Genomic DNA, 55,830 nt, shown 5'->3' with positions numbered 1-55,830 from the left:
GCGGCTATGTGGCGCTGCTGCAGCGGCTGCGGGCGGCGATGCCGCAGGACGAACCGGTGTGGGCGCCGATGTTCGAACGGGATCTCGAGCAGCCGCTGGCTGGCGCGATCGAGGTGCCCGCGCAGGTGCCGCTGGTGATCACCGAGGGGAATTACCGGCTCTTCCCGGTTCGTGGTGATGGGGAGCGTCGCGTCGTAGGCGCAGAACGGCTCGTGGTCCTGCTGTGATGGGTGTTGTCAAGACATCCACATTCCAGAGGACCACGAGCCTGTGCACGAGAGTACTGGTTCGCAGCGTGATGCTGCGAGCACGATCTTCAACTTGCCCAATTACCGCGTCATCGATGCCGTCGACCTGCCCGACGGGGGCCGGCGGGTGGTGATCGCCTCGACCGTCCCGCCGGGCTGTCCGTCCTGCGGGGTGCTGGCGACGAAGGTCCATTCCCGCCGGTCACAGCAGGTCCGGGACGTTCCCGTCGCTGGCGCGGCGGTGGTGGTGTGGGCCAAGCGGCGCTGGTTCTGTCTGGAGCCGGCTTGTGCCCGGGGCACGTTCGCCGAGGCCACCGAGCAGATCCCTCGTTACGCACGCTCGACGACCCGACTGCGGGAAGAGGTCGTCTCTGCCGTGATCACCTCGGGCCGTGCAGCCTCCGAGGTGGCCCGGGCCCACGGCGTCTCGTGGTGGCTGGTCCAGTCCGCCCTCAGCGCCGCCGCTGTGGTCCTGCCTGACGTCGACGACGTGCGGGTCAGGCGTCTGGGGGTCGATGAGCACCGCTACCGGTCAGTGCGCTGGTTCCGCACCGACGAGGGCGCTTGGAGACGGTTCGAGCCGTGGATGACGACGCTGGTCGACCTGGCCACCGGGCAGGTCCTCGGCATCGTCGACGGCCGGGACTCCAGGGCCGTCGGGGACTGGCTGGCCCAGCGTTCCGAGCTGTGGCGGGAGCGGATCGAGATCGTCGCGATCGATCCGTCGGCCGCGTTCCGCAAGGCGCTGCGGACCTACCTGCCTCGGGCCGCGGTCTCGGTCGACAAGTTCCACCTGGTCAAGCTCGGGAACGACATGGTCACCACCGTCAGGCAGCGCCTGGCCCGCACCCATCGCGGTCGTCGGGGTCGCAAGGACGACCCGGCCTGGGCCCACCGGATGCTGCTGCTGCGCGGCGGCGACACCCTGACCCCGAGGGCGTGGGAGCGGTTGGAGACGGTGTTCCGCACCGATGACCCCACTGACGAGCTCTCGGCCGCCTGGGGCATCAAGGAGCAGCTCCGCCGCCTGCTGGCCACCGACACTCTCGCCCAGGCCTGGGACGAACGGATGCGGATGGGCTACTTCGTCCAGATCGCGAACATGCCCGAGACGACGAAGCTCTACGACACCGTCGTGGCCTGGTGGGACGCGATCGAGGTCCTCATCGTCACCGGCGCAACCACCGCGAAGGTCGAAGCGGGCAACACCGGCATCAAGAACATCAAACGCACCGGCCGCGGATTCCGCAACGCGGAGAACTACCGGACCCGTATCCTGCTGACCAGCGCCGCGAGAACCGTAGCGTGAATACCCGCCACAGCAGGGTCATTCACCACGAACCGCGAAGAGCCGCATACGGTCCGTGACATCTGCGGCCAACAGCACTGAGCTGCTGAAATCTCCGACCAACTGTGGCACCTGGGCGTGTAAATCTGCACGGTCGAAAAGGGGCAGGTTGAGCAGGAACTGCGGATCGGTGGCCCACCCGCCAATGGCCTCGACAAAGGCGGTCGCCAATGCCATTGCCGGCGTCACGCCATGCTTTCGCGCGATATGTTCCAACCGTTCGCGTTCAACCGGGTTCAACCAGTGGTGCAGCCGCTGCACGCGCGTCGGCGTCCGCCCGGGTGTCTGCCTCAGACGCGGCAGGTCAGGAGCACCAGGCAGTGTGGGCAACCGTGCCTGCCACCAGTCGCGAGCCTCGGCATACTCCCGCGTGTGAGTCTCGGACTGTTCCGCCTGACGGCGGTCGGCAAGATACTGAGGGAAGCTGTACGTCAGGCTCGGCAGTACGGAGTCCGGGTCGTGATAGTAGGTAGCGAGATCGGCCATGAGGACCCTGAAGCTGGCTGCATCGGCGGCAATCATGTCGAGATTGACGTGCAATCGCGTTCTGCTCTCACTCACCAGCGACACCGCGACATCGAATACTTGTCCGGACGCGATATCGAGTTGTCGATGTGAGGCCTCGTGACGAACACGTTCCAACGCGGCAGCCTGCTCCGCGTCATCGAGGTCACGCAGATCATGAATGGTGAGGCCCGGCCACGCCGGCTGCGGGAGAATACGCTGCCGCCCGTCGTCGCCGATCGCGACTCGGAGCATCCCATGGCGTTCTAAGAGCAGCCGCACGGCTCTGTCGAGTCGGTCCGTATCGATGCAGGGGCCATCGAACTCGTTGTACAGATGCGTTGCCACACCTCCGAACTCCATGTCCGCGTCTCGTCCGGCCCAATATGCATGCTGCATGAGCGCCAGGTCGAACGGCTCGCCAGGACTCACCGGTGGTGCCGGGTCCACAGCCTCGGGCTCGGCGCGCGGGGCATCGAGCAACTGCCGCCAGGCGCCGAAAGTCGGGCGCTCCGCGAGCTGCTCAAAGGTGGCCGATACTCCCAGTCGGCGTGCCTGGTTGATGACGGACATCATCCCGAGCGAGTCGAGGCCGAGCTTCAACGGCTCGGCATCGTCGCTGAGAGCTCTGACATCGCAGCCGAGCCGCGCGGCAATCAAGTCCGCGATGATGTCCGACGGACGCGCGTCGGCCTCAGACGATGACCCTAACGGGACAGCTCGATCAACGTTGGACGACATGGATCTCCTTGAAGTGTATGGGTGCTCAGGGCAGGCTGGTTGTGGCATAGAGCGGATACCGGTTGGCCAGTGCGGAGACGCGGCTCGCGAGGCTGGGACCGTTCTCCGCTCGGGTTAGGGCGTCGGCCAGGATCTCGGCGACCTCGGCGAAGGCGGAGTCGTCGAAACCGCGAGTCGCAAGGGCCGAAGTGGCCAGCCGAAGCCCAGAAGGTCGACGGGATGTGCGCGTCTCGTTCGGAACCGTATTGCGATTGACTGTCACGCCAATACTCTCCAGATACTGTTCTGCGTCTGCACCGTCGGTGAACTGGCCTTGTTCTATTGCTTCGGACAAATCAAGCAACACGAGATGACAGTCAGTGCCACCGGTCACCACCTGGATCCCCGATGATCTGATGTCGGGCTGACAGAGCCGCTCGGCGATGATCTTCGCGCCTTGAAGTGTTCGCCGTTGGCGCTCGACAAACCCAGGTCGGCCGGCGAGATGGAAGGTGGCAGCCTTGGCGGCGATGCTCTGATTGAGCGCTCCGCCTTGGTGCCCGGGGAAAACAGCCGCGTCGATTCGGTCGGCCAGTGAGCCCCGGCAGAGGACCAGCCCACCGCGCGCACCTCCGAGAGTCTTGTGGGTCGTGCTGGTGACGACATCGGCATACGGCACCGGCGAGGGGTACACACCGGCTGCGATCAGGCCAGCAAGGTGTGCCATATCCGCGACGAGAAAGGCGCCGACCTCGTCGGCGGTATGTCGGAACCCGGCTGCTAGCGGACATGCCAATCTCCCTGTAGGCGGACACGGATTTCCCTGCTGACGGACAGTTGATCTCCCTGTCTGTGGTCCTGGGATCGGGCCGTGTCGGTCCCGAAATGCGCGTCCCTCCGGGGTTTGCTCGAGGTCTTCTACCACCACGAGCAGGTACCCACCGGAGGGACGCATGAAGAAGTCTGACAGGGAGATCATGGAAATTCTGGAGGCGTTCGACGCCACGGGGTCCGCGCATTCGGCGGCGGGGCTGGCGGGGGTGGATGCGAAGACGGTGCGGCGTTACGTCGCTGCCCGGGATGCGGGGGCGCCGGTGATGGGGCCGGGCCGGCGGCCGCGGATGCTGGATGGGTTCTTGCCGAAGATCGAGGAGTGGGTCGAGCGCAGTAGCGGCAAGGTCCGCGCGGACGTGGTCCATGAACGGCTGGTCGCGCAGGGGTTCACGGGGACGGAGCGAACTACTCGGCGGGCGGTCGCACGAGCCAAGGCGGCGTGGCGGGCCGGGCACCGGCGCACTTACCGGCCGTGGATCACCGAGCCGGGGCTGTGGCTGCAGTTCGACTGGGGTGAGGGTCCGAAGGTGCCCGGCCCGGACGGGACGCCGCGGCGGACGTGGCTGTTCTGCGCGTGGCTGGCCTTCTCGAGGTTCCGGGTGGTGATCCCGGTCTGGGACCAGACCCTGCCCACGCTGATCACGTGCCTGGATGCGACGCTGCACCGCCTGGGCGGGGTCCCGACCTATGTCCTGACCGACAACCCGAGGACCGTCAGCATCGATCACGTGGCCGGGGTCCCGGTGCGGCATCCGCAGATCGTCGAGGTCGGCCGGCACTACGGCATGCAGGTCCATACCTGCGTCCCTTTCGATCCGGAGTCCAAGGGCGGGACCGAGGCGACGGTGAAGATCGCGAAGGCGGATCTGGTGCCCACCGACGCGAACCTCCGCGCCGACTACGCCTCGTTCGCCGAGCTCGAGACCGCCTGCGAGACGTTCACCCACAAGGTCAACGCCCGCAGGCATCGAGAGTCCGCACGGATCCCGGCCGAGGCCCTGGCCGAGGAACGTGCCCGCCTGCACGTGCTGCCGGCGGCTCCTCACACGATGGCGCTGGGCCAGACCCGGTCGGTGGGCACCGATCAGACGGTGCGGTTCGGATCGGTGCGCTACTCCACGCCGCCGGGCCTGGTCGGGGCCGAGGTCTGGGTCCGCGCCGCGGGGATGGAGCTGGTGATCATCGCCGACCTCGACGCCCTACCCACCCTCCCGGACTGGGCCGGGGACCGACGCGGGCTGGTCGAGGTCGCCCGCCATCGCCTCTCCACCCCGGGCACTCCCCGGATCGACCTGGCCCACTATCCCGACCATCCCCAGGACCCGACCGGCGCTCCCCGCGTTCCGCGGCCCCGGGCCCGCACCAGCGCCGAGCGGGACTTCCTCGCCCTGGGAGATGGGGCGAGGGCCTGGCTGATCGAGGCCTCTGCCGCCGGGACAGTGCGGATCCGGGCGAAGATGACCGCCGCGCTCGAGCTGGCCGCCCTGGTCGGCACCGATCAGGTTGATGCCGGACTCGGGATCGCCGCGACCGCCGGACGCTTCGCCGAGGGTGACCTGGCCACCATCGTCGACCACCACTTAAGCGGTGCCGCGGTCGCAGACCTGGTCATCGCTGATGAGACCCACTCCGCCCAGCCCGGCACCACCAGCTGGGCCGGATTCACCACCACCACGAGCATGGAGACCACCCGATGACCGTCACCACGACGATGACTGCCCCGCCGCTGCCCGAGGACCTGACCACGGTCCTGAAGCGCATGCGCATGCCCTACCTCCGTGCTGCCGCCCCGGACGTGCTGGCCACCGCGAAAGCGCAGCGATGGGACCCCACCGAGGTCCTCCGCGTCCTTCTGGCTGAAGAGGTCCGGGGGCGGGACGCGGCCACCAAGGCGATGCGCCGCAAGAGCGCCGGCCTGCCAGCCGGGAAGACCTTCCAGACCTGGCAGGAGACCGCCTCCTCCATCCCCGCCCCGACCCAGTCGGCGCTGGCGACCCTGGAATGGATCCACCGCGCTGAGAACCTCGCCATCAGCGGGCCCTCCGGCACCGGGAAGACCCACTTCGTCGAGGCGATCGCCCACCAGGTGATCGACGCCGACATGCGCGTTGCCTGGTTCACCCTGGAATCGCTGACCACCGCGATCGGACGGGCCAGCGTCGATGGGTCGATCAACAAGGTCATCGCCCGGATCACCCGCGCCGACCTGATCGTCGTTGACGACATCGGCATGCTCCCGGCAGGGCAGGCCGCCGCCGAAGCGTTCTACCGCCTCGTCGACGCTACCTACGAACGGCGGAGCCTGGCCGTGACCAGCAACCTCCACCCCGCCGGGTTCGACACCTTCATGCCCAAGACCCTCGCCACCGCGACCGTCGACCGGCTCCTCCACCACGCCCACGTCCTCACCACCGAGGGCACCTCGATGCGACTGGCCGAGGCCACCGCCGGACGCGGTGTCGTCCCTTTGACCTAACCCCGCAGGGAGATCAACTGACCGCCGACAGGGAGATGAACTGTCCGCGGACAGGGAGATCAAACGTCCGCCCACAGGGAGATCCCGATGTCCCTTGACACCGGCCCAGTCAACCGTCCTCGGATAGGCTGTCCACCCTGCAACGATGACTCGCGGTCGATGCTGGCGCGCGAGACGGGCCACGGTCTCCAAGTTCACCAGCCCGGTATCGGAATCCAGGTGATATCGGACAGCTTTGTAGAAGGTTCCTGAAGCATTCATTGTCGTGCCGTGTGAGAGGTGCCCGCCGTGGGAAAGGGCCAAACCCATCACCGTGTCACCAGGTTTCATCAGGGCGCCGAACGCAGCGGCGTTCGCCTGAGCTCCAGAGTGCGGCTGCACATTTGCGTGGTCGGCCGAGAACAGCTTCCGAGCCCGATCAATCGGGCTCTTCGCGGTTCGTGGTGAATGACCCTGCTGTGGCGGGTATTCACGCTACGGTTCTCGCGGCGCTGGTCAGCAGGATACGGGTCCGGTAGTTCTCCGGGTTGCGGAATCCGCGGCCGGTGCGTTTGATGTTCTTGATGCCGGTGTTGCCCGCTTCGACCTTCGCGGTGGTTGCGCCGGTGACGATGAGGACCTCGATCGCGTCCCACCAGGCCACGACGGTGTCGTAGAGCTTCGTCGTCTCGGGCATGTTCGCGATCTGGGCGAAGTAGCCCATCCGCATCCGTTCGTCCCAGGCCTGGGCGAGAGTGTCGGTGGCCAGCAGGCGGCGGAGCTGCTCCTTGATGCCCCAGGCGGCCGAGAGCTCGTCAGTGGGGTCATCGGTGCGGAACACCGTCTCCAACCGCTCCCACGCCCTCGGGGTCAGGGTGTCGCCGCCGCGCAGCAGCAGCATCCGGTGGGCCCAGGCCGGGTCGTCCTTGCGACCCCGCCGCCCGCGATGGGTGCGGGCCAGGCGCTGCCGGACGGTGGTGACCATGTCGTTTCCGAGCTTGACCAGGTGGAACTTGTCGACCGAGACCGCGGCCCGAGGCAGGTAGGTCCGCAGCGCCTTGCGGAACGCGGCCGACGGATCGATCGCGACGATCTCGATCCGCTCCCGCCACAGCTCGGAACGCTGGGCCAGCCAGTCCCCGACGGCCCTGGAGTCCCTGCCGTCGACGATGCCGAGGACCTGCCCGGTGGCCAGGTCGACCAGTGTCGTCATCCACGGCTCGAACCGTCTCCAAGCGCCCTCGTCGGTGCGGAACCAGCGCACTGACCGGTAGCGGTGCTCATCGACCCCCAGACGCCTTACCCGCACGTCGTCGACGTCAGGCAGGACCACAGCGGCGGCGCTGAGGGCGGACTGGACCAGCCACCACGAGACGCCGTGGGCCCGGGCCACCTCGGAGGCTGCTCGGCCCGAGGTGATCACGGCCGAGACGACCTCTTCCCGCAGTCGGGTCGTCGAGCGTGCGTAACGAGGGATCTGCTCGGTGGCCTCGGCGAACGTGCCCCGGGCACAAGCCGGCTCCAGGCAGAACCAGCGCCGCTTGGCCCACACCACCACCGCCGCGCCAGCGACGGGAACGTCCCGGACCTGCTGTGACCGGCGGGAATGGACCTTCGTCGCGAGCACCCCGCAGGACGGACAGCCCGGCGGGACGGTCGAGGCGATCACCACTCGACGACCTCCGTCGGGCAGGTCGATGGCGTCGATGACGCGGTAGTTGGGCAGGTTGAAGATCGTGCTCGCAGCATCCCGCTGCGAACCAGTATTCTCGTGCACAGGCTCGTGGTCCTCTGGAATGTGGATGTCTTGACAACACCCATCACAGCAGGGCCACGAGCCGTTCTGCGCCTACGACGCGACGCTCCCCATCACCACGAACCGGGAAGAGCCATCAATCGCGAGACGTTCAATCTCATCGATATGGGCACATCCGCCATAGTAGCGACGGCCCGGATATCCCTCGGAATACTTGTTTGTCAGTATCGAACCCTGCGCCTGAAGCACGGAGACTGGCGCGAAGTTTTCCGATGCGATCATCTCCAACGTCTGCCGCTGACGTGACATTTCCTCCGACACGAGGGTGTGCAGCTGGGGGTCTGCGTCCATCAGTGACTCGTCGAGATCGTTGTGCGCTGGCGGCGACGCTCTGCGAGTTGACCGAAGGGACTCATCGGAGTCCGGCGGCCAGGCGTCAGTGCTGTCTGTCGCGGACAAGGCAATCACCTCCGATGGGCTCGGCAAGCGCGGGTGACCGGAGATCCGCCTGGGGAGGGTGTCCGCGCCGGGTAGGACCGACAATCCGATGCCAGGTGTGCAGTGCACAAATTATCGATCGGTGCTAGTGTACCCGATGCCTTTAGGTGAGGCTACCCTAATGAGATGTTGCCTATGGTTTCATCGGCTGTCTCGTCGCAATGCGGGCTGCGACGCCGTCGAGTGCACGCTCGACTGCGTAGTTGTAGAGCCTATCGAGGTCAAAGGCATGGGCGAGCGTGTCCGCGAACATTGCCGCCCCTGGATGCTGACTGTCCTCGGACAACATGCCGAGGCTTGCGAGGATCGCGTCCTGAAGCTTGGGGTCGACATCTCGCTCGTCTTCGGAGGCGATCAGGTGCACGGCGGTATTCAATAGCATGATGTGTGCGGCGGGTGCTTCGTCGCCCAAGCCGGCCTCAGCGAGCTTGCTGACCCCGGTATCGATCATCAGCACCGCCGCAGGGACGGTCGTGGCGGCCATGCCGAGCCAGCGGGCGACGCCGGGGTGCGCAGACAGTGTGTCGTGCAGCGAGGTGAGGAGCTGCTGATACCACGGTCGCCACGAGAGTTCTGGTGACGGTAAGTCGACTGAGCACATGACGGCGTCGACGATGACGCGGTCGACCTCGTGGCGTGGGCCGACGCGGTGCGCAATCGCCGTCGGCCAGCAGCCGACCTCTTTCGCGAGGTCCCGAGTGGACCACCCGGCTAGGCCGCGGGCGGCTGTGAGGCGGACTCCGGCTTCGATGATCTGCTCTGTAGTCAAGGGGGCTTCGTCCGCGGCGGTGCGCGGTCCGCGCTGGCGTTTGCTCTTCTTTGCCTTCGGCTTTGTCATGCTCGGCTCCCATCCGCGGAGTGTCGTGCCACCACGATACCCGGCGTAGTTGTCCGTTGAACAAACGCGCCGGGTAAGGGTACACTCACTTCAAAGATTTGTGCACTGCACAGGGCCCGCGATCGGGGACCGTGCAGACCGTCGATGAGTGGATGCTTGAAAGGATGGCTCATGCCCGATGATGCGACCGCTACTCAGGCTGTGTTGCCCGACGCTCAATCCGAGTCGGCGCCGGATACGCTTGAGCCCGAGACGAGAGCCGCTGGTAGTGACAAGAGCCTCGGCTCGCTGCTCGCTCCGGTGCGTGGGCGGCTGATCCTGGCGGGGGCGTTCCAAGCGCTTGGCGCGCTGACGTCCTTGGTGCCGTATGTCGCGATCTATCGGATCGTCGAGGAACTGTTGCAGCCGGCAGGCGCGAGCGGGAACGTGGTGTGGGCGTGGGCGGTCATCGCCGTGATCGGCGTGTTGGTGCGCACTGCCGCGACAGGGGCGGCATACACCATCACTCACGGAGCGGACGGAACGGTGGGCCAGGCGCTTCGGCAACGATTGACCGATCGGCTGTGGCGGGTGCCGCTGGGCTGGTTCGGAGAACGCTCCTCGGGTCAGGTGAAGCGCCGCCTGCAAGATGACGTGCACGACGTGCATCATCTGGTGGCACACGCGATCAACGACCTGGTGGGAGCCATAGTGGCCCCGCTCGCGGGATTCGTACTGCTGTTCGTCGTCAACTGGCGATTGGGCCTGGTGTGCCTGGTGCCGGTGCTGCTGTACTTCGTCGGACTGAGCGTGATGATGCGCGGAAACACGGAGAACGCGGCACGCTGGGACGAGGCATTGGGCCGGGTGAACTCCCGGATCGTGGAGTTCGTGCAGGGCATCGCGGTCGTGAAGACATTCGGCCGGACGCGCAGCACTCAGGAGCGCTACCACGCAGTCGGTGACGAGCTGGCCGTGTTCTTCGAACGCTGGATGGGACCACTGCTACGCGTCAACGCGCTGGCGAGTGCGGTACTGGCACCGCCGACGGTGATCGCCCTGGTGCTCGCGACAGGGGCCTGGTTCGTCCATTCAGGGTGGGGGGCGCCGGCCGAGGTGCTGCTGGCGTTGATGATCGGGGTCGGACTGGGTGCACCGGTGCTGAACATGGGGATCGGGGCGCAGGCAATGCGCACCGCCACCGCGGCAGCGGCGCGGCTGGGCGACCTGCTCCGCACCCCGGTACTACCGCAGGTCGCGCATCCACGCACCCCGGAGGGTGCCGTGGTGGAGTACGACGGCGTGCGATTCTCCTACGATGGGCAGACCGACGTGCTCTCGGACATCGACCTCGTACTGCGACCCGGCACCGTCACAGCACTGGTGGGCCCATCGGGCTCCGGCAAGTCCACGCTGGCGCGGCTGCTGCCCCGGTTCTGGGACGTCACCGACGGTGCGATCCGGATCGGCGGAGTCGACCTGCGGCACGCGGCTCCCGAAGAGATCTACCGGCGAGTCGCATTCGTGTTCCAGGACAACGTTCTGCTGCGCATGAGCGTGCGCGACAACCTGCGCCTAGCGGCCCCGGACGCTGACGACGCGACCGTGGAGGCGGCAGCGCGAGCGGCGCAGATCCACGACGTGATCATGTCCATGCCGCATGGCTACGACACGATCGTGCACGAGCAGGTGACTCCGTCCGGCGGTGAGACCCAGCGGCTGTGCATCGCACGGGCCATGCTCGCTGACGCTCCCATCGTGGTGCTAGACGAAGCCACCGCCTTCGCAGATCCCGAATCAGAAGCAGCCGTCCAGGACGCCCTGTCAACGCTGATCGCAGGCCGTGCGGTCCTCGTCATCGCGCACCGGCTGCGCACGATCACCGACGCGGACCAGATCGTGGTTCTCGAGGGCGGCCGGGTCGTCGAGACCGGCCGCCATGACGAACTGCTGGACCATGGCCGACTCTACGCCGCTCTGTGGAACGCCCAGGAAGGAACGACCGCATGATCCGCAAGCTGCTGCCGATCCTCGCATCGGACGACCGGGCGAAGATGCGCGCCTTCCTCACCGTCTGCGTCGCCTACGGGATCCTCCAGGGCGTCGCGCTGCTGCTGGCGATCCCCGCACTACGCCACCTGCTCGCAGGTGAAGCTTCTGCGAGCTGGCCGTGGATCCTCTCGGTGATCGGTGCCGCTGTCATCGCGGGCATCGCATTCTCGATCCAGAGCGTGCTGGGATCCCGGATCGGGCTCGCCCTGATGCGCGGCCTGCACCGCAGCATCATCGACCACCTCGGCGTGCTGCCGGTGGGCTGGTTCTCCTCCGATCGCACCGGAAGACTCTCGCAATCAGTCTCCCAGGGCACGACCGCCGTGTGGACGGCCGCCTCGACCCTGATCCAGCCGCTGGTGACCGCCGTCGTTACGCCCATGACCATCGCGCTAGGGCTGCTGTTCATCGACTGGCCGGTGGCGCTGACGATGCTGATCGCCGCCCCACTCCTGTATCTGGTGTACCGGTGGGCGGCCGCGCTCGCTGAGCGCTCGGCCGATCAGATCGACCAGGCGGCGGTTGAGGCGGCCAGCCGCGTCGTGGAGTTCACTCGCGCCCAGCCGGTGATGAGGGCATTCCGGGCCGATCAGGCCGGCAACGGCATGCTGGCGAGAGCACACCGCGCCCAACAGGAAGCCTCCCGCCGCTCGCTGCGCACCAGCCTGCCCGGCCTGATCGGCTTCGCGACCGCCGTGCAGCTGATGTTCGCCGCCGTCATCGTCATCGCCGTGTGGCAGTCCCTCACCGGCGCGGCGAGCGCGGCGACCGCCGCCGTGGTGCTGTTCGCCGCCGCACGCTTCACCGGTCCACTCATCGACGCCGCCGACCTCGGCTCCGCGCTCCGGCTCGCCGGTCACGACCTGGATCGCATCGACAATGTCCTCGACGAACCCGCGCAACCCGAGGGCACAGACAGCATCGAACAGGCCGGAGAACTCGCCTTCGACCACGTCGACTTCACATATCCCGGGGGTCGACAAGTGCTGCACGAGGTGACTTTCTCGGCGCACCCGGGAACCACTACCGCTCTGGTAGGGCCGTCAGGATCGGGCAAGAGCACGATCCTGCAGCTGGCCGCCAGGTTCTTCGACCCCGACGCAGGCACTGTGCGCATTGGCGGTGTCGATGCCAGGCTGCTGCCGGTACAGACCGTGATGGAGCAGCTCTCGGTGGTCCAACAGAACGTCTACCTGCTCGATGACACGATCGAGGCCAACATCCGTTTCGGCAACCCGGAGGCCACTGACGACGAACTGCGCGAGGCGATCCGTCTGTCCCGCGTCGACGAGATCATCGACCGGATGCCCCACGGCCTCGACACGCAGGTCGGCGAGGCCGGAGTCGCGCTCTCTGGCGGAGAGCGTCAGCGCGTCTCCATCGCGCGAGCCTTCCTCAAGGACTCGCCCATCGTGCTTCTCGACGAGATCACCGCATCGCTCGATCCGGAGAACGCGATCGCCGTCCACGCCGGCCTGGCCGCACTGTCTGAAGGCCGAACCATGCTGATCGTCAGCCACGACCTGACGACGATCGCCGGAGCCGACCAGATCCTCGTCCTCGATGACGGCGCGATCGTGGAGCACGGCACCCACACCGACCTCGTCGCCGGCACAGGTCTGTACGCCGACTTCTGGGCCGAACGCGAACGGGCCCAAGGCTGGCGCGTCACCCACCCCACCGACGCCTCATGAAACGACACGCGAGAACAGCGCGGTGTGCGCACACATGCTACGCCGTCATCGTGACCGACCCGGATGCACTGAAGGACCCCCGAGGATGACGACAAGCAACCCCGCGCAGATCAAGCTGGTGCTAACGGCGGTGTTCCTGGCCTACCTGGCGCAGATGACGCTGAACCCCATCATTGCCCCGCTCTCACGCGAGGTCGGCCTGGCCGAATGGCAGGTCGGGGTGACCATCAGCACAGCAGCGATCATGGTGGTGCTCACGGCTCAGATATGGGGGCGCCGGTCGCAGTCGCTGGGACGCAAACGCGTTCTCCTCGCGGCGCTGGCCCTCGGTGCGATCGCGACGGCAGCCTTCGCGCTGATCTCCCAGGTCGGCATGATCGGCGCTCTCAGCGGCACCGTTCTGTTCGCGCTGTTCGTCGTGCTGCGCGGTATCGGGTTCGGCACCGCCATTGCTGCTATCCAACCAACCGCGCAGGCCTACATCGCTGATGTCACCACCGATGAGACCACCCGGATCAAGGGCATGGCCGGTGTGGGCGCGGTCCAGGGCGTGGCTCAGATCGCCGGTTCCGTTGTCGGTGGCCTGCTCGCCGCTTTCGGGCTGATGGCCCCGATCCTCTCCGTCCCGGTGCTCCTCGCCCTCGGCCTCGTGCTGGTCGCCCTTCGGCTGCGCCCCGAGGCGCGCACTACACTGATCGAGAAGCCTACGAGCGTCCGGCCGACAGACTCGCGGGTGTGGCCGTTCCTGCTCGCCGGGTTCGGCATGTTCACCGCCCTGGGGTTCATCCAGATCGTCACGGGCTTCATAGTCCAAGACCGACTTCACCTGGACGCGAAGACAGCCGGAGTGCTCACCGGCGCGGCCCTCCTGGCCGCAGGTATCGGCATGATCCTCGCCCAGACAGTCGTTGTTCCTAGTACGGGATGGGGCCCGGCCACCCTGCTGCGTGTGGGCGGCGTGGTTGCGCTGCTCGGATTCCTCGTGCTGATCCCCGATGCCGGGCCGGTCGCCCTCTTCGGATCGATCGCCCTCATCGGCCTGGGCTTGGGTACCGCCATGCCCGGCTACACCGCCGGACCAACACTGTTGGTCTCCCGCGAGGAACAAGGAGGCCTGGCCGGGCTCATCGCCGCCAACATGGGTCTCACCTTCGTCGTCGCACCCACCGCCGGTACCGTCCTGTACGGCGTCTGGACCTCTCTGCCGATCATCGTCGGCGCGGCCATCATGGCCATCGTCTCCGTGTTCGTTCTCCTTCACCCCCGATTCCGACGCATCCCGACTCCGCCCGAAGGCGATGCGACGAATTCGGACGTGCCAACGCAGGACGCCGGCCATGAACGTTGAGGCAAACGTCGTGGCAGGCATCACCGGGAGCCTGGAGCCTGCTTCGGTGAGTGGCCGAGCCAGGAACGCTGGGGACACGATCGGAGTGGATCACAGCTTTAGACTCGCCCTCCATATGAGCCTGGCTCCTCACGGATCGAGGAGGTCGAGGGCCGGCACGCACCAATTCGACGGTACGGTCTCGCGCCAAATGCCTACTGGTGACTTCCTGCCTAAACAGGCTCTTCCCGGTTCGTGGTGATGGGGAGCGTCGCGTCGTTGACGTAGAACGGCTCGTGGTCCTGCTGTGATGGGTGTTGTCAAGACATCCGAATCTCAGAGGACCACGAGCCTGTGCACGAGAGTACTGGTTCGCAGCGTGATGCTGCGAGCACGATCTTCAACTTGCCCAATTACCGCGTCATCGATGCCGTCGACCTGCCCGACGGGGGCCGGCGGGTGGTGATCGCCTCGACCGTCCCGCCGGGCTGTCCGTCCTGCGGCGTGCTGGCGACGAAGGTCCATTCCCGCCGGTCACAGCAGGTCCGGGACGTTCCCGTCGCTGGCGCAGCGGTGGTGGTGTGGGCCAAGCGGCGCTGGTTCTGTCTGGAGCCGGCCTGTGCCCGGGGCACGTTCGCCGAGGCCACCGAGCAGATCCCGCGATACGCACGCTCGACGACCCGACTGCGGGACCAGGTCGTCTCTGCCGTGATCCGTTCCGGCCGTGCAGCCTCCGAGGTGGCCCGGGCCCACGGCGTCTCGTGGTGGCTGGTCCAGGCCGCCCTCAGCGCCGCCGCAGTGGTCCTGCCTGACGTCGACGACGTGCGGGTCAGGCGTCTGGGGGTCGATGAGCACCGCTACCGGTCAGTGCGCTGGTTCCGCACCGACGAGGGCGCTTGGAGACGGTTCGAGCCGTGGATGACGACGCTGGTCGACCTGGCCACCGGGCAGGTCCTCGGCATCGTCGACGGCCGGGACTCCAGGGCCGTCGGGGATTGGCTCGCGCAGCGCTCTGAGCAGTGGCGGGAGCGGATCGAGATCGTCGCGATCGATCCCTCGGCCGCGTTCCGCAAGGCGCTGCGGACCTGGCTGCCTCGCGCCGCGGTCTCGGTCGACAAGTTCCACCTGGTCAAGCTCGGGAACGACATGGTCACCACCGTCAGGCAGCGCCTGGCCCGCACCCATCGCGGTCGTCGGGGCCGCAAGGACGACCCGGCCTGGGCCCACCGGATGCTGCTGCTGCGCGGCGGCGACACCCTGACCCCGAGGGCGTGGGAGCGGTTGGAGAGGGTGTTCCGCACCGACGACCCCACCGACGAGCTCTCGGCCTCCTGGGGCATCAAGGAGCAGCTCCGACGCCTGCTGGCCACCGACACTCTCGCCCAGGCCTGGCAGGAGCGGATGCGGATGGGCTACTTCGTCCAGATCGCGAACATGCCCGAGGCCACGAAGCTCTACGACACCGTCGTGACCTGGTGGGACGCCATCGAGGTCCTCATCGTCACCGGCGCAACCACCGCGAAGGTCGAAGCGGGCAACACCGGCATCAAGAACATCAAACGCACCGGCCGCGGATTCCGCAACGCGGAGAACTACCGGACGCGTATCCTGCTCACCAGCGCCGCGAGAACCGTAGCGTGAATACCCGCCACAGCAGGGTCATTCACCACGAACCGCGAAGAGCCGAATTACCTGCTGACCGAGCTCGGAGCATTCGCGCAGGTGCGCGGGATGCTGGATGCACGGTGGTTCGTCGAGGCGCCCGAGGAGCTGCGGCACCAGTGGCTGATCGCCCGGCATGAGCGCTTCGGGAAATCAGTCGCAGCGGCCCGGGAGTGGGCGCTCGGGCCCGACGAGGACAACGCCCGCCTGATCGCGGCAACCCGCGACCGGGCGGACGTCGTGGTGCGCCTGGACTGATGCGCGGGCGGTCAGCCGCGCATGACCGCGCGGGCGAAGCCTGCGCTGCGCTCCTGCAGGCCCGCGATGCGCTGCTCGCGATGGAAGGCGAGCACTGCCGGGTCCTCGGTGCGCAGCTCGAACGCCGCCGGGGCGCGGCGCACATTGCGGGAGCAACGGAAGTCGGCGCAGATCGCGGTACCGATGGTGTTGCCGCGACGGCCGGAGGCTCCTGCCAGGGGCGCCACGAACGAGGCCGCGTGAACGCCGTCGACGACGTCCTCGCACCAGGCGCAGAGCATCTTGCGGCTCGGCGGGCGGCCGGTGCCGCGCAGCAGCAGGCCGACGGGCTCGGCCTCCACCTCGAGCACGACATAGTGCAGCTGCGGTTTGCGGGCGTCCTGCCAGCCGAGGTAGTCGACGGCCTCCCAGCGCACGGTGGAGAGGTCGGGCAGCTCGGCCCGAGTAGCGTCGCCTTTGGTGGCGTTGACGAAGCTGGAGCGGATCTGGGAAGCGATCAGAGGGAGCATGGGGTCCTCACGAAGAGCGCACGGGATCACCCCGGTAGCGGGGTCCCGGCGCGGGAGATGACGGTCAGCGGTGACTGGCGTGCGAGCACGCCGGCTCACGCCGAGCAGGCCTCGTGGGCCGCCCCGCTTCCTGCAGGCGTGGTGCGCATGCCGTCTCTCTTCCTGTCCTGGACGCGGCCACGGTACGCCTCTGCTCCAGGTGTGGCAACGGAACAGAGGCGCAGCGCTCAGCCACCGAGCACGCTCAGCTCAGGCGATGATCTGGTTGAGCTGCTCGAGCTCCTCGGTGCTGAGCTCGAGGTTCATGGCGCGTGCGGAGTCGGTGATCGACTCCGGGCGGCTGGCTCCCGGGATCAGGATCACGTGCTCGCCGAGGGACAGCTCCCAGGCGAGGACGACCTGCTGCGGGCTGGCCCCGTGCGCCTCGGCGATGCCCTGGATCTGCGGGAACCGCTCGCCCACCGCGCCGGCGCCGCCGCCGGTGCCGCCCAGCGGCGACCAGGGGACGAAGGCGATGCCGTGCTCGCCGCAGTGGCGCAGCTCGTTCCGGCTGGTGTGGAAGAACGTCGGCGAGAACTCGTTCTGCACCGCGGCGAGCCCTCCCTCGCCGAGCACGTCGCGGGCCACGTCGATCTCCTCGACGTTCGCATTGGAGATGCCGATCTCCCGGATCAGACCCTCCTGCTGGAAGGCGGCGAGCACCTCGACGCCGTCCGCGTAGCGGATGCTGCGGTCGGGGCGGTGCCAGTAGTACAGGTCGATCGTGTCCGTGCCGAGCTTCGCCAGCGACTTCTCGAGCGCCGAGCGGAGATAGGCGGCAGAGCCGTCGCGACCCCCACCCTCCGCGGAGCGGGTGATGCCGCCCTTGGTGGCGACGACGATGTTCGAGCGATCGCCCTGCCAGCTGCGCAGCGCCTCGCCGACGAGCTTCTCGTTGTGCCCCATGGTGTCCCAGGTGGGGGCGTAGATGTCAGCGGTGTCGAGCAGGGTCACGCCGGCGTCGAGGGCGGCGTGGAGGGTGGCCATGGCACGGTCGTGTGGGGCGGGCTCACCGCGGCCCATTGACAGCGGCATGGCACCGAGGCCCAGGGCGGAGACGGTCAAGGAGCCGAGGCGGCGGGTGGGGGTGGTCATGCGGTAAGCGTAGTCCCAGATCCACGCGGCGCCGCGTTCAGAGCTTCAGGATCCCGGCCGTCGTGCGCCGGAAGAGCCCGTCGGCCATGTAGAAGTCGCCGAGGTCGGCCTCGAAGTCGACGTGCAGCCACTGCACCGGGGTGGAGCGGCATTCCTCGATCGCGTGCAGGACCAGGGAGCGCCCGATCCCGGTGCCCTGGTGGTCGGGGTGGACCACCACGTCGAGCAGGAAGGCATGACGGCCCCCGTCGGTGATCACATTGCAGAAGCCGATCAGGGTCTCGCCGCGCCGTGCCGTGATCCAGCCCAGCGAGTAGCGCTCGAGCCGCTCGCTCCACGGCTGGACTCCGCCCTCGAGGTCGAAGGCTGCGGAATGCAGCGCTGAGAGCTCCTGGTCATCGATCGCCTCGCGCCAGGCGCAGCGGAGCGGATCTGTGGGTTCCATGGCACTCAGTGTGCAGGGTGCGACCCCGCCCCGTCAGGGGTTCTGCAGAATCCCTGACCCACCCGAGCCAGCTCGAGAGCTTGCGGCGTGCGCTCCACCCTACTGACGGCGTGCGAGCAGGGCGATGCTGAAGAAGACCGCCGCCTGACCCTCGTGGGCCCGGTAGCGGTAGGCGCCGCCGGTGGCGATCCGGCCGGAGCCGCCGGCCTCGACGACCTGGACGTCGTCTCCGGTGTCGATCTCGAGCGCTCCCTCGATGACATGGTGCATCAGGCCGGGGAGCGGGATGCCTGCGCCGCCCTCGTAGATGTCCTCCCCCAGCAGCTTCCATTTCCAGGTCTCGACCGAGAGCGCCTCGGTGTCCACGGCGTCCAGCAGCACCGCCCAGCTGCCCGTGTCGGTGGACCAGACCTCGACCCCCTCCGGGGCATCGTCCGCCCCCACTCCCATCAGGGCGGCGAAGGTGGTGCCGAGCCCGGCGGCGATGCGGTCCAGGGTCGCGACCGAGGGGTTCGCCTGGCCGAGCTCGATCTGGGTGAGCATGCGGCGGCTGACCTCGCTGAGCTCGGCGAGGGCGCCGACACTGAGGTCCTGCTGCTGGCGTGCGGCACGGATCCGGTCGCCGAGCTGCGCGACGACTGCAGGGCGCATCCCACCGCTCATCCGGTCCTCCTCATGGTGCTGGAGGTCCGATCCTAGCGAGGGTGACGGGAACTATATTGCACATCAGGGGTGTTGCGCATTATGTTGCGCAGAGGGGTCATCTCCCCTGCTCCCCTGCGTATCGACGCCTCGAAGGAGGTCCCCCATGGCTGGACGCACTGCCGTCGCCCCCGTGCAGCGCACCCCGGTGCGTCGGCCGGACGGAGCGCTGCTGCGCTGGTTCGTCTCCTATGGATCCTTCGCGGTGCCGCAGGCGGCGGCGCCGATCGCGTTCTCGTTGATCGCGCTGCCGCTGACCGGTGATGCCGCGAGCGGTGCGGCGATGATGCTCGCGATGACGATCGCGCAGGTGCTCGGCGCGGTGCCGATCACGCGCCTGGGCCGACGCTTCTCCCCGATCCCCTTCCTGCGGGTGCTGATCGGGCTGCGCACCCTCGCACTGATCGGGATCGCGGTGCTCGCGGGGCTCCATGCCCCCTTCGCGCTGGTGGTGGCAGGGGCGGCGCTCGCGGGCCTGGTCAACGGCGCCGCCTATGGGAATCTGCGTGCGGTGCTGAACCACCTGGTGCCCGCGGGGCGGCTTCCGCGCGCGCTCGGCGTCGCGGCCACGCTCAACGAGGTCACCTTCGTGGCCTCCCCGGTGCTCGCCGCAGTGCTGGGCAGCTATTCACCCCAGGCTGCGGCCTGGGCGATGGTGGTGCTGGGGATGGGGCCGATGGTGCTGCTGCCGCGGATCGCCACTGCCACGGCACCCGGTCCCGAGCACCGGAGGACCCGGCTGCGCCTGTCCCCGATGATCGTGCTGTGGCTGGTGTGCGGCGGGGCGAGTGCCGCCGCAATCGCCGCGATCGAGATCGGTGCGGTCTCGATGGCGGTCTCCTTCGGCCTGCCTGCGGCCTGGGGCGTGCTGTTCCCGGTTGCGATCTGCGCGTCCTCGATCGTCGGCGGGATCTGGGTGAGCGTGCACAACCGGATGCCGCGGCGCCGCACCGTGCTCGCCTGGCTCGCGGTCACCGCGCTCGGCGTGGCCGCCGTCGGCTTCGGGAACTCGGTGGCCGCCACGGTGATCGGCGCACTGCTGGTCGGCGCGGTGCTCGCTCCGCTGGCGACCTACTACTCCCTGGTGCTGGACCAGCTGGTCGCGCCCGAGCATCGCGCAGAGGTGTTCGCGCAGCTGCGCACCGCGAATGCGCTGGGCATCATCACCTCCAGCGCGCTGCTCTCGCTGGTCACCCTGCAGGTGACCTTCACCGTGGTGATGGCGCTGATGACGGCGGTGATGGTGGTGGCCGGGCTGGTGTTCACCACGGGCTGGGTGAGGGCCCGCCGGCGGCGCCTCGCTCGGGAGGCAGCTGAAAGCCGGGCACACGACGCGGCAGATTCCCCGCCCGCGCTTCGCTGAGCACGGCGAGCCACCTCCAGGATCGCCTTCTACAGTGAAGCCATGGCACAAGTCCTCATCTACGGCCTGCGCTCCTCTCTCGACGGCCGACGCGCAGCGATCTCCGACGCGGTCCACGGCGCCGTCATGCAGGCGCTCGACTACCCGGCCGAGAAGCGGTTCCACCGCTTCATCGCCCTCGACCCCGCAGACTTCGTCTACCCCGAGGACCGCGGCGAGGACTACACCATTCTCGAGATCTCGCTGTTCGAAGGTCGCTCCGAGGCCGCAAAACGCGTGCTGATCCAGGAGCTGTTCTCCCACTTGGAAGAGGCGGTGGGCATCGATCCCCACAGCGTCGAGATCACGCTGACCGAGACTCCGAAGGTCAACTGGGGCATCCGCGGGGTCAACGCTGCGGACCTCGCACTGGAATACCGCGTCGAGGTCTGAGAACCCTGGATTCAGCGCAGCCCGTGCCCGACCGGGTAGGCCTCCCCCGTGCCGTCGGCCGTGGGGATCGGGACCGGGAGCGTTCCGCGCAGGCTGACATCCCCGGCGAGCGCTCCGGCGACGGCCTCGAGGTTGCAGTCGGAGTTCCCGTAGGCGGCGAGCGAGCTGGCGACTGCGCCGACGTGGACCACGTCGTAGGGGTTGCGCAGCAAGACGTGGATGACGGGCGTGCCGGTCTCGGCGAGCGCCCTCACCATCGCCACCTGGGAGGCGGGGGTCCGGAACCCGGAGGACGAGGTGAACACCAGCGCCACATCGACATCTGCCGCCGCGGTGGCGGCCCGCTCCGGGGTCGCACCGGCCAGCGGGGTCGCCGACAGCCCGTGCGCCTCGAGCGCCTGGGCGGCCACCTCGATCTTCGCGGCGGCGCCCACACCGGTGACCAGCACCGACGTACCCCGGGCGAGCGGGACCGCGCCGGCGTCATCGGTGATCAGCGTGATGGCGTCGTCGGCGATCTTCTGGGCGGTGCGCACCGAGCGCGGGGTCCCGATCGCGTCGGCCGCGGTCGCGGGGTCCACGTGCACCTGATCGAAGAGCCCGCGGCGCAGCTTCTGAGCCAGGATGCGCCGCACCGACTCATCCAGCCGCTCCTCGGTGATCTCCCCGTTCGCGACCGCGTCACGCACGCCGCCGATGGCGACCACGAGATCCGGCGGCATGAGCATCTGGTCGGCGCCGGCGAGGATCGCCTCGACCGGGACCCGATCATCGCCGAACATCGTGCGCACGCCCTCCATCGCGAGCGAGTCGGTGACGATCACCCCCTCGAAGCCGAGCTCCTCCCGCAGCAGACCGGTGAGGATCGGATGCGAGAGGGTCGCCGGGACCCCGGAGTCATCCAGCACCGGGACCACGATGTGCGCGGTCATGATGGTGTCCACGCCCTCCGCGATCGCGGCGACGAAGGGCGGCAGGTCGAGGGTGTCGAGCTCCTCGCGGGTGTGGTCGATGACCGGCAGTCCCAGATGGGAGTCCGTGGCGGTGTCGCCATGGCCGGGAAAGTGCTTCGCCGCGGCGGAGCAGTTCGCCCCCTGGAGGCCCTTGATCTGGGCGGCGGCGAGACGGGCGACCGCGCTGGGGTCCGCGCCGAGGGAGCGGACGCCGATCACCGGGTTCTGTGCCTCGATGTTGACGTCGACCACCGGGGAGAAGGCCTGGTGGAGGCCCGCGGCACGCATCTCCGCACCGACGATGTCCCCGGCCTTGCGGGCGTGGGCGCGGGAGCCGGTGGCGCCGAGCGCCATCTGCCCGGGCAGCGGTGTCGCGGGGGCGGGCAGTCGGTAGACCACCCCGCGCTCCTCATCAGCGCTGATGATCAGCGGGATCCCGCCGGAGTCGAGGGCGGCGTCCTGGGCGTCGTTCGAGAGGGTCGCGATCTGTTCGATGTCCTGGAGGTTCTCGCTCCAGACGAAGTAGATCAGCCCGCCCACGTGGTGGGTGCGGACGATCTCCGCGATGGTGTCCACGCCCGTGGAGCTCGTATTGGAGGGATGCGGCGCATCGGCGGTAGGTCCATAGCCGACGGCCACGAACAGCTGGCCGATCTTCTGCTCGAGGGTCATGTCGGCGAGGAGCTCGTCGATCTGGGCGGCGTCGCGGCCGCCCCCAGGTGAGGCGTGGGCGGTGGCGGGCAGCGCGACGGCGGCGCCTGCCCCGGTAAGGGCGGCCGCGGTGAAGGCGCGGCGGCTGAGAGGGGAATGGGGAGAGGTCATGGTCTGCTCCTGCTCAGTAGCGACGGTAGCGCTGGGTGGTGGCGTCGAAGCGGCGGGATTCGCGGCGCCAGGCGGCGACGATCGATTCCGGGCTGTCCCCAGCCTCGAGCATCGCGCGGGTGCGCTTGGTGCCGGAGAGCTTGTCGATCCAGCAGACGTCCTCCTCGGTGCGGCAGTCCTCTCCCTCGCGCCAGTCGACCTCGTCGACATTGCGCAGCAGGGCGGCGAGCACATGGATGCCGGTGCGCACCGGCTCGTACGCCGAGGCGTCGGTGACGTGCAGCTGCAGACCACCGCAGAACTCGCCGGCGTGCTTGGAGGAGGCGGGCGTGGTGAACATCGGCCGGTACAGCACGCCCGGGAGCTCCGCGCTCTGCAGGTCGGTGATGATGGCGTCGATCTGCGCCTCCCCGATGAACGGGGCGCCGAACCAGAGGAACGGGGTGGTGGTGCCGCGGCCCTCGGAGATGTTCAGCGATTCGATGAGGCCCGTGCCGGCGTAGACCACGGCGGTGTCCGGGGTGGGGATGTTCGGGGAGGGCAGCACCCAGGGCAGATCCGCGGCGGCGGGATCCTCCGGGTCGTAGCCGCTCATCTCGATCACCTCGAGGCTGGTGGCACCGCTGAGGAACTCGCCGTTGAACAGCATGGCGAGCTCGCCCACGGTGAGGCCGTGGGTCTGCGGGATCTCGCGCAGCCCCACGAAGCTCGACAGCTCCGGCTCGAGCACGAAGCCCTCGATGTCGGTGCCCAGCGGGTTCGGGCGGTCCAGCACGAGGAACCGCTTGTCGTTCTCGCCCGCGGCTTCCATGGCGTAGTAGAGGGTCCAGATGTAGGTGTAGAAGCGAGTGCCGATGTCCTGGATGTCGAAGATCAGCACGTCGACGTCGGCGAGCATCTCCGGAGTGGGCTTCTGCGTCGCGCCGTACAGCGAGCGCACGGGAAGTCCGGTCTTCTCATCGATGTAGTCGCCGACGGAGCCGCCGGCCGGCTCCGCTCCGCGCACCCCGTGCTCGGGGCCGAACAGCGCGGCCATCGTGAAGCCGCCGCCTTCCTGCGCTGCGACCAGCAGGTCGATCGTGGAGCGCAGCTCGCGGTCGGTGCCGGTGGGATTGGTGATCAGGCCGACGCGCGCTCCGCGCAGGGTCTCGAGCGTCTCGGGATCCAGCAGGTTCTCGATGCCGAGCCGGAAGTCGCCCTTTCCCTCGCCTCTCCCTTTGCCCTTGCCCTTGCCTCGCTCGGCGGGGGCGGCGTGGGCGGTGCCGGCGGCGGCCAGGACCGCCCCAGCGGGGAGCGCTCCGAAGGTGGCGAGGACACGGCGTCGTGCGGGTCGCGCCGTGTCGTCGGCCGCCGGTGCTGGCTGTCCGGATGCTGGCTCTCTGGGTGCTGCCTGGTTCACGAGGGACCTCCGTCATCGTTGTCGGATCGTGCGCGCGCGGGAGCTGCGGTCCGCAGAAGGGCGCACGAGCATGCACGCTAGCAACCCTGTGTGCTGGGTCACCACCGGTTGCATCATCACCCCATGTGGGACCGCGTGGCGTTCCGGCTACCGTGAGGTCGGAGCGGCGGTGGACGCCGTGGGAGGCGACGAAGGAGACCTGATGCCCGACAGCAGCAGTCAGCAGAGTGGCCAGGTGCTCGTGATCGGCTCAGCCACGGTGGATCTGACCACCTTCTCCACGCGACTGCCGGGGCCCGGCGAAACCCTGCTCGGCGACTCGTTCTCGCTGGTGATGGGCGGGAAGGGCGCGAACCAGGCCGTGGCCGCCGCCCGCGCCGGGGCCGCGACCCGCTTCGTAGGCTGCGTGGGCGAGGACATGTTCGCGCCGGTGGTGCGGGAGGGCCTGGCCGCCGCGGGGGTGTACCTCGCGCACATGCGCGAGGTGCCGGGACAGACGGGTATCGCGCACATCCGGGTGGATGGCGCCGGCGAGAACGACATCGTGATGGTGCCGCTCGCGAACGATGCGCTGGGCTCGGCCCAGATCGATGCGGCGCTCGAGGAGGCCGCACCCGCCGGCGGAGTGCTGCTCACCCAGCTGGAGATCCCCGCGGCCGCGACCATGCACGCGATCCGAGGTGCACGGTCCCGCGGGTTCACCGTGGTGCTGGATCCCGCCCCGGCGCGCGAGCTGGACGAGCAGATCTGGCCGCTGATCGATGTGGTCACCCCGAACGAGACTGAGGCGACGCTGCTCACCGGGATCGCGGTGGAGAGCCGGGAGGATGCGGTGCGCGCCGGGCAGTGGTTCCTGGACCGCGGCGTGGGCGCCGCACTGATCACGTTGGCGGGCGCGGGCAGCGTGCTGGTCACGCCGGGAGAGCGGCACGACCTCGCACCCCACCCGGTCACGGTGGTGGACACCACCGCGGCCGGGGATGCCTTCGCGGGCTATCTCGCAGCAGGGCTCGCGGCCGGGCACGGGCTGGTCGCGGCCATCGAGCGGGCCGGGGCGGCCGGAGCGCTCGCGGTGACCCGGCGCGGAGCTTCCCCCAGCATCCCGGGGCTCGAGGAGGTCCGCGAGCTGCTGGCCGAAGGGACGAGGACATGAGCAGGACCGGCTTCTATTAGGGGCCGGGAACTGGGAGTGGTGCAGCGACCAACGGACGACCGGACAGGCGTGGTCGCTCACCGGAGTCGTGCCAGGTGCTGCGTGGCGGCTCCTACCTATGCCACGACTCGTACTGCACCCCGTACCGGGTCGCGACCCGCTCCTCGACCGCCGCTAGGGACGCAAGCGGGAACAAGTGCTTCCGGCTCGCGGTCGCCACCTGAAGGCGCGCGCCCTCAGCGGTATCCGGTGCCCCGGCGCCACTTAAGCTCCTCGACGTGGGCGCGTGCGTGGCCATATCGAACCCGGGATCGAGCAGCCACTGGGGCTACAGCCCTTCCATCAGCGCAATGGTGATGCGGGCAATGCGCTCGGCAGGCAAGTAACAGATTTTCGGTGTGTGCACGACACCCGATGCGCCTCGTGCGGAGGCGATCTCACCCCGCCGCGCGCTCCAGCTCCATACCGTCACTGCGCCCGAGCTGGACGAAGATGAATGCGGCACAGAGCAGGCCCAGAACCATCACCACCACGTCGAGGAGGCCGCTGCCAGCATTCGCCAGTGCCGCCCCCCGCCCGCCCTCCAACTCGTTGATCGACGCGACGGCTGTGAGCTGCATGTTGAAGGCCAGGTGGGCGAGGAGGATCGGGATGAACTGGCCGAACAGGTAGTACAGCCCGACGAGTCCTGCCGCCCAAATAATCATACCGATGGACGTACCGAGCCCGTAGTAGATGTGGAAGACGACGCGGAGCACGACCGCGACCACGCACACCACGGGCCATGGGGCGCGTGCGGCGCGCAGAGCGACGATAAGAAGTGCAAGGACGATCACCTCCTCGACCGCCCCACCGACGCCGCTGGCGATCGTGTCGAAGACAGCACCGGCAAATGTGTCGGAGACCGGGTGCTCCTCAATGCTCGGTCCCGCCATCCACGGAAACAGGCTGACCACAAAGGCGCCAAAGCACTGGGTGAGGTTGACCAGCATCCATGCGGTGAGGAAAACGAGCACCGCAGTGCGCTTCCTATACGTGGGCCGTCTGCCCAGTCCGATGCGTTCGCGGGGAGTGTCTGTCGCAGCAGCAACGACAGAAAGCACGATCAGGCCGGCACCAGCTAACGCCATTGATCCAACGATTGTCTGCATTGAGGAGCCCACCGTGGGGGCCGCACGTTCCGTGGGTTCGATCAGATAGGCGACAGCACGCACCGTCGAGGGTCCCCAGCGCACGAAGTACAGCGCGAGTGCTAGGCCCACGGCCCACCATCGCCACTGTGCGTTCAGCGGCCGAGCCAGTACCAATGGCCGCAGAGGTGCGCGCATTGCTCTGGGTGTCTGCTCCGGTCCGGGATCCGCAGGACTCTCGCTCATGACCGGATCGTATCCGGACGCGCTGCGCCGCCGCTGCGTGGTCCTGCACCCTGCAGCAGGCTCGCCGCCCGACGCCAGCGCTCAGGCGGCGCGGCGCCCCGTGGCGAGGTCGAGCAGGTGGTCGAGCACCGCCTCGCCGCCGGCCCGCAGACCGTTGTGCTCGTACTCGCTGGTGACCCACGGTCGCAGGCCGGGCAGCAGCGCGGCCGTGGCCATCGAATACTCGCGCGGGACGTAGGCGTCGTCGTAATAGACCGCGGCGGCGGCGGGGACGGTGCAGCGACGCAGTGCGTCTGCGTCGTAGAGCTGCGGCCAGTCGTGCTCTGCCAGCATCTCCGCAGCCTCGGCCCAGAATGCGAGCTCCGGATCCTCGGTGAAGAGATCCCGGTGGATGTGCTCTCCGCCCAGCAGGGTCGGGTCATCGCGCACCTCGTTCGGCATCGTCCGGTCCGCCGCCCAGCGGGTGGCGGTGCCGTCGGCCCAGCAGCTCTCATGGATCACCGCATACAGGGGGTTCCGGCCGCCGAAGGGCAGTGCGGCGGCAAGGTCATGGGCGAAGGCCGGGGAGGCGGGGTCGAGGTCCAGCAGGTAGTGCAGTCGCTCCGCCCCCTGGGAGGCGCCGAGCAGGTGGCCCAGGCGGCGCAGCCGCTCCACTCCCACCCGCTGGCCGTCCGGGAGACTGAGCCGCCCGGCATCAGCAGCGTCGGCGAGGCGGCGGAAGCGGTCGCGATCCCCCGGGAAGCGGGACCAGTAGCGCTCGCTGCGCCCGATCATGCCCTGCCAGGTGGTCGCGTAGACGGCATCCATATCGGGGCCCACCGTCGGCAGTCCCCCGGTGAACAGGGCCTTCTCGACGCTGCCCGCGGCGGCGCTGAGGTAGCGCAGGGCGGTGAATCCGCCGAAGGACTGCCCCAGCAGCGACCACGTCGGGACCCCGAGGTGCTCGCGCAGCGCCTCCGCATCGGCCACGATCGCGTCGGCCCGGAAGTGGGTGAGGTACTCCGCCTGCTGCGCGGCGGTCGCCTCGCGCAGGGTCGCGGCGCCGGGGATCGCTCCCTCGGGCAGCGCGGTGTCGGGGCCGACGGGGGTCGAGCGGCCGGTGCCGCGCTGGTCGAGCATCACCACCCGGTGCTCGCGCAGGGCGCGGGGCAGCCAGGGGGTGGAGCCGGGTGAGAGCGGGCGGGGCGCCTCGGAGCCGGGGCCACCCTGCAGGTAGACGAGGTAGGGGTGGTCCTCCCCGCCCTCCTCGGCGATCACCCGGGCGAACACCTCGATCTGTGCACCGGCGGGATCGGCATGATCCAACGGGACGGTCAGGGTCAGGTCGCGCATCTGCAGGCCGGGCAGGGTCCAGGTGGTCATGTCGCTCATTCGTCGTCGAGGGTGGTGGTGCCGGGGAAGAACTCCCAGTCGAAGGTGACGAGCCGACCGGGAGCGTCCTCACGGTCGATCGCGCGGTCGATGATGATGCTCGACAGCCGCGCGAAGACGTCGTCGACGCCGTAGTAGCTGATGGGGCCGAAGAACTCGGTGTTCGCAGGAACGTCGCCGATGGAGATGAACTCGAGGTCCTCCGGGACTTTCACTCCCACGCGCTCGGCGGCGAGATGCAGCGCCACCGCCTGGTAGCCGGTGAAGCAGATGACCGCTTCCGGACGGTCCGGCCCCTGCAGCCATTCGATCGCGGCGAGGTAGGTCTCGTGGCTGCCCTCGGGGACGACGTGCACGAGCGCCTCCGCGGGTCCGTCGCCGAGCTCGCGCACCGCGTCGAGGAAGGCTCCGGTGCGGGAATGGGCGAGGGCGCCGCCGGCCCGCCGCTTGAGGTCGGGGGCGAGCATCCGGACCCGTCGGTGGCGGGGGCGGAGCCTCTCATAGGCCCGATGGATCGCGAAGGACGGCGTGGAGGAGACCACGTCGAAGTCCTCCGGCTCCATCTTCGCGCTGAAGGCGACGAGCCCGCTGTGCGTCGCGGCGGCGAGGCGGCGGACCAGGTTGGGACCGTTCTCCACGAAGTCGATGCTGGTCAGCAGCGCAGCATCGGCGGAGGCGCCGAGCAGGTACTCGTACCAGCGCTCATCGGCCAGGACCAGGGTGGAGAGGTCGTGCACGAGCGCATCGTCCCGCACCTGGGTGGTCAGCTGCACGCCCCAGGGATCGTCCAGGGTGCCGAGGGCGAGCACGATGCCGCCGCTGCGGCCGGTGCGCATGGCCTGGGCGTGACGATTCGGGACATAGCCCAGCGAGACCGCGGCTGCCCGCACCTTGGCCTTCGTGGCCGCCGAACCGGCCGACCGGGAGCCGCCACGGCCCGAGAGCACGAAGGAGGCGGTCGCGAGCGACACCTCGGCAGCCCGGGCAACATCGGCCAGGGTCACGGTGCTGCGGGGCACGGGACCACGGGGATCGCCGTTCATCGCGGGGACGCCTCCTCGGAGGCGGGTTCCGCGAGCTCGAAGCACTCGCGACGGCTGCGAACGCCCTGGGCGGAGCGTTCGAACTCAGCCCCCGCGACAGCCTGGGGCGAGGACACGGAGTGCGTCATCGGATCCTTCCCTCGCGGTGCATCGCGCGGCAGGCCCGCGACCATGAGCAGATCCTGGGAGTCTACCGGCCGGTCTCCCGGCTCGGAGCCGGAGGGCGCGGGTCAGGCCCCGCCGCCGGTGAGCCAGGTGAGCGCCGGGCCGATCGTGTTCAGCGCGATGATCACGCCGATGATGCCGACCGCCCACGAGAAGGCGCTGGTCGCGTTCTTCACCGCCCACTCGTGGGCGCGGTCCAGGAAGGAGTCGGCCCGATCCCCGAGCACGGCGCGGATCCCGCACAGCACCGCGCCCGGCACGATCATCACCGCGCAGTACACCGCCAGGATGGGGATGCCGCCAGCCAGCCCCACACCGCTCTCGACGATGATCCCCATCGCCGCGAGATACGGGATCATCGAGGCCGCTTCGATGAGGCCGGCGGTCAACGCCAGGCCGATCAGCACTGCGGGCCGACCGGAGGCGTGGCGCGCGCGCCGGGTCCACTTCCGGGCGGAGGCCTCGGGGTCGCCTCCGCGCTTCGCGACCGCCTTGGGATCGATGCGGAAGGAGTAGACCACCAGCAGCACCCCGATCACGGCGAGCACCACCATCACCGGTGGCGAGGCCAGCAGATGCCCGAAGGACTCGATCAGCGGCAGCAGGCCGGCCAGCAGCGCGATGCCCAGCAGGAGGTAGAACACCCCGATCACCGCCAGGAACAGCAGTGTGCGGCCGGCGACGCGGCGTGCCCCGCCCTCCCCCACCACCAGCAGGATCACCGGGATCACGAGCGTGCCCATCGAGGTCGAGTCCACCAGGGCGAGCACCAGCAGGCCCAGCGGCCCCGCAACATCCATCAGTGATTCCATGGGTTCCATGGTGGTGCCGGCGACCCCGCGCAGTCCTCCTCCCTTGGGAGGAAGTGGGGTGGTCGAGCACGACGTGCGGAGAGCGGCCACGTAGCCTCTCACCATGACCGATGCTCCCGCTCCGCGCAGCAGCTCGCCCGCACGCGCGGTCCCACTGCTGTTCGAGCCGGCGCCCTCCGAGGACCAGGGGAAGCCCCCGATCGGGGCACGGGACCTGCTGGTCGTCGCGGTCTATGCGGCGATCGTCGTGCTGCTGGCGGCCTCGGGCACGGAGAACTCCGGGTTCCTGCTCCAGGGGCGGGAATGGCCAGCAGGGGTGTCGGTCGCGCTGATGCTGGTGGCCTGTGCGAGCCTGCTCTGGCGTCGCCAGCGGCCGGCGATCACCCTCGTCGTCGCCGGGCCCCTGAGTGTCGTGGAGATCCTGGTGGGCGGGCAGATCTCCGCGTACTTCCTGTTGTTCGAGGCGCTGTTCGATCCGGTCATGCACGGCAGCCGCCCCCTGGCGGTACGGACCACCTGGGCTGCGATCGTGCTCGGGGCTGCCGGGATGCTGGCCGTCCTCTTCTCCGGCCTCCCCGGCGAGGCGGTGTTCGTCCTCGCGATGGTCGCCGTCCTCGTGGTGATCACCCCGCTGCTGTGGGGCTGGGAGGTGCGTCATCATCGCGGCGCCCGGCAGGCCGCCGAGCGGCTCGCGGGCCTCGAGCATGAGCTCGCCGCGACCCGCGCCGCCCATGCGGTGGAGACCGAGCGGCGCAGCATCGCGCACGACCTGCACGATGTGATCGCCGGGCACCTCAGCGCCGTCTCCCTGCACACCAACCTCGCCTCCTCCCTCGAGGACCCCGCCGCCCGCGACCGGTCCCTGGACACCGCCCGGGACTCCGCCCATGCCGCGCTGCGGGATCTGCGCTCGATGATCGGGATGCTCTCTGGCCCGGAGTCCGGGGCTCTGCCCGAGGTCACCCTGGACTGGCCCTCGCTCACCGCCCGCCTGTACGGCCGCGATCCGGAGGCGCGGGTCAGCATCGATCCCGCGGTCGACGACCCCACCCTGGTCGAGCCCGCGGTGCAGGCCGCGCTGCTGCGCATCGGCGCCGAGGCCGTCACCAATGCGGTGCGCCACGGGCAGGCCCCGATCACGCTGGACGTCCGGGTGGAGGCCGCGACCGTGGTGCTCGAGCTGCGCAACCGCCGATCGGAGGCGTCGGTGCCGGGCACCGGCGTGGGCCGTGGCGCGCTCTCGCACCGGGCCGCCGCTGTGGGTGGCAGCGCGAGGTCCGGGCCGGTCAGCGCGGTCGGCGCGGTCGGCGCGGGAGCGGACTCCGGCGTCTGGCGGGTCCTCGCGGAGCTGCCGGTGAAGGCTGCCGCGCCGCTCGGCGAGGATGCCTCCGACTCGGCCACGATCTCCCCCCGCACCACCTCCGACACCGCGCCCGGTGCCGTCCCCGAGGAGTCCCGCTCATGACCATTCCCGCTGCCCGGCCGGCCCGTTCCCCGATCCGGGTGCTGGTCGCGGATGACCACCCCGCTGTGCGCTCGGGCCTGGTGGCGCTGTTGGACTCCGCTGCGGACATCACCGTGGTCGCCGAGGCGGCCGACGGGGACGCCGCCGTGGCCGCCGCCCGGGAGCACCGCCCGGATGTGGTGCTGACCGACGTGCGAATGCCGGGTGCGACGGGCATCGAGATCACCCCGCGCCTGCGCGAGACCGGTGCGAACGTGCTGGTGATCTCCGGCTTCGACCTGGATGACTATGTGCTCGGCGCGCTCGCGGCCGGGGCCGACGGGTATCTCGTGAAGACCGAGGATCCGCAGCGGATCCTCTCTGCGGTGCGGGATGTGCACCGCGGGGACGCGGTGCTCTCCGCGGCGGCGACCCGCGCTGTGGTCGGAGCGCTGCGGGACAGGTCGGTGACCGCTCCGGCATCGGAGCAGGCGCCCTCGTCGATGGATGCCGGCGGGAGTCCGGCGTCGGGCCCGCGGTCGGAGACCAGCGCCGAGCCCGTGTTCACCGGTCGGGAGGAGGATGTGCTCGCCCTGGTCGCCCAGGGGCTCTCCAACCAGCAGATCGCCTCGCGGCTCTTCGTCGAGATCTCCACGGTGAAGTCCCATCTCTCGCATGCCCTGATGAAGCTGCAGCTCGACTCCCGGGTGCAGGCGGCGCTGTGGTGGCGGCAGCACCGCGGCTGACCCGCGGGCGGGGCTGCGGGCGAATCTGGGCGTGCGAGACCGACGCCAGGAAAGTCATGAAAACTGGATGCTCTCACCGGGAATGCGGTGGCGCGGACCGGCGTTGGGGGATGCGTACGGCACATTCCCTACGGGGAGACGTGCGCTCCTGAAAGAATTATCCAGGTCGTCGGCAACGCCCGTCGGCCGCACCGAACGGTGACCTGACTGCCCCGCCCCAGCCCGCCCAGGGCTCCCCCGACCGGGGGCGTGCGTACATGCGGGTTCCGGCCCTTCGGTTCCTCGACGAAGAAAGCACGTCCTGCTCTCATGACCACGTACACCCCCACCCCCACCGGAGAGTTCCCCGCGGTCCAGTCCTCCGGCATCGTCGCGGGGGGCTCTTCCGCCGCTGAGGCCGAGTCCGCCACGCGCGACGGCGCCGACGACCCCTCCACCACCGTGGTGGACGGGCAGCCGCCCGTCTCCGTCAAGGTCGCCCCGATCATCGCCGTGCTGGTGGTCTCCGCCTTCGTGATGATCCTCAACGAGACCCTGCTGTCCGTCGCGCTGCCCACGCTGATGGACGACCTGTCGATCACAGCGGTCACCGCGCAGTGGCTCTCCACAGGGTTCATGCTCACCATGGCCGTGGTCATCCCCACCACCGGCTTCCTCATGAAGCGCCTGTCCGTGCGGCACGTGTTCCTCACCGCGATGCTGCTGTTCCTGGTGGGCACCGCGATCGCCATGTTCTCCCAGAACTTCCCGGTACTGCTGGGCGCTCGCGTGATCCAGGCCGCCGGCACCGCGATGGTGCTGCCGCTGCTGATGACCACCATCCTCGCGCTGGTGCCGATCCGGTCCCGCGGTCTGGTGATGGGCCTGGTGGGCGTCGTCATCTCCGCCGCACCCGCCCTCGGCCCCTCCATCTCCGGGTTCATCCTCGAGCACGGCACCTGGCATGACCTGTTCCTGCTGATGCTGCCGATCATCGTGGTCGCCCTGATCATCGGCCTGCTCTTCATGCGCAACTACACCGAGCCGGAGAAGGTGCGCCTCGATGCGATCTCGGTGATCCTCTCCGCGATCGGCTTCGGCGGCGTGATCTACGCGCTGGCCTCGATCAGCCAGATCGTCTCGGGCACCAGCCGCCTGATCCCACTGCTGGTCGCCGGGATCGGCGTGCTCGCCCTGACGGTGTTCACCCTCCGCCAGCTGCGGATGCTCTCCCGTGGTGACGAGCCGCTGCTGGACCTGCGCCCGCTGAAGGTGCGCACCTTCACGGTCTCGGTGCTGGTCATCCTGATCGGTTTCGCGACCATGCTCGGCACCGTCGTGGCGCTGCCGCTGTACATGACCGGCGCGCTCGAGATGACCACGCTCGAGATCGGCCTGACGATGCTGCCCGGTGCGGCGGCCTCAGGCCTGCTCGGCCCGTTCATCGGCGCCCTGTACGACCGGGTCGGTCCGCGACCGATCGTGGTCCCGGGTATGGCGCTGATGGCAGTGGTGAGCTGGCTGGAGGTGTTCCTGCTCGATGCGGACGCCACCCAGGGCCTGATCATCGCGCTGAACATCCCGCTGGGCATCGGCATGGCGATGGTGATGACCCCGCTGCTGACGCTGTCGCTGGGGGCGCTGCCGCGCTCGCTGTACGGCCACGGCTCGGCGATCCTCAACACCCTGCAGCAGCTCGCCGGGGCGCTCGGCACCGCGGTGTTCATCGCCCTGCTGACCCTCGGCGCGGTCATCGCCGCAGAGTCCGGTGCCTCGGCGCAGGCCGCCCAGGCCAGCGGCATCTCCTGGGCATTCGTCTTCGGTGGCGTGATCACCACGGTCGCGACCGTGCTGGCCATCACGCTGAAGTCGACCCCTGCCCAGGACGAGCCCGCCGCCTGAGCGGACGCCGCGGCGACTTCCCTAAGCTGGCGCGATGAGCGCGATGAGCAGGGTGATCTTCATGTGCGGGCCGGCGGGCTCGGGGAAGTCGACCGTCGCGCGCGGTTTCGAGGCCGCCGGGATGGTGCGGCTGTCCGTGGACTCTGAGGCCTGGGCCCGCGGGCACCGCACGATGCCGCTGCCCGAGGCGGTGGCCGCCGAGATCATCACCGTGCTCGAGCAGCGCCTGCTGGCGTGCGTGCGCGCGGGGCAGGACGTGGTGCTGGACCTGTCGTTCTGGTCCCGGCAGATGCGGGACGACTGGCGGGCGCTGCTCGCCCCGTCGGGCATCGTCCCGGAGATCGTGCACGTGGTCGCCTCCCGGAAGACGGCGCTCGCACGGGTCGAGGCACGGGCCGTGGGTAACAGCGACGACTTCCGCCTGCCGCGCGAGATCGCCGAGCGCTACTACGACCACTTCCAGCCACCGACGGACGACGAAGGCTCGATCACCGTGGTGCACACGGACTGACTCGCGAGACCGGTCTCAGGTGGACGGTGACGTCTGCGCACCGAGGGAGTCGCCGGAAGCCCGATCGATGACGTCGCTGACCCGATAGTCGTCCACGAGCACCGCGAACCCCTCGGGGAGCTGGAAGCCGTTGGCAACGCCGGGGTTGATGCGCAGCGCCTCCCACGCAGGATGCACGGTCAGTGCATCGTCAGCCCATTCGGGGCCGCTCGTGAGCTGGATGAACCAGCCGGAATCGATCCCGTCATCCCGGATCGAAAGGTCGGAGAGATCCCGGGTCATCTGCACGCCGGACGCCCTCTGCCAGCCCTCCTGGCCGAAGACGAGGTCGAGATAGTGCACCGGTGGTCCCTGCTGACGACCGGCAATCGCGACGATCTCCGCCTGTCGGCGCTCGATGCGCCACAGGTCGGAGAGATCCTCGGTGCGGTCATGCTCGGGGTTCTGCCAGAAGTCAGGGACCTCGATGACGAAGCCATCGCCCTCATCCCGGAGGAAGAACGATGAGAAGCCGTCCCGGATCTCGTAGCCGTCATGCCACTGGGAGATGTCCTCCTGCTCCACGAACCTCTTCAGTCGCGACTCGACCTCGAGGACGAAAGTCGGCACGCAGCTCGCGCCGAGGAATTTGCTGCCGGCCTTGACTCCGAAGCTCCAGAGTCCTGTCTGCGGATCTTCATAGTGCATGCCCACAGTGAAGCAGAATCGGGGCGGAGAAACCGGGCTTTGTCCGCGCTGGTGGTGGGCGGCTGGCTCGGGCCCCTCAGAGCAGCGCTGCGAAGCCGCGGGCCGTGGGCCACAGCGACGACTTCCGCCTGCCGCGCGAGATCGCGGAGCGCTACTACGACCACTTCCAGCCGCCGACGGACGACGAGGGCCCCGTCACCGTGGTCCGCACCGACTAACGCCGTGGGCGGGCAGTAGCTGTGGACCGACTGAAGTAGTAGGACTGCAGATGCGGTGGACCGGTAGCCTCGCGGCAGAGCTCCTCGCAGGTGGGGCGGACAGGGCGCGGAGGTAGCGGCGGGTGATGTGCTCCTGGACGAGCCGGGAGACGGGGGCGCCAAGCCGGGCGTACCAGGCGGCGGGCCGGGAGACGACGTCGAGGTGGAAGCGCACGAGGCCCGTCGCGGTGCGGGTCACGGTGAACTGCTCGATCCCGGATTCGGGATGCCCGGGCAGCGTGCCGTAGGCGAAGCCGGCACGGTCCGGCTCATCGATCACCCACAGCACGCGGCAGGGCGCGGTGAGCCGGAACGGCGGGCGACCGAGCAGCAGGTGGATCTCCGTGCCCTCCAGCAGCGGGGTCTCAGTGGTGCTGATCTGCAGTCCGGCACGCCGATGCACCTCCCCGCTGCGCAGCGCTGAGGCGGCGCGCTCGAAGTCCATGCCGGTGACCACGGTGCTGCGGTGGTCTCTGCGGTATCCGGCGGGCGGGTGCTCAAGAGCGTCCAGTGGTGCGGTGAGGAGTGGCTGCTCGGTCAGCGGCAGGTAGACGTAGGAGGAGACGGTGCCCGAGCGTCCGGGCCGGAGGCGGTGGAGCCGGGCGGCGAATACCGGTGGGAAGGCGTCGATGAGCGCATTGAGCAGGAGTGTGCGTCGGCCCTCGCGCATCATTTCGTCGGCCCACGCGGAGTCATCCCGATCGATCGCCGGACTCAGCGGGCGAGGCGTCCAGCTCTCGGCCCAGGGCAGCGCGGTGAGGGTCAGGGTGACGGCCGGGTCGCCGACCCCGCTGCCGCTCTCCGCACCGAAGGAGGTGCGCATGCTGTGACCCTGCGTGGTGTGGGCCACCTCGAAGGAGCCGTCCACGATCGACAGCAGCGTGCGGTCGAGGTTCTCGAGCAGGTCGCGGGAGCCGGAGTCGCAGGCATCGCAGCCGCAGTCCGGCGTGGTGCTCACGGGCACCGCCGGATCACCGATCCCGATCACCAGGCCGAGGATCTCTGAGTCGCTGCTCTCGAGGTCGGTGCTGCCGGCTGCCTCCTCGGCTGCGGTGCGGACGAGGACCAGAGGCAGGGCGCCCTGCCGACGGGGCCGCAGCACGGTGGCGCGGTGACGGTCGGCGTGCGGCAGGACCGCCCAGTCGACCTGCCCGCTGTCGTCCACCTCCGCCGCGTCGGCCCAGCCGCGGGCGGTGAGCACCCGTGTCCATGCCTCTGCCCGAGCCCAGAGGATCCGGAACTTGTGGGGGTCCAGGCAGCGGCTGTACTCCTCGTCGAGGCTGTCGCGCCACTCCCCGTCGGCGGTCAGATGCGGATCCTCCCAGCCGGGGGTGTCCGCGCCGGTCTCCGCGAAGGCTGTTTCGACCTCGTCGAGCAGTGCGAGGAGTTCGGGCGAGAGGAGCTGCTCGGAGACGCTCGGATCGTCCTCGTCAGCGGCGCGCAGCGCGTCGTTCTCGGCGTGCCACCAGGTCGGGGCGGAGGAAGCGGTCATGACGGGGAACGTACATCGTGCGGGCGCTGTCGCTCCAGCGCATTCCGCGGTCCTCGTCCGATCCCAGCACGACCACATCCCGCGGTGCCTCCGTCCAGGACGGCACGACCACCGAGCGATCAGGCGGCGCGCCCCGCGGCGGAGGCGATGCCGAGCCAGGTGTGGCGGTTGTTCCACCAGCACCAGCCGAGCTTCGGGGCGTCCTTCCGCTCCCTGCCGTCGCGACCGGTGCCGTTGCTGATCCACAGCGCCGGGGTGCGGGAGTCGAAGGTGCCGCTGGGCTTCTTCAGGCGCGAGCCGATGGTCATGAAGCAGTGGTTGCGCTCGAGCACCTCGGGGCGCTGGAGCACCCAGTGGATGCCCTCGGTGAGCAGCAGCGGAGTGCGGCTGCGGGCGGTGAGCTCGGTGAGTGCCTCCGCCGGGGAGGCGTTCTCGAACTCGTCCCCGCGGTCCGGGCCCTCGACCAGATAGAGCGCCTCGCCGCTCAGCTCGATCCCGGTCGGGGCGAACTGGTCCGCATCGGTCATGTCCTCGACCACGAAGCCCGGCTTGTCACCGCGGCGCAGCAGCGGGGTCAGGGCCGACGGCGGCGCGAGCGCCGGGTCGATTGCGAGCAGGGCGTCGGAGCGGTCGCTCCCCCACTGCACCGCGGCGTCGCGCAGGGACTGCTCGGTGAGCCCGGCGAGGGTGTGGACCTCGAGCTCGATCAGGCGTTCGGCCTGGGCTGCAAGGGCGGGCAGAGGCATATTCCTGGCGGGCACCGGGGCCGGCGGCCGCGACGCCCGAGGCAGTCCTCTCACGCTCACTGCTCCCCTGCCATGCGGCGACGATGCGCCCCAGCGGCGAGGTCGCGGAGCACCTGCTCGGTGGTCCCCCAGTCCATGCACTTGTCGGTCACGGACTGGCCGCGCACCAGGCCGGCGGGGCCGGCATCCACGTCGAGCTTCTGCGCACCGGCGACGAGGTTGCTCTCGAGCATCACACCCGCCACGGCCGCTCCGTCCACCGCGATCTGGGGGGCGAGCATCCTCGCCACCTCGGCCTGGCGCACGTGGTCCTTGTCGCTGTTGCCATGACTGGCATCGATGACCAGGCGCTGCGGCAGAGCACCGCCGGCCAGGCGCTCGGTGGCCTCCCGCACCGGGCCGGGACCCCAGTTCGGCCCGTCGGCCCCGCCGCGCAGGATCAGGTGGGCGTCCGGGTTGCCGGTGGTGGCGACGAGGCTCGCCCGCCCGTCGGCCCCGATGCCGAGGAAGGACTGCGGGGCGGAGGCCGCGGCGATCGCATCGAGCGCCACCTGGATCCCGCCGTCGGTGCCGTTCTTGAAGCCGATCGGCATGGACAGGCCCGAGGCGAGCTGGCGGTGGATCTGGGACTCGGTGGTGCGGGCGCCGATCGCGCCCCAGCTGATGAGGTCCGCGATGTACTGGGGGCTGATCGGTTCGAGGAACTCGGTCGCAGTCGGGAGGCCGAGCGCGGTCACCTCACGCAGGAAGGTCCGCGCGCGGCGCAGACCGGTGGCGATGTCGTGGGAGCCGTTCAGGTGCGGGTCGTTGATCAGGCCCTTCCAGCCCACGGTGGTCCGCGGCTTCTCGAAGTAGGTGCGCATCACCAGCAGCAGCTCCTCCCCCACCTCCGCCTGCATCGCGGCGAGGCGGCGGGCGTAGTCGAGCCCGGCCTCCGGGTCGTGGATCGAGCACGGGCCGACGACGACCAGCAGCCGATCATCAGTGCCCGCCAGCACGGCGCGCACCTGGTCACGGTGAGCCGCGACCTGGGCGGCGTGGTGGGGCTGGAGCGGGAGCTCAGCGAGGAGCTCAGCGGGGGTGGGCAGCGGCGTGTAGCTCGCGATGTGGCGCTCGGGAGCGGCAGGGGCTGCGGGGACAGCGGGGGCTGTGGCGAGAAGAGTCATGGGTCCTGTCCTTCATAGGGGCGGACCCGATGCTCAGAGCCCGCCGGGGAATGGCGAAGGCAGAGCATGTGCTCTGCCCTTGTCGGCTCTGGAGAGGTTGGGGACGCTACACGGCCGCCGGCCCCTCCAGGGCCGACTTCGCATAGGTAAACCAACGGTTCTGCATGCGGGAGAGAGTACACGGATCCCTGCGGGGAGCAAGGCCGAGTCCGCTGCGTGGGCTGGAAGCAGGGGAGGGAGCGCGGGCCATAGCTTTCGCGGGTGGGTGGGCCTACGGTGAAGGCAGGTCCGCCGACGGGCCTCGACGGCGTTCCGCTCTCCGAGGAGGACAGTGCCATGCCCCGCAACGTCGCGCAGAAGCTCATCGCCGCTCACCTGGTGGAGGGGTCGCTGGAGCTCGGAGCCGAGATCGGCCTGCGGGTCGACCAGACCCTCACCCAGGACGCCACCGGCACCATGGTCATGCTCGAGCTGGAGGCGATGGGCCTGGACCGGGTCCGCACCGAGCTGTCGGTGCAGTACGTGGACCACAACCTGCTGCAGACCGATGAGAAGAACCCCGACGACCACCTGTTCCTGCAGTCCGCCGCCCAGCGCTTCGGGCTGTGGTTCTCCAAGGCCGGCAACGGCGTCTCCCATCCCGTCCACCAGGCACACTTCGGTCGTCCGGGCGCGCTGCTGATCGGTTCGGACTCCCACACCTGCGCGGCCGGGGCACTGGGGATGCTGGCGATCGGCGTGGGCGGGCTCGAGGTCGCGATGGCGATGGCGGGCCAGCCGCTGTACGTCACCCTGCCGGAGATCTGGGGCGTCGAGCTGACCGGGAACCTGCCGGACTGGGTCAGCGCGAAGGACGTGGTGCTGGAGATGCTGCGCCGTCACGGGGTCAGCGGCGGCGTGGGCCGCATCATCGAATACCACGGCTCGGGGCTCGCCCAGCTCGATGCGATGGACCGGCACGTCATCGCCAACATGGGCGCCGAGCTCGGGGCGACCGCGACAGTCTTCCCGGCCGACGACGCCGCCCGCGACTACCTGGAGGCCGTCGGCCGCGCCGAGCAGTTCGAGCCCTGGGAGGCCGACGAGGGCGCGACCTACGACCTGACCGAGCGCATCGACCTCGCTGCGCTCGAGCCGCTGATCGCCCGCCCCTCCTCCCCCGGCAACGTGGTGCCGGTGGCGGAGGTGGCCGGAGAGCCGGTGAATCAGGTGGTCGTCGGCTCCTCGGCGAATCCGGGGCTGCGGGACTTCGCCGTGGTGGCTGAGATCCTCGACGGCAGGCAGGCCGACCCGCGGGTGTCGGTGGACATCAACCCCACCTCGCGGGAGGTGCTGGCGGACCTCATCACCGGCGGCTGGCTGGGGTCGCTGGTCGCCTCCGGCGCCCGGATCCACCAGTCCGGCTGCATGGGCTGCATCGGAATGGGCCAGGCCCCCGCCAGCGGCCGCAACTCCCTGCGCACCATGCCCCGCAACTTCCCGGGCCGCTCCGGCACCGAGGAGGATGCGGTGTGGCTGTGCTCCCCGGAGACCGCAGCCGCCTCGGCGCTGACCGGGACGATCACCGATCCACGCACCCTCGAGGCCAGCCACGACCTCCCGTATCCGCGACCCACGCTGCCCGGGCAGTACGCGCAGATGAGCGACATGCTGATCCCACCGCTGCCCGAGCAGGAGGCGCTGTCCGTCGAACTGGTCAAGGGACCCAACATCTCCTCGCTGCCGGACTTCGCGCCGGTCGCGGACCGCCTCGCGGTGCCCACGCTGCTGGTGATGGGCGATGACGTCTCCACCGACGAGATCCTCCCGGCCGGATCCCAGGTGCTGCCCTTCCGCTCCAACATCCCGCGCATCGCCGACTTCGCCTTCACCCGGATCGACAAGGACTACCCGCGCCGGGCCCGGGAGACCGACGGCGGACACGTGGTGGTGGCCGGGAAGAACTACGGACAGGGCTCCTCGCGCGAGCACGCGGTGATCGCCCCGCGCTACCTGGGGCTGCAGGCCGTGATCGCGGTGAGCTTCGCCCGGATCCACTGGCAGAACCTCGCGAACTTCGGGATCGTGCCGCTCGAGTTCGAGGACCCTGCGGATCTGGAGTCGATCGCGGTCGGCGATGAGGTGATCCTCGAGGGCGTACACGCGGCGCTGCACGAGGGTCGAAGCCTGAGCGCGACGATCGGCGGGCGCGAGGTGCGCCTGGCGCACCGGCTCTCGGAGCGCCAGGTGGGCATGGTCCTGGCCGGGGGTCGGATCCCGCTGACGGCGCAGCAGGTGAGATGAGTGTGTGCCAGGCGTGACGTCGACTGGTTCCGGGACGCGGTCACCGGGGCGTCGAAGGGCTGACGCGCAGGCGCATCGGCTCCGACCGGAAGGTCGGACCCGACCGGCGCTGTCGTTCTACACTCGCCATCACCGCGCATTATCGGCGCGGACCCTCGACATCAGGAGGTACGCGATGAGCACCGACGAGAAGTTCGAGAACGCGAAGGACAAGCTGGGCGGCCAGGCCAAGGAAGGTTTCGGCAAGGCCACCGGCGACAAGCAGACCGAGACCGAGGGTCAGGCCCAGCAGGGCAAGGCCGAGGCGAAGGACAAGCTCCAGGACGCCCGCGATTCCGTGAAGGGTGCCGCTGAGGGGATGTTCGGCGACAAGGACAAGCGGGACTGATCCGGCCCGGGCGAGAGCCCGGTCTGCGCGCAGTTCTCGGTGGCGGCTCCACGTGGTGGGGCCGCCACGGTCATGCCTGAGGGTCGGGCGTGCCGCCCTTCAGTGCCAAGAGTGGGGTTGACGGGTTCGGGCGTGAGCACCAGGCGTGACAGCCACGCCCGCGAGGAGCAGGATGGGCGGCCCGGACCCCTCCGAGAGGACCCACCCATGTCGCAGCGCCTGCGCGTCCAGAACTTCACTGTCTCCCGCGACGGTATCGCCGCCGGCGAGGACCAGACGCTCGAGCAGCCCTTCGGCCACGACGTGAATCCGATGGAGCTGATGAGCTGGGCTGCGGGCACCGCGAGCTGGCCCAACCGCACGGACGCCGGCGGCAGCCGAGGCTTCGAGGACCGCCTGACCCGCGACTTCACCCACGGCATCGGCGCCGAAATCATGGGCCGTCACAAGTTCGGCCCCAAGTCCGGCCCCTGGCCCGACGAGACATGGGAGGGCTGGTGGGGTGAGGAACCACCGTTCCACACCCCTGTCTTCGTGCTCACGAGCCACCCGCGCCCGCCGCTGGTCAAGGGCGAGACAACCTTCCACTTCCTCGACGCCACCCCGGCTGAGGCACTTGAACAGGCGAGAAAGGCAGCGAATGGGCTCGATGTGCGGCTCGGTGGGGGTGTCACCACCCTGCGCGCCTTCCTCGACGCAGACCTGGTCGACGAGCTGCACGTGGCGATCGCGCCGATCGCGCTGGGGACGGGCCTGAAGCTCTGGGATCGGCCGGAGGATCTCGAGGACCGCTTCCACCTGGAGAAGATCACTGCTGACAGCGGTGTGACGCACTGCTTCCTCTGGCGGCGTTCCGCCTGATCTCGCCACCGGTCTCGCCACCGGATTTCTGTCGCTCGTGAGGTCTTGAACGCTCCACAGCCGTTCACAGCTCACAGGAGACAGAGTTCTGGTGGCATCGCCGAGACCTTCGACCGCGGCGAGCCGTGGACGGTGCAGCGCTCGGTCGATCAGGGCGAGCCGGAGGAGACCGCCGTGAGCGTCGCAGTGTTCGCCGGGCGGTGAGCTGAGAGCCGCGAGCTGAGCAGCCAATGCTGCCCACCACGCCGCCTGCACGCCGAATCGGGGGCTGACCGCAGAACCTGCGCCATGGGCTTCGGTATCACCGGTGATACACTCCCTTCATGAACGGAGTGACGGTCAGAGACCTACGGAATCGCAGCGCCGAAGTGCTTCGTCGGGTTGAGCACGGGGAGACGCTCACCGTGACGCGGGACGGCGAGCCCGTCGCCGCCGTCGGCCCCCTTCCTCGACGGGCACTCTCCGTCGAGACGCTGATCGCCCATCGGCGTTCACTGCCTGCGATCGATGCAGCGGAGCTGCAGGCCGAGATCGACGAGCTGATCGATCCAGCGTTGTGACGCACCCGGACAGCCATGGAGTGCTGGACACCTCGGCATTGATCGATCTTGCCTCGCTGGACCCGTCATCCCTGCCCTCGAGGCCTAGCATCACTGCGATCACCCTCGCCGAACTCTCGGTCGGCCCTCACGCGGCCCGGTCAGCCTCCGTGCGGGCGGCGCGGCAGGCACATCTGCAGCAGGCGGAAGCAGATTTCGAGCCGATCCCCTTCGACAGCTCTGCGGCACGCGCCTTCGGGCTGGTCGCCGCGGCGCTGCGCGCCTCAGGCCGCAAGCCTGCCGCCCGCGCCTACGACGCACTGATCGCCGCCGTCGCGATGTCCCGGGAACTGCCGGTCTACACGGCGAACCCGAAGGACTTCGAGGGGATCGACGGACTCACGGTGCATGAGGTGCGGCGCTCGGACGACGCGTGACCGCGCCGTACAGATCCACGGCGAGAGGATCGACGCCGGGACGGCGAACGTCATGTGGTCCGCGACGTCCGCATCGCCGTGTTCACCCCAGACCCTCATACTCCTCCTGCATCTCCAGTGCGCCGAAGGCCTCGACGATCACCTCGACGGTGCCGTGGAATCGGAGGTCGTTCCCGTCCGGGGAGGCCTCGCGCACCAGCAGTCCGTAGGTCGCGAGCGCTGCCAGGTCCCGTCCCGTCTGCCAGTACCGCTGGATCTCGTCCATGTCGGGGTCACCGCCGAGGTCCGCCGGGACCAGGTCACGGTCGAGCGCGACGCGGATCGTGGCCGGGAGTGCGAGTCCGCCGGGCGCGATGGTGTGCATCAGAGCCGCGAAGGTGTCGGGGCCGCCGAACAGGCCACCCCCCTCGGGCCCCTGCTGCAGGGTGTCGAGGATCAGCAGCATGAGCAGCGCCCGGGAGAAGCGGACGAAGGCCGCAGGGTCCTCCGTCTGCGGGACCGCGGGCGTCAGCCCCTGCCCCGGCGTGACCCGGGTGCTGCTCAGCTCCAGCCAGCCGCCGCTGACCAGGGCGTTCCAGGGGCCGACGATCGGGCCGACCTGCCACATCGTGGTGAGCTTCTGCTCGCCGAGGTCGAGCTGCCATGCCTCGACCAGGGCGCGGACGTCGGCCATGCGCAGCGCGCCGGTGGAGGTGATCCGGCGGCCCTCGCCCACGTGCTCGAGCAGGCGCACGGCGCCGCGCACCAGAGGGATCTCGGCGTAGACGGCCGCCGCTCCGACCGGGTCCTCGTCGACGTCGACGGAGCTCTCCAGGGCGCTGCGCGACAGCCCGTCCTGCGGGAGGAACCAGGGCCAGCCGAGCGCCTCCGCACCGGCGGAGGCCGCAGGGTCCGTGCTGACAGGTTCCGGTGCCGGGGCATGGGAGAAGAAGGCGGAGCCGCTGCCGGCTCCGAGCGCTGGGCTGCGAGCACCGGGGATGTAGGGACGGGAGGGGTTCCGCAGCTGCCCTGTGTCGCTGAGCTCATGGCGTTCTACCACGGTGAGCTCTGTGTTGTACCAGGTCATGAAGTCTTCCAGGGTCTCGGCGTCGTCGAGCTCGACGCCGAGGGTCTGGGCGTAGGTGAGGATGTTCCCGGAGAAGGTACGACGGGAGGGGTCGTCGGCCGCTTCGAGCGTCGTGAACTCCAGCTCCGCCAGGAGCTCCTGGGCGTCATCGGCCGTGAGCCCGTCGGGGTGTCGGCGGCCGGACTCCTGCAGGAAGCCGAGGAACTGCCCGAGCGCCGGGCCCTGCGCCATCACCATCTCCCGCGGCTGGACCACCTTCCGGGGCGCCACCTCGGTGAGCAGCACCTCGATGAGCTCCCCGGTCCAGTAGGTGGGGTCAGGGCTCTCCAGCTGCTCCGCCTTCAGTCGCAGCAGCTGCTCGACATGGGATGCCTCCGAGTCCGCCGTCGCCACGGAGACAGCGTCCCGGCGCGACAGCACGAACTGTGCGAGCAGCGCCTCGACATCCCGCTCCCAGCGGCGGGTACCGGTGCTGTGCCGGTCAGGGCCGGGACCTGTCTGTTCGCGGTGGTCGCGTCGTGTTCTGCGCTTCTTCGGCATGTCTCCCATGATGACGGCTGAAGGGATGCCGCGCGACATCCAGCTCACGACGCGCTCTCTCCGACGGCGCACTCCGTGCACGAATCAACTGACGACGAACCCGTCGCCGCTCTTCACGGGCTCCAGCACCCGGGCGAGGCGGGTGACCGCCTCGATGAGCAGCGGCTGCGGCATCGCGTAGATCAGCCGCACATGTCCGGCTCCGACGGCGCCGCAATCGGTGCCGTCGGTGCATTCGACGCGGGCGGTCTCGAGCAGGTGGTCGTGCAGGGAGCCGGTGATGCCGTAAGCGCGCAGGTCGAGCCAGGCGACATAGGTGCCCTCCATCGCGGTCAGCTGGGCCCTCGGCAGCAGGGTGCGGACCAGCTCGGTGAGGGTGTCGCGGTTGCGGCGCAGGTAGGTGACGACGTCCTCCAGCCACTCCCCTGCCTCGGTGTAGGCGGCCGAGGTGGCGGCGAGGCCCAGGTTCGCGGCGCCGTGGCGGGCGAAGTGGCCGACGGTCGCGAAATGGTCGCGGTCGGCGTCGTTGCTGGTGATCAGCTGTGCGCACTTCAGCCCGGGCAGGTTGAACGCCTTGGATGCCGAGATGGCGGTGATCGTGTGGCCTGCTGCGGTATCGCTGAGCGAGGCGTACGGAAGGTGCTGGCCCTCGAGCACCAGCGGCATCCAGATCTCGTCGGAGAACACGCGCCCGCCCTTGCGATCCACCAGGTCGATGAGCGGGTCCATCTCCTCGCCGGTGAAGACCCTGCCGGTGGGATTGTGGGGGTTGCACAGCACCAGCAGCTCACCGCCGGCGTCGAATGCGGCTTCGAGCGCGGCGAGGTCGTAGCGGTAGCAGCCGGAGTCGTCGCGGAGCATCTCGACCTCGATGACCTCACGCCCCATCAGCGGCGGCACCTCGAGGAACGGCATATAGGACGGGGTGGGCACGATGATCTTCGAGTCCGGGCGCAGGAAGTTCCCGATCACGGCCTGGAAGATCGAGATGACGTCCGGCATCTCGTGAATGTGCGCGGGATCCACGACCCAGCCGGTCTGCCGAGCGAGGAATCCGGCGGTGGCCTGCGGCAGCTCGGCGGCGAGCCGGGCGGGGAGGTAGCCGAACGCGCCCCGCTCCACCTCGGCGTACAGGCGCTCGGTGACCGCCGCGGGGACCCCGAAGTCCATCTCGGCGACGAACGCACCGATCACGTCCCCACCACGGGCCCAGCGAGTCGCGCCGGCGGCGATGAGGTCGTCCTGGGTGATGGCGTCGAGCTGCACGATGCTGGGCACGGATCCTCCTTCGATGCAGCGCGCGTGGGGGCGGCGCTGCGAGTACTGCTGAGCCTATCCAGCAGGCGTCAGGCGAGGGACAAGGAGCATCCGGCGATCGGTGGCCGCGTCCTGGGCCTGCCCGCCCGACCTGCCGGGCGGTTGGGCCATTGCTCCCCCGTACCCGCAGGGGTACCGTCGAGAGCAGGATTCACGCAGACCATGGCAGGTGCCGCACATGGTTCCGGTCCGGCTGATCGGATACGAGGACGAGGACGTCCGCGGTTCACCCGCCCAGATCGTGGGCGAGGCTCGCCCACCGGTGCAGGGAGCTCTGGCAGCGATGACGATCAACGGATACCCGGTTCCCGAGGCGAGGCCGGCGCTGCTGCGGCTGCGCGACCGCATCGACGGCACCTTCCTCGAACCGGGCGATGAGGGCTATGACGAGGCCCGCGCGGTGTGGAACGGGATGATCGACCGGTATCCGCTGGCGATCGTGCGCGTCGCTTCCGCGGCCGAGGTCATCCCCGTGCTGGAGACCGCCCGGGAGACCGGGCTGCCGCTCGCGGTGCGCGGCGGCGGGCACAGCATCGCGGGCCTCGGCACCATCGACGACGGGATCGTGCTGGACCTCAGCGGCCTGCGGGAGGTGACCGTGGATCCGGAGAGCCGCCTGGTGACGGCCGGGCCCGGCGCTCTCGCGGCCGACGTCGACGCCGCGACCTCCCCTCACCGCCTGGCCGTACCGCTGGGGACGGTGTCCACGCCCGGGATCGCCGGGATGACGCTCGGCGGCGGCGTGGGCTGGCTGGTGCGACGGGCAGGACTGGCGCTGGACCGGCTGGTGCGCGCCGAGGTGATCACCGCCGCCGGCACGCACCTGACCGCGAGCACGAGCGAGAACCCCGATCTGTTCTGGGGCCTGCGCGGCGGCGGCGGCAACTTCGGGGTGGTCACCTCCTTCACCTACCGTGCGGTGTCGCTGCCGGAGACGGTGCTCGGCGCGACCCTGTTCTACCAGCCCGCCCGCTGGCGCCGCGCACTCGCGGCCTTCGAGCGCTGGAGCCGCGACCTGCCCGATACGCTCACCACGATCCTCACGGTGATGGTCATGCCCGAGAACCTCGGGATGGGCGATGAGGCATGGCTGATCATCCGCTGCGCGTACGTGGGAGATGACGTGAGGGCGGGGAACCTGCTGCTGGACCGCCTGCGCCGGGCCGCTCCGCCGGATGACCAGACCTCGGGCCCGATCTCCTGGCCGCAGTGGCAGAGCGCCATGGACGAGCTGTTCCCGGACGGTGCCCGCGGGTTCTGGCGCAACGCGGCCTTCTCCCGGATGGACGAGGACGCGCTGGATGCGCTCACCGCGATCGCCTCGGCGATCCCCGGCAGGGGCACCGCCGTGGACATCCACCACCTCGGCGGAGCCTTCGCCCGCGTGCCCGAGGAGTCCACCGCCTTCCCCAATCGCAGCTCCCGCTTCTGGATGGCCATCTACGGGTTCTGGCAGGACGCGGAGGAGGATGCTCGCCTCACCGCCTTCGCCGAGCAGGCCCACGCGGTGATGGACCAGCTCAGCGAGCAGGGTGAGTACGTGAACTTCCGGGCCCGCGAGTTCGCCCATCCCCTGAACGACTACTCCCGTCGCATCTACGGCGAGGAGACCTATCGCCGGCTGCAGCGGGTCAAGCAGCGCTACGACCCCGGGAACCTGTTCCGCATCAATTACAACGTGGCGCCGGAGGGGTAGGGCGCGGCCTCAGCTCGTCTTCGGGGTGCGGGTCTCCGCGCTGAGGAACCAGGCCTGCTGCTCGAGCTGCTCGAGGATGCCGTGCAGGATGTCCGCCGAGGTGGGGTCGGCCTCGTCGACCTCGTCGTGGACGTCGCGCATGGTGCCGACCACACTCTCGATCGCTGTGACCATCAGGTCGATCGCATCGTGGGTGAGCACCTCGCCCTGGGGGAACTCGGGCAGGGAGGTCTGCTCGGGGACCACGGCCGGCCGGCCGTCGGGCGTGGCATGGAGGGCACGCATGCGCTCGGCGACCTGGTCGCCGCTGGCGCGGGCGATGTCGACGATCTCGTCGAGGTTCAGGTGCAGGTCCCGGAAGTTCGGGCCCACGATGTTCCAGTGGGCCTGCTTGCCCACCAGCTGCAGTGCGGTGAGGTCCACGAGCACGGCCTGGAGGTTCTTGGCGAGCGCGGCGGGAGCGAGGAAGCCGCTCTCAGCGTTCTCCTTCTTCGTACGCTTCGCGCCGGCGGGGGTGGGGACCTTGACGGTGTCGTTCATGGGAGCTCCTCCTGGTCGATCATGTCGATGAACTGCTCGGACTGCTCTCCACGCTATTCAGTGCGGGAGAGGGCGGCAACTCTCCGGGCCGAACGGTAGAACCGGGGCGGTAACGGGCGGGGCCCCGCACCCGGCCCGGCCCGGCGCTCAGGCGACGGGCACCCGATGCGCCTCGCGGAGCTCCCGCGCGGCAGCCGGACCGGTCGCGAAGCCGAGCTGCGGGGCGACCTCGGTGGCCAGCAGCTCGAGGCTGCGCAGGGTCAGCTCGTGCCCGGCGTCGATCGAGTGGACCTGGAAGGATACGTCGGTCACCTCGCGCAGCGAGGCGTCGGCCGCAAGCGACGCGGTGACCTCCTCGGCGGTGCCGACGTGGGTGTCGGTCACGGCGATCAGCTCCGTGAGGCTCGCCCCGGAGGCGTCGAAGCCGGGCTGGGTCGCGGCGAGCTTCCGCAGCCCGGGCTCGGCGAGCTGCAGGGCGCGGGCACGCTGCGCAGGGTCGACCACCAGTGCGGTGCGGGAGGCGAGGATCCGCGGCGCAGCACCGTCGGGCAGCGCGCTGCGATAGGCCTCGATGATCGGCAGCTGCAGGGCGTGCAGCGGCAGGTCGTGCTTCCCGTCGGGGCGCGGCTGGGTGCGCGAGAGCAACAGCCCGTCCCCCGCCTGCCCGGCGCGGCGGCCGCCGTCGGCGGAGAACGTCGCCTGCCAGATCCGCTCGTCGAGGTCGCCGGCGGGCGGGTAGATCTGCGAGTCCGTACCGCGGATCCCGCGCCCGGCGAGCGTGTTCCGCAGCACCTCGAGGTGCTCGGCGTACAGCTCCCGGCGCGCGGCGGGGTCGCGGCCGAAGGCCGGGAAGGAGCTGGGGGTGCCGCCGGCGGCGATGCCCAGCTGCACCCGGCGGCCTGAGAGGGCGTCGAGCACGGCGGCGTCCTCCGCGGCGCGCAGCGGGTCATCGATCGGCAGGGTGAGCACGGCGGTGCCGAGCGCGATGTCGGTGGTGTGCTGCGCCGCGGCGGCGAGCAGCACGAAGGGTGAGGGCAGCCCGCCCTCGTGCTCGCCGAAGTGGTGCTGGGCCACCCAGGCGGAGGCGAAGCCGAGCTGATCGGCATGGCGGATCTGTTCGAGGGCGAAGCGGTAGCGATCGGCAGCGGGGGCGTTCTCGAGCAGGCGGGTGAACAGGCCCAATCGGGGTCCGGTCATGGGGCGGAAACCTCTTCGGGGAGAGAGCTGCGGGCGGGTGCAGTGGCGGGTGCGGAGCTGGAGGCGGATGAAGGGCCGGGTGCCGCCGCGGGACGGCCCGCGCCGGGGATCGCGGCGAGCAGCGCCCGGGTGTACTCGTGCTGGGGGTTCTCCAGAACCCGGCCCACGGGGCCCGCCTCGACCTGCTGGCCGCGGCGCAGCACCGAGACGGTGTCCGCGACCTGGCGCACCACGGCGAGGTCGTGCGAGATCAGCAGGTAGGTGAGGCCGAGCTCCTCCTGCAGGCGGGCCAGCAGGCGCAGGATCTGCGCCTGCACGGTGACGTCCAGAGCGGAGACCGCCTCGTCGAGCACCACCAGCTCGGGCTGCAGGATCAGGGCACGCGCGATCGCGACCCGTTGGCGCTGCCCGCCGGAGAGCTCGCGCGGCCGACGGTCGGCGACCTCCGGCGGCAGGGAGACCAGCTCGAGGTGGTGCAGGGCGGCGGTGCGGCGCTCGGCCCGGGTGCCGCGGCGGGTGTTGCGCAGCGGCTCCTCGAGGATCGCGGCGATGGACTGCCTCGGGTCCAGGGAGCCGAAGGGGTTCTGGTGGACCAGCTGCACGGTGGCGCGGAACTCCCGCAGCGCCCTGCCTTTCCCGATCGCGGTCACCTCGGTGCCGGCCACCTCGATGCTGCCCGCGGTGGGACGGCGGAAGCCGGCGATCGCCCGCCCGGTGGTGGTCTTGCCGGAGCCGGACTCCCCCACCAGGGCGTGGGTGGTGCCGGGGGCGATGTCGAAGGAGATCCCGTCGACCGCGACGAACGGCTCCCCGCCGGGGCGGGTGAACTCCTGGCGCAGCTCCCGCACCCGCACCAGCGGGGTGGTCCCGGGGTCGGGTCGGTGAGGGCTGCGCTCGACGACCTGCCGCAGGGAGGGGGCGTCGGCCAGCAGGGTGCGGGTGTACGCGGCCGACGGGGCGGCGAGCACCTCCGCGGAGCGGCCGGACTCCTCGATGCGGCCGCTGCGCATCACCACCAGCTCATCGGCGCGGTCAGCGGCGACGGCGAGGTCGTGCGTGATCAGCAGGACTCCCGCGCCGGTCGCCTCGCGCAGCTCGTCGATCAGATCCAGCACCGTGGCCTGGACGGTGACATCCAGCGCGCTGGTGGGTTCGTCGGCGATCAGCAGATCCGGGTCCAGGGCGAGGGCGGCAGCGATCAGCACCCGCTGGCGCATCCCGCCGGAGAGCTCGTGGGGGTACTGGCGGGCGCGGGTCTCGGGGTCGTCCAGGCCCACCCGCTCCAGCAGCTCGTGCACGCGGACGGTGATCTGGTCGCGGTCGCGCCAGCCGTGGATCCGCAACGGCTCGGCGACGCTCGCGCCGATGGTGCGCACGGGGTCCAGCGAGCTGGTGGGGTCCTGCGGGATCAGGCCGATGCGGGTGCCGCGCAGCTCGCGCCAGGCATGCTCGGGCAGGCCCACCAGCTGCTCGCGCGCGCCGTGCTGGCCGCCGAGCGTGATCGATCCGCCGATGACCTGGCCGTTACCGGGCAGCAGCCCGATCGCGGCGTGGGCGGCGGAGGACTTGCCGGACCCGGATTCGCCGACCAGCGCGGTGACCTGGCCGCGGGCGACGGACAGGTCGATCCCTCGCACCGCGTCGACGGCGCCGCGGCGGCTGCGGTAGCTGATGGACAGGTCGGTGATCTCGAGCAGGGGCGGGTTGCTCATGACTGCTCCCCCTGTCCCAGGGCTGCGCTGAGGCGGTTGGTGGACAGGACCACGGCGGCCACGGCCAGGCCGGGCAGGAGGGTCAACCACCAGGCGGTGGCGACGTAGTCGCGGCCCTCGGCGATCAGCAGCCCCCATTCGGGGGTGGGCGGCGGGGCACCGTAGCCGAGGAATCCGAGGGTGGAGATCTGCAGGATCGCGGAGCCCAGCTGCAGCGCGGCGAGCGCCAGGACGGGGGCTGCGGAGTTGGGCAGGATGTGGCGCCAGAGGATGGCGGGCAGGGTGCCGCCGGAGCCGTAGGCGGCTTCGACGTACTCGCTGCGCCGCACCTCGAGCACCCGGGAGCGGGAGAGCCGGGCGAAGGTCGCGATGGAGGTGATCCCCACGGCGATCGCGGCGTTCGTGGTGCCGAAGCCGAGCAGGATCACCACCGACAGCGACAGCAGCAGGCCCGGGATGGCCAGCAGCACGTCGACCAGGCGCATCAGCGCCTCCTCGACGAGTCCGCCGACGGTCCCGGCGAGCACCCCGATCGTGGTGCCGGCGACGAGTCCCACGGCGACCGCGATCAGCGCGGCGGTGATCGAGTGGGAGGCGCCGTGGACCACGCGGGAGTAGAGGTCCCGTCCGGTGGAGTCGGTGCCGAACCAGTGTGCGGCGCTCGGGGCCTGGAGCGCCTCGGTGGTCGAGGCGGTGGGGCTGAAGCCGGTGAACAGGCCCGGGGCCAGGGCCCAGGCGAGCGCGAGCAGCAGCACCAGCGCGGAGAGCGCCACGGTGGGGCGCAGGCTGGTGAGGCGCCGGGCGAGGCGCCGGGCAGTCAGTCGCTGGGTGCCATTTCGCTGCAGCGGTGAACGGTCGCCCCCGACGGCCCCCGGGGCGGCCCCGGGGGAGGCCCCGGTGTCGGCCCCGGGGGCGGGCTCGTCGGCCCCGAGGGGGGTGCGGGGGCGCGGGGCGGTGGTGCGGGTCAGGATGCTCATCAGGCCGGCACCATCGCTCTCTTGGCGGGAACAGGAGCAGCAGGCGCGGAGGCGGAGCTGCGCAGTCGGGCATCGAGCACCGGGTAGAGCAGGTCCACCACCAGGTTGATCAGCACGAACACCACCGCGGAGAGCACCACCACCGCCATCAGCACGGGGGTGTCGCGGGCGGCGACCGCCTGCGCGGTCAGCTGCCCCACCCCCATCCGGCCGAACACGGTCTCGGTGACCACCGCACCGCCCACCAGCTCTCCGAACAGCAGTCCGGCCATGGTCAGGCTGGGCAGCAGGGCGTTGCGGGCGATGCTGCGGGTGAGCACCCACCAAGTGGAGGCGCCGCGGGCGCGGGTGACGGCGACGAAGGGCTGGGAGGAGACCTCGTCGATCGAGCGGATCAGCACCTGGGCCAGCGGCGCCGCGATCGGGATCGCGAGGGTGATCACCGGCAGGATCAGCGCCTGGAGCGGACTCGCGCTGAGCACCGGGACCAGTCCCAGCTGGAAGGAGAACACCTGCAGCAGCATGATCCCGATCCAGAACACCGGCAGCGAGACCATCAGCGGGGGCAGGCCCCGCAGAGCGCCGCGCAGGGCCCGGGTGGCGCCGAGGTGGCGGAGGCTCCCGTGGGTGGCGATGAAGGCGATGACCACGGCGAGGGTCACCGCGACGACCAGGCCCAGCGCCGCGAGGGTCAGCGTGGCAGGCAGCGCCTCGGTGAGCAGAGCGGAGACGGAGGCACCGGTCTGCACGGAGTAGCCCAGGTCGCCGCGCAGGAACGAGGTGACCGAGTCGAAGTACTGCACCAGGGCAGGCTGGTCGGCCCCGTAGGCGGCACGGATCTCGGCGAGCTCTGCGGCGGAGAGCCCCAGGTCAGGGCTGCCGTAGCGGGCCATCACCGCATCCCCGGGCAGGGCGGTGAGCATCACGTAGGCGGCGGTGAACGCGAGGACCAGGACCAGCACGGCGCCGCCCGTGCGGCGCAGGACGTAGTGCACCGGGGCCCTCAGCCGGCGAGCCAGGTGCCGAGGAAGCTCGGCCGGCCCACGGACTCGGTGGCGAAGCCCTGCACGGCGTCGGCGAGGCCGAAGACCTGCGGCTCCTCGAACAGCGGCAGGATATAGGCCTGCTCGGCCAGGTGCGTCTGGGCGGCGGCCGACGCCTCGGTGCGACCCTCCGCGCCCGGGGTGGAGGCGACCGCGGCCAGCAGCTCGTCCAGCTCCGGGTCGCCGATGCTGCCGTCGGGCTCGAGGTTCAGCAGGACGTTGCGGTTGTCGGAGGCGTACTGGGACTTCAGCACATCGAAGTCCGCGCGGCCCACCATCGAGTGGTACACCTGCACGGTGCCGGGCTCGGCGCGGGCGGCGTCCTGCGCGGCCTGGTCCCCGGACAGCAGGGTCACGGTGATCCCGAACTCGGCCAGCTGCTCCTGGATCAGGGTGATCACCTCGCGCGAGCGCGGCTGCGGGAGGGCCTCGTTGGCGGTGAGGGTGAGCGGGACGCCGTCCTTGGCCCGGGTGCCGTCGGGCCCGGCGACCCAGCCGGCCTCCTCGAGCAGCGAGATCGCGATCTCGGGGTCGTGGGCGTAGTGCTCGGAGGTGTCGAGGTGGCCCAGAGCCGTGGTGGCCAGCGCCCCGGTGGCCAGCGGATAGTTCGCGGTGAACAGGGTGTCCACGATCGCCTGCCGGTCGATCGCGGCGATCAGTGCCTGCCGGGTGCGGATGTCCTCGAAGAGCGGGTCGCGGAAGCGGAAGTTCAGGCCGTTGTTCACGCCGTTGGTCGCCGCGGCGTGCAGGGACAGCCCTTCGGCGGCGAACTGGGGCTCGTCCGGTGCTTCGATCTGACGGGCGAGATGGGCCTGGCCGGAGGTCACGGTGCCCACGCGCACGCTGTCCTCGGCGGCGACGATGATGTCGATCCCGTCCAGGCGCGCGCGGCCGGTGTGCTGCAGGGAGGCGGGCGCCCAGTCGTAGTCCTCACGGACGGCGAGGTTGACCTGGGTGCCGAGCTTCTCCTCGGCGATCACGAAGGGTCCCGAGCCGATGATCTCCGTCGCGTTGCCGGGGCCGAACTGCTGCCCGTCACGGTCCAGCGTGGCCGAGGAGAGCAGGCCGGAGTTGATGGTCGAGACGGCCTGGGCGAAGCCCGGCGCCGGGGCGGTGAAGTGGAAGCGCACGGTGACGGGGTCGATGACCTCGCCGCGGTCGTAGTTGTTGATCGCCTCGGAGACGGTCAGGGCGCGGGCGGCGTCACCGAGGCCGAAGAGGTCGAGGTTCTTCACCACGTTCTCGGCATCCAGCGGGCTGCCGTCGGAGTAGGTGACGCCCTCACGCAGGGTGAAGGTGTACTCGGTGGCGTCCTCGTTGACCTCGGGCAGGGCGGTGGCGATCCACGGCTCCAGCTCGAGGGTCTCCGGGTTCTGGTGCAGCAGGCGGTCGGTGACGTTGTTGACTATCCCACCGTTGGGATAGAAGCCGGCCGACGGCGGGTACAGCGTGGTCCAGGTCTGCGGCTCGAGGTAGACGAGTGTGCCGCCGCTGGCCGGTTCCCCGCCGGCCGCCGCCCCACCGCTGCTCGCACCGCACGCCGCGAGGGTGGCCAGAGCGGGCACCGAGATGCTGAGCGCGAGTACGGACCGACGGGTGAAGGACGCCATGGAGGGTCTCCTGAGGAGTGGAGCGAACACGGGGCGCGGCGGGCTGCCGCTGCCGCCAGTAGACCACGAGTCCCTAAGTTGCACTATGGGACGTTCATAGCGTGACATATGGATTACGGTCACCATCGCTCGCCCGCCGACCGAACTCGCAGGTCCCTGCGCGTACCCTGCCAGTGATCAGCACCCACCCCACCGAGGAGATCTCACCCCCCATGACCAGCATCGATCGCGCGTTCATCGATTCCCTGCCGAAGGCCGAGCTGCACCTGCACATCGAGGGGACGCTCGAGCCGGAGCTGAAGCTCGAGCTGGCTCAGCGCAACGGCGTGGATATCGGTCAGAGCACGGTCGAGCAGGTGCGGGACACCTACTCCTTCACCGATCTCACGAGCTTCCTGGCCGTCTACTATCCGGCGATGGAGGTGCTGGTCACCGAGCAGGACTTCCGCGACCTGGCCCTCGCCTACCTGCGCCGCGCGGCGGCCGACGGGGTGGTGCGTGCGGAGATCTTCTTCGATCCCCAGGCGCACACCAGCCGCGGCATCTCCTTCGCGACCGTGATCGACGGGCTGTGGTCCGCGGTGCAGGAGGCTCCGTCGCTCGGCATCGATGCCGCGCTGATCATGTGCTTCCTGCGGGATCACAGCGCCGACTCCGCCGAGGAGACCCTCGCCGCGTCGCTCCCCTACCGCGACCGGATCGTGGGCGTGGGCCTGGACTCCGATGAGCGCGGCAACCCGCCGGAGAAGTTCGCGGCGGTGTTCGCCGCCGCGAAGGACGCCGGCTACCGGCTGACGATGCACTGCGACATCGACCAGGAGCAGTCGATCCAGAACATCGCG

Annotated in this window: 50 protein-coding genes and 2 pseudogenes (2 of these 52 running past the window's edge); 23 read left to right on the top strand and 29 right to left on the bottom strand. The window is 69.8% G+C overall.

Annotation, left to right across the window (positions count from 1 at the left end; genetic code table 11):
- A protein-coding gene (locus ACT3UF_RS10850; protein ID WP_444608328.1) for a hypothetical protein crosses the window boundary here: on the top strand, window positions 1–227 show its 3' portion. 265 nt of this gene lie to the left of the window's left edge; the window shows 227 of its 492 coding nt (coding positions 266–492); its start codon lies off the left edge, out of view; it ends in the stop codon at window positions 225–227.
- A gap of 43 nt (window positions 228–270) precedes the next feature.
- Window positions 271–1,557 carry an ISL3 family transposase gene (locus ACT3UF_RS10845; RefSeq protein WP_444608327.1) on the top strand — a complete coding sequence of 429 codons (1,287 nt, stop codon included), beginning with the start codon at window positions 271–273 and terminating at the stop codon, window positions 1,555–1,557.
- 18 nt (window positions 1,558–1,575) lie between these two features.
- Here the strand turns inward: ACT3UF_RS10845 and ACT3UF_RS10840 are convergent, their stop codons facing one another.
- Together ACT3UF_RS10840 and ACT3UF_RS10835 are read right to left on the bottom strand one after the other, a co-directional pair.
- Entirely contained in the window at window positions 1,576–2,841 is a 1,266-nt protein-coding gene (locus tag ACT3UF_RS10840; RefSeq protein WP_444608326.1) for a condensation domain-containing protein, read from the bottom strand.
- Window positions 2,842–2,866: 25 nt separating this feature from the next.
- Window positions 2,867–3,775: a hypothetical protein gene (locus ACT3UF_RS10835; RefSeq protein WP_444608414.1), complete on the bottom strand. Its 909-nt coding sequence runs from the start codon at window positions 3,773–3,775 to the stop codon at window positions 2,867–2,869.
- Here ACT3UF_RS10835 and istA point away from each other — a divergent pair.
- On the top strand, window positions 3,774–5,351 hold the full coding sequence (gene istA / locus ACT3UF_RS10830; protein WP_444607959.1) for an IS21 family transposase: 1,578 nt from the start codon (window positions 3,774–3,776) through the stop codon (window positions 5,349–5,351). The genes ACT3UF_RS10835 and istA overlap by 2 nt on opposite strands.
- Complete coding sequence (istB, locus tag ACT3UF_RS10825; RefSeq protein WP_193119620.1) at window positions 5,348–6,130, top strand: IS21-like element helper ATPase IstB; 783 nt, start codon at window positions 5,348–5,350, stop codon at window positions 6,128–6,130. Before istA ends, istB begins: the two co-directional genes overlap by 4 nt.
- 105 nt (window positions 6,131–6,235) lie before the next feature.
- Here istB and ACT3UF_RS10820 read toward each other — a convergent pair.
- The 4 genes and pseudogenes from ACT3UF_RS10820 to ACT3UF_RS10805 all read right to left on the bottom strand — a co-directional run.
- Window positions 6,236–6,553, bottom strand: a pseudogene (locus ACT3UF_RS10820) (serine hydroxymethyltransferase); the annotation flags it as partial.
- Window positions 6,554–6,599: 46 nt separating this feature from the next.
- Window positions 6,600–7,886, bottom strand: coding sequence for an ISL3 family transposase (locus ACT3UF_RS10815; protein WP_444608325.1), 1,287 nt, complete (start codon window positions 7,884–7,886; stop codon window positions 6,600–6,602).
- A 114-nt stretch (window positions 7,887–8,000) separates the two neighbouring features.
- Window positions 8,001–8,216, bottom strand: a pseudogene (locus tag ACT3UF_RS10810) (serine hydroxymethyltransferase); the annotation flags it as partial.
- A 280-nt stretch (window positions 8,217–8,496) separates the two neighbouring features.
- Window positions 8,497–9,201, bottom strand: coding sequence for a hypothetical protein (locus ACT3UF_RS10805; RefSeq protein ID WP_073884832.1), 705 nt, complete (start codon window positions 9,199–9,201; stop codon window positions 8,497–8,499).
- 144 nt (window positions 9,202–9,345) lie between these two features.
- Here ACT3UF_RS10805 and ACT3UF_RS10800 point away from each other — a divergent pair, with 144 nt between their 5' ends.
- The 5 genes from ACT3UF_RS10800 to ACT3UF_RS10780 all read left to right on the top strand — a co-directional run bounded on the left by ACT3UF_RS10800 (window position 9,346) and on the right by ACT3UF_RS10780 (window position 16,173).
- Window positions 9,346–11,190 (top strand): ABC transporter ATP-binding protein, encoded by a 1,845-nt coding sequence (locus ACT3UF_RS10800; RefSeq protein ID WP_444608324.1) that lies wholly within the window; start codon window positions 9,346–9,348, stop codon window positions 11,188–11,190.
- The gene (locus tag ACT3UF_RS10795; RefSeq protein WP_073884834.1) at window positions 11,187–12,926 is read left to right on the top strand and encodes an ABC transporter ATP-binding protein; all 1,740 of its coding nucleotides are present in this window, start codon (window positions 11,187–11,189) and stop codon (window positions 12,924–12,926) included. Before ACT3UF_RS10800 ends, ACT3UF_RS10795 begins: the two co-directional genes overlap by 4 nt.
- An 85-nt stretch (window positions 12,927–13,011) precedes the next feature.
- Window positions 13,012–14,274: an MFS transporter gene (locus tag ACT3UF_RS10790; protein ID WP_073884835.1), complete on the top strand. Its 1,263-nt coding sequence runs from the start codon at window positions 13,012–13,014 to the stop codon at window positions 14,272–14,274.
- 333 nt (window positions 14,275–14,607) lie between these two features.
- Window positions 14,608–15,894 (top strand): ISL3 family transposase, encoded by a 1,287-nt coding sequence (locus ACT3UF_RS10785; RefSeq protein WP_073884858.1) that lies wholly within the window; start codon window positions 14,608–14,610, stop codon window positions 15,892–15,894.
- 90 nt (window positions 15,895–15,984) lie between these two features.
- Window positions 15,985–16,173, top strand: a complete 189-nt coding sequence (locus ACT3UF_RS10780) for a hypothetical protein (RefSeq protein WP_444608323.1) — start codon at window positions 15,985–15,987, stop codon at window positions 16,171–16,173.
- A gap of 11 nt (window positions 16,174–16,184) precedes the next feature.
- Here the strand turns inward: ACT3UF_RS10780 and ACT3UF_RS10775 are convergent, their stop codons facing one another.
- The 4 genes from ACT3UF_RS10775 to ACT3UF_RS10760 form a co-directional block, all read right to left on the bottom strand.
- A complete protein-coding gene (locus ACT3UF_RS10775) occupies window positions 16,185–16,682 on the bottom strand; it encodes an FBP domain-containing protein (RefSeq protein ID WP_444502448.1) in 498 nt (165 codons plus the stop codon).
- 249 nt (window positions 16,683–16,931) lie between these two features.
- Window positions 16,932–17,816 carry an aldo/keto reductase gene (locus ACT3UF_RS10770; RefSeq protein ID WP_444502447.1) on the bottom strand — a complete coding sequence of 295 codons (885 nt, stop codon included), beginning with the start codon at window positions 17,814–17,816 and terminating at the stop codon, window positions 16,932–16,934.
- Window positions 17,817–17,853: 37 nt separating this feature from the next.
- Window positions 17,854–18,261 carry a GNAT family N-acetyltransferase gene (locus tag ACT3UF_RS10765; protein WP_441443805.1) on the bottom strand — a complete coding sequence of 136 codons (408 nt, stop codon included), beginning with the start codon at window positions 18,259–18,261 and terminating at the stop codon, window positions 17,854–17,856.
- A gap of 99 nt (window positions 18,262–18,360) precedes the next feature.
- Window positions 18,361–18,924 carry a helix-turn-helix domain-containing protein gene (locus tag ACT3UF_RS10760; RefSeq protein ID WP_441443804.1) on the bottom strand — a complete coding sequence of 188 codons (564 nt, stop codon included), beginning with the start codon at window positions 18,922–18,924 and terminating at the stop codon, window positions 18,361–18,363.
- Window positions 18,925–19,069: 145 nt separating this feature from the next.
- Here ACT3UF_RS10760 and ACT3UF_RS10755 point away from each other — a divergent pair, with 145 nt between their 5' ends.
- Window positions 19,070–20,326 (top strand): MFS transporter, encoded by a 1,257-nt coding sequence (locus ACT3UF_RS10755; RefSeq protein WP_442332894.1) that lies wholly within the window; start codon window positions 19,070–19,072, stop codon window positions 20,324–20,326.
- 42 nt (window positions 20,327–20,368) lie between these two features.
- On the top strand, window positions 20,369–20,758 hold the full coding sequence (locus ACT3UF_RS10750; RefSeq protein ID WP_441443802.1) for a tautomerase family protein: 390 nt from the start codon (window positions 20,369–20,371) through the stop codon (window positions 20,756–20,758).
- Between the two features lie 11 nt (window positions 20,759–20,769).
- On the opposite strand, the gene ACT3UF_RS10745 is transcribed toward ACT3UF_RS10750, so the two are convergent.
- Together ACT3UF_RS10745 and ACT3UF_RS10740 are read right to left on the bottom strand one after the other, a co-directional pair.
- Window positions 20,770–22,533 (bottom strand): glycoside hydrolase family 3 protein, encoded by a 1,764-nt coding sequence (locus ACT3UF_RS10745; RefSeq protein ID WP_444502446.1) that lies wholly within the window; start codon window positions 22,531–22,533, stop codon window positions 20,770–20,772.
- A gap of 13 nt (window positions 22,534–22,546) precedes the next feature.
- Window positions 22,547–23,932 (bottom strand): exo-beta-N-acetylmuramidase NamZ family protein, encoded by a 1,386-nt coding sequence (locus ACT3UF_RS10740; protein ID WP_444502445.1) that lies wholly within the window; start codon window positions 23,930–23,932, stop codon window positions 22,547–22,549.
- 202 nt (window positions 23,933–24,134) lie between these two features.
- On the opposite strand from ACT3UF_RS10740, the gene ACT3UF_RS10735 reads away from it, so the two are divergent.
- Complete coding sequence (locus tag ACT3UF_RS10735; RefSeq protein ID WP_442332712.1) at window positions 24,135–25,085, top strand: ribokinase; 951 nt, start codon at window positions 24,135–24,137, stop codon at window positions 25,083–25,085.
- Window positions 25,086–25,522: 437 nt separating this feature from the next.
- Here the strand turns inward: ACT3UF_RS10735 and ACT3UF_RS10730 are convergent, their stop codons facing one another.
- The 5 genes from ACT3UF_RS10730 to ACT3UF_RS10710 form a co-directional block, all read right to left on the bottom strand.
- Window positions 25,523–26,461 carry a hypothetical protein gene (locus ACT3UF_RS10730; RefSeq protein WP_442332711.1) on the bottom strand — a complete coding sequence of 313 codons (939 nt, stop codon included), beginning with the start codon at window positions 26,459–26,461 and terminating at the stop codon, window positions 25,523–25,525.
- Window positions 26,462–26,542: 81 nt separating this feature from the next.
- The gene (locus ACT3UF_RS10725; protein WP_444608322.1) at window positions 26,543–27,823 is read right to left on the bottom strand and encodes an alpha/beta fold hydrolase; all 1,281 of its coding nucleotides are present in this window, start codon (window positions 27,821–27,823) and stop codon (window positions 26,543–26,545) included.
- 5 nt (window positions 27,824–27,828) lie between these two features.
- Window positions 27,829–28,875 carry a substrate-binding domain-containing protein gene (locus ACT3UF_RS10720; RefSeq protein WP_444608321.1) on the bottom strand — a complete coding sequence of 349 codons (1,047 nt, stop codon included), beginning with the start codon at window positions 28,873–28,875 and terminating at the stop codon, window positions 27,829–27,831.
- Window positions 28,872–29,003, bottom strand: coding sequence for a hypothetical protein (locus ACT3UF_RS10715; RefSeq protein ID WP_441443795.1), 132 nt, complete (start codon window positions 29,001–29,003; stop codon window positions 28,872–28,874). Before ACT3UF_RS10715 ends, ACT3UF_RS10720 begins: the two co-directional genes overlap by 4 nt.
- A gap of 102 nt (window positions 29,004–29,105) precedes the next feature.
- Entirely contained in the window at window positions 29,106–29,852 is a 747-nt protein-coding gene (locus ACT3UF_RS10710; protein WP_441443794.1) for a GAP family protein, read from the bottom strand.
- A gap of 103 nt (window positions 29,853–29,955) precedes the next feature.
- Between ACT3UF_RS10710 and ACT3UF_RS10705 the strand changes: the two genes are divergently transcribed.
- From ACT3UF_RS10705 to ACT3UF_RS10690, 4 genes are all read left to right on the top strand, one after another.
- Window positions 29,956–31,317, top strand: a complete 1,362-nt coding sequence (locus ACT3UF_RS10705) for a sensor histidine kinase (RefSeq protein ID WP_441443793.1) — start codon at window positions 29,956–29,958, stop codon at window positions 31,315–31,317.
- Entirely contained in the window at window positions 31,314–32,042 is a 729-nt protein-coding gene (locus ACT3UF_RS10700) for a response regulator (RefSeq protein ID WP_441443792.1), read from the top strand. Before ACT3UF_RS10705 ends, ACT3UF_RS10700 begins: the two co-directional genes overlap by 4 nt.
- 309 nt (window positions 32,043–32,351) lie before the next feature.
- Window positions 32,352–33,923, top strand: a complete 1,572-nt coding sequence (locus ACT3UF_RS10695; RefSeq protein ID WP_444502441.1) for a DHA2 family efflux MFS transporter permease subunit — start codon at window positions 32,352–32,354, stop codon at window positions 33,921–33,923.
- Window positions 33,924–33,957: 34 nt separating this feature from the next.
- Window positions 33,958–34,434, top strand: coding sequence for an AAA family ATPase (locus tag ACT3UF_RS10690; RefSeq protein WP_441443790.1), 477 nt, complete (start codon window positions 33,958–33,960; stop codon window positions 34,432–34,434).
- A gap of 15 nt (window positions 34,435–34,449) precedes the next feature.
- On the opposite strand, the gene ACT3UF_RS10685 is transcribed toward ACT3UF_RS10690, so the two are convergent.
- From ACT3UF_RS10685 to ACT3UF_RS10670, 4 genes are all read right to left on the bottom strand, one after another.
- A complete protein-coding gene (locus ACT3UF_RS10685; RefSeq protein ID WP_441443789.1) occupies window positions 34,450–35,121 on the bottom strand; it encodes a hypothetical protein in 672 nt (223 codons plus the stop codon).
- 195 nt (window positions 35,122–35,316) lie between these two features.
- Window positions 35,317–36,870, bottom strand: a complete 1,554-nt coding sequence (locus ACT3UF_RS10680) for a DUF1990 domain-containing protein (RefSeq protein ID WP_441443788.1) — start codon at window positions 36,868–36,870, stop codon at window positions 35,317–35,319.
- Between the two features lie 119 nt (window positions 36,871–36,989).
- Complete coding sequence (locus tag ACT3UF_RS10675; RefSeq protein WP_442332234.1) at window positions 36,990–37,616, bottom strand: DUF5701 family protein; 627 nt, start codon at window positions 37,614–37,616, stop codon at window positions 36,990–36,992.
- Window positions 37,617–37,672: 56 nt separating this feature from the next.
- Window positions 37,673–38,782, bottom strand: coding sequence for a 3-deoxy-7-phosphoheptulonate synthase (locus tag ACT3UF_RS10670; protein ID WP_442332235.1), 1,110 nt, complete (start codon window positions 38,780–38,782; stop codon window positions 37,673–37,675).
- A gap of 336 nt (window positions 38,783–39,118) precedes the next feature.
- Between ACT3UF_RS10670 and ACT3UF_RS10665 the strand changes: the two genes are divergently transcribed.
- The 5 genes from ACT3UF_RS10665 (at window position 39,119) to ACT3UF_RS10645 (ending at window position 43,290) form a co-directional block, all read left to right on the top strand.
- A complete protein-coding gene (locus ACT3UF_RS10665) occupies window positions 39,119–41,065 on the top strand; it encodes an aconitate hydratase (RefSeq protein WP_441443785.1) in 1,947 nt (648 codons plus the stop codon).
- Between the two features lie 175 nt (window positions 41,066–41,240).
- Window positions 41,241–41,453, top strand: coding sequence for a CsbD family protein (locus ACT3UF_RS10660; RefSeq protein WP_345081079.1), 213 nt, complete (start codon window positions 41,241–41,243; stop codon window positions 41,451–41,453).
- Between the two features lie 207 nt (window positions 41,454–41,660).
- Entirely contained in the window at window positions 41,661–42,314 is a 654-nt protein-coding gene (locus ACT3UF_RS10655; protein ID WP_441443784.1) for a dihydrofolate reductase family protein, read from the top strand.
- Window positions 42,315–42,637: 323 nt separating this feature from the next.
- A complete protein-coding gene (locus ACT3UF_RS10650) occupies window positions 42,638–42,874 on the top strand; it encodes a type II toxin-antitoxin system Phd/YefM family antitoxin (RefSeq protein ID WP_441443783.1) in 237 nt (78 codons plus the stop codon).
- On the top strand, window positions 42,871–43,290 hold the full coding sequence (locus ACT3UF_RS10645) for a type II toxin-antitoxin system VapC family toxin (protein ID WP_441443782.1): 420 nt from the start codon (window positions 42,871–42,873) through the stop codon (window positions 43,288–43,290). Before ACT3UF_RS10650 ends, ACT3UF_RS10645 begins: the two co-directional genes overlap by 4 nt.
- Window positions 43,291–43,372: 82 nt before the next feature.
- Here the strand turns inward: ACT3UF_RS10645 and ACT3UF_RS10640 are convergent, their stop codons facing one another.
- Window positions 43,373–44,896: a hypothetical protein gene (locus tag ACT3UF_RS10640; protein ID WP_441443781.1), complete on the bottom strand. Its 1,524-nt coding sequence runs from the start codon at window positions 44,894–44,896 to the stop codon at window positions 43,373–43,375.
- 84 nt (window positions 44,897–44,980) lie between these two features.
- The gene (locus ACT3UF_RS10635) at window positions 44,981–46,174 is read right to left on the bottom strand and encodes a MalY/PatB family protein (protein ID WP_441443780.1); all 1,194 of its coding nucleotides are present in this window, start codon (window positions 46,172–46,174) and stop codon (window positions 44,981–44,983) included.
- A 217-nt stretch (window positions 46,175–46,391) separates the two neighbouring features.
- Here ACT3UF_RS10635 and ACT3UF_RS10630 point away from each other — a divergent pair, with 217 nt between their 5' ends.
- Window positions 46,392–47,909: an FAD-binding oxidoreductase gene (locus tag ACT3UF_RS10630; protein ID WP_441443779.1), complete on the top strand. Its 1,518-nt coding sequence runs from the start codon at window positions 46,392–46,394 to the stop codon at window positions 47,907–47,909.
- 9 nt (window positions 47,910–47,918) lie between these two features.
- On the opposite strand, the gene ACT3UF_RS10625 is transcribed toward ACT3UF_RS10630, so the two are convergent.
- The 6 genes from ACT3UF_RS10625 to ACT3UF_RS10600 form a co-directional block, all read right to left on the bottom strand.
- Window positions 47,919–48,449 (bottom strand): Dps family protein, encoded by a 531-nt coding sequence (locus ACT3UF_RS10625; protein ID WP_441443778.1) that lies wholly within the window; start codon window positions 48,447–48,449, stop codon window positions 47,919–47,921.
- A 147-nt stretch (window positions 48,450–48,596) separates the two neighbouring features.
- On the bottom strand, window positions 48,597–49,646 hold the full coding sequence (locus ACT3UF_RS10620; RefSeq protein ID WP_441443777.1) for a putative FMN-dependent luciferase-like monooxygenase: 1,050 nt from the start codon (window positions 49,644–49,646) through the stop codon (window positions 48,597–48,599).
- Window positions 49,643–51,358, bottom strand: coding sequence for a dipeptide ABC transporter ATP-binding protein (locus ACT3UF_RS10615; RefSeq protein ID WP_441443776.1), 1,716 nt, complete (start codon window positions 51,356–51,358; stop codon window positions 49,643–49,645). The genes ACT3UF_RS10620 and ACT3UF_RS10615 overlap by 4 nt, the downstream gene beginning before the upstream one ends.
- Complete coding sequence (locus ACT3UF_RS10610) at window positions 51,355–52,335, bottom strand: ABC transporter permease (protein WP_441443775.1); 981 nt, start codon at window positions 52,333–52,335, stop codon at window positions 51,355–51,357. The genes ACT3UF_RS10615 and ACT3UF_RS10610 overlap by 4 nt, the downstream gene beginning before the upstream one ends.
- The gene (locus ACT3UF_RS10605) at window positions 52,335–53,330 is read right to left on the bottom strand and encodes an ABC transporter permease (protein WP_441443774.1); all 996 of its coding nucleotides are present in this window, start codon (window positions 53,328–53,330) and stop codon (window positions 52,335–52,337) included. The genes ACT3UF_RS10610 and ACT3UF_RS10605 overlap by 1 nt, the downstream gene beginning before the upstream one ends.
- A gap of 8 nt (window positions 53,331–53,338) precedes the next feature.
- The gene (locus ACT3UF_RS10600) at window positions 53,339–54,988 is read right to left on the bottom strand and encodes a TIGR04028 family ABC transporter substrate-binding protein (RefSeq protein WP_441443773.1); all 1,650 of its coding nucleotides are present in this window, start codon (window positions 54,986–54,988) and stop codon (window positions 53,339–53,341) included.
- A gap of 212 nt (window positions 54,989–55,200) precedes the next feature.
- On the opposite strand from ACT3UF_RS10600, the gene add reads away from it, so the two are divergent.
- Window positions 55,201–55,830 carry the 5' portion of an adenosine deaminase gene (gene add / locus ACT3UF_RS10595; RefSeq protein ID WP_441443772.1) on the top strand. Its footprint extends 378 nt past the window's final position, so only the first 630 of its 1,008 coding nucleotides appear in the window; its start codon is at window positions 55,201–55,203; its stop codon lies beyond the right edge, outside the window.

Origin of the sequence: Brachybacterium sp. AOP24-D1-21 (assembly GCF_052378665.1) — a bacterium.
In the GTDB taxonomy this organism is placed as follows: domain Bacteria; phylum Actinomycetota; class Actinomycetes; order Actinomycetales; family Dermabacteraceae; genus Brachybacterium.
The sequence above is the reverse complement of the archived record's forward strand: the minus strand, read 5'-3'. Positions and strand labels throughout refer to the sequence as shown.

Excerpts from the sequence above, each read along its gene's own strand:
- ACT3UF_RS10745 (WP_444502446.1), bottom strand. The coding sequence starts at position 22,533 with ATGACCTCTCCCCATTCCCCTCTCAGCCGCCGCGCCTTCACCGCGGCC.
- ACT3UF_RS10680 (WP_441443788.1), bottom strand. The coding sequence starts at position 36,870 with ATGACCGCTTCCTCCGCCCCGACCTGGTGGCACGCCGAGAACGACGCG.
- ACT3UF_RS10775 (WP_444502448.1), bottom strand. The coding sequence starts at position 16,682 with ATGCTCCCTCTGATCGCTTCCCAGATCCGCTCCAGCTTCGTCAACGCC.
- ACT3UF_RS10710 (WP_441443794.1), bottom strand. The coding sequence starts at position 29,852 with ATGGAATCACTGATGGATGTTGCGGGGCCGCTGGGCCTGCTGGTGCTC.
- ACT3UF_RS10805 (WP_073884832.1), bottom strand. The coding sequence starts at position 9,201 with ATGACAAAGCCGAAGGCAAAGAAGAGCAAACGCCAGCGCGGACCGCGC.
- ACT3UF_RS10790 (WP_073884835.1), top strand. The coding sequence starts at position 13,012 with ATGACGACAAGCAACCCCGCGCAGATCAAGCTGGTGCTAACGGCGGTG.
- ACT3UF_RS10725 (WP_444608322.1), bottom strand. The coding sequence starts at position 27,823 with ATGACCACCTGGACCCTGCCCGGCCTGCAGATGCGCGACCTGACCCTG.
- ACT3UF_RS10730 (WP_442332711.1), bottom strand. The coding sequence starts at position 26,461 with ATGAGCGAGAGTCCTGCGGATCCCGGACCGGAGCAGACACCCAGAGCA.
- ACT3UF_RS10695 (WP_444502441.1), top strand. The coding sequence starts at position 32,352 with ATGACCACGTACACCCCCACCCCCACCGGAGAGTTCCCCGCGGTCCAG.
- istA (WP_444607959.1), top strand. The coding sequence starts at position 3,774 with ATGAAGAAGTCTGACAGGGAGATCATGGAAATTCTGGAGGCGTTCGAC.
- ACT3UF_RS10675 (WP_442332234.1), bottom strand. The coding sequence starts at position 37,616 with ATGCCTCTGCCCGCCCTTGCAGCCCAGGCCGAACGCCTGATCGAGCTC.
- ACT3UF_RS10685 (WP_441443789.1), bottom strand. The coding sequence starts at position 35,121 with ATGCACTATGAAGATCCGCAGACAGGACTCTGGAGCTTCGGAGTCAAG.
- ACT3UF_RS10720 (WP_444608321.1), bottom strand. The coding sequence starts at position 28,875 with ATGAACGGCGATCCCCGTGGTCCCGTGCCCCGCAGCACCGTGACCCTG.
- ACT3UF_RS10610 (WP_441443775.1), bottom strand. The coding sequence starts at position 52,335 with ATGAGCATCCTGACCCGCACCACCGCCCCGCGCCCCCGCACCCCCCTC.
- ACT3UF_RS10835 (WP_444608414.1), bottom strand. The coding sequence starts at position 3,775 with ATGCGTCCCTCCGGTGGGTACCTGCTCGTGGTGGTAGAAGACCTCGAG.
- ACT3UF_RS10795 (WP_073884834.1), top strand. The coding sequence starts at position 11,187 with ATGATCCGCAAGCTGCTGCCGATCCTCGCATCGGACGACCGGGCGAAG.
- ACT3UF_RS10840 (WP_444608326.1), bottom strand. The coding sequence starts at position 2,841 with ATGTCGTCCAACGTTGATCGAGCTGTCCCGTTAGGGTCATCGTCTGAG.
- ACT3UF_RS10800 (WP_444608324.1), top strand. The coding sequence starts at position 9,346 with ATGAGTGGATGCTTGAAAGGATGGCTCATGCCCGATGATGCGACCGCT.
- ACT3UF_RS10715 (WP_441443795.1), bottom strand. The coding sequence starts at position 29,003 with ATGACGCACTCCGTGTCCTCGCCCCAGGCTGTCGCGGGGGCTGAGTTC.
- ACT3UF_RS10690 (WP_441443790.1), top strand. The coding sequence starts at position 33,958 with ATGAGCGCGATGAGCAGGGTGATCTTCATGTGCGGGCCGGCGGGCTCG.
- ACT3UF_RS10600 (WP_441443773.1), bottom strand. The coding sequence starts at position 54,988 with ATGGCGTCCTTCACCCGTCGGTCCGTACTCGCGCTCAGCATCTCGGTG.
- ACT3UF_RS10760 (WP_441443804.1), bottom strand. The coding sequence starts at position 18,924 with ATGAGCGGTGGGATGCGCCCTGCAGTCGTCGCGCAGCTCGGCGACCGG.
- ACT3UF_RS10625 (WP_441443778.1), bottom strand. The coding sequence starts at position 48,449 with ATGAACGACACCGTCAAGGTCCCCACCCCCGCCGGCGCGAAGCGTACG.
- ACT3UF_RS10665 (WP_441443785.1), top strand. The coding sequence starts at position 39,119 with ATGCCCCGCAACGTCGCGCAGAAGCTCATCGCCGCTCACCTGGTGGAG.
- ACT3UF_RS10765 (WP_441443805.1), bottom strand. The coding sequence starts at position 18,261 with ATGGAACCCACAGATCCGCTCCGCTGCGCCTGGCGCGAGGCGATCGAT.
- ACT3UF_RS10755 (WP_442332894.1), top strand. The coding sequence starts at position 19,070 with ATGGCTGGACGCACTGCCGTCGCCCCCGTGCAGCGCACCCCGGTGCGT.
- ACT3UF_RS10655 (WP_441443784.1), top strand. The coding sequence starts at position 41,661 with ATGTCGCAGCGCCTGCGCGTCCAGAACTTCACTGTCTCCCGCGACGGT.
- ACT3UF_RS10640 (WP_441443781.1), bottom strand. The coding sequence starts at position 44,896 with ATGCCGAAGAAGCGCAGAACACGACGCGACCACCGCGAACAGACAGGT.
- ACT3UF_RS10670 (WP_442332235.1), bottom strand. The coding sequence starts at position 38,782 with ATGACTCTTCTCGCCACAGCCCCCGCTGTCCCCGCAGCCCCTGCCGCT.
- ACT3UF_RS10615 (WP_441443776.1), bottom strand. The coding sequence starts at position 51,358 with ATGAGCAACCCGCCCCTGCTCGAGATCACCGACCTGTCCATCAGCTAC.
- ACT3UF_RS10620 (WP_441443777.1), bottom strand. The coding sequence starts at position 49,646 with ATGACCGGACCCCGATTGGGCCTGTTCACCCGCCTGCTCGAGAACGCC.
- ACT3UF_RS10750 (WP_441443802.1), top strand. The coding sequence starts at position 20,369 with ATGGCACAAGTCCTCATCTACGGCCTGCGCTCCTCTCTCGACGGCCGA.
- ACT3UF_RS10770 (WP_444502447.1), bottom strand. The coding sequence starts at position 17,816 with ATGACCACCCCCACCCGCCGCCTCGGCTCCTTGACCGTCTCCGCCCTG.
- ACT3UF_RS10735 (WP_442332712.1), top strand. The coding sequence starts at position 24,135 with ATGCCCGACAGCAGCAGTCAGCAGAGTGGCCAGGTGCTCGTGATCGGC.
- ACT3UF_RS10650 (WP_441443783.1), top strand. The coding sequence starts at position 42,638 with ATGAACGGAGTGACGGTCAGAGACCTACGGAATCGCAGCGCCGAAGTG.
- ACT3UF_RS10660 (WP_345081079.1), top strand. The coding sequence starts at position 41,241 with ATGAGCACCGACGAGAAGTTCGAGAACGCGAAGGACAAGCTGGGCGGC.
- ACT3UF_RS10780 (WP_444608323.1), top strand. The coding sequence starts at position 15,985 with ATGCTGGATGCACGGTGGTTCGTCGAGGCGCCCGAGGAGCTGCGGCAC.
- ACT3UF_RS10630 (WP_441443779.1), top strand. The coding sequence starts at position 46,392 with ATGGTTCCGGTCCGGCTGATCGGATACGAGGACGAGGACGTCCGCGGT.
- ACT3UF_RS10705 (WP_441443793.1), top strand. The coding sequence starts at position 29,956 with ATGACCGATGCTCCCGCTCCGCGCAGCAGCTCGCCCGCACGCGCGGTC.
- istB (WP_193119620.1), top strand. The coding sequence starts at position 5,348 with ATGACCGTCACCACGACGATGACTGCCCCGCCGCTGCCCGAGGACCTG.
- ACT3UF_RS10700 (WP_441443792.1), top strand. The coding sequence starts at position 31,314 with ATGACCATTCCCGCTGCCCGGCCGGCCCGTTCCCCGATCCGGGTGCTG.